49 protein-coding genes and 1 tRNA gene (2 of these 50 cut by a window edge) are annotated in these 57671 nt (G+C 58.7%); 35 read left to right on the top strand and 15 right to left on the bottom strand.

Annotated features, from left to right (window positions below; genetic code table 11):
* The 8 genes from RRB22_06965 to RRB22_06930 all read right to left on the bottom strand — a co-directional run.
* Window positions 1-1167, bottom strand: the 5' portion of a protein-coding gene (locus RRB22_06965) for a hypothetical protein (protein ID MDT8384139.1). It extends 63 nt beyond the left edge of the window; only the first 1167 of its 1230 coding nucleotides appear in the window; the start codon lies at window positions 1165-1167; its stop codon lies off the left edge, out of view.
* Entirely contained in the window at window positions 1155-1967 is an 813-nt protein-coding gene (locus RRB22_06960) for a class II glutamine amidotransferase (protein ID MDT8384138.1), read from the bottom strand. The genes RRB22_06965 and RRB22_06960 overlap by 13 nt, the downstream gene beginning before the upstream one ends.
* 18 nt (window positions 1968-1985) lie before the next feature.
* Entirely contained in the window at window positions 1986-3137 is a 1152-nt protein-coding gene (locus RRB22_06955; GenBank protein MDT8384137.1) for an FAD/NAD(P)-binding oxidoreductase, read from the bottom strand.
* Window positions 3138-3150: 13 nt separating this feature from the next.
* Window positions 3151-3396, bottom strand: a complete 246-nt coding sequence (locus RRB22_06950) for an SHOCT domain-containing protein (GenBank protein ID MDT8384136.1) — start codon at window positions 3394-3396, stop codon at window positions 3151-3153.
* A 389-nt stretch (window positions 3397-3785) separates the two neighbouring features.
* Window positions 3786-4013 carry a hypothetical protein gene (locus RRB22_06945; GenBank protein MDT8384135.1) on the bottom strand — a complete coding sequence of 76 codons (228 nt, stop codon included), beginning with the start codon at window positions 4011-4013 and terminating at the stop codon, window positions 3786-3788.
* Between the two features lie 54 nt (window positions 4014-4067).
* Entirely contained in the window at window positions 4068-4424 is a 357-nt protein-coding gene (locus RRB22_06940) for a DsrE family protein (protein MDT8384134.1), read from the bottom strand.
* The gene (locus RRB22_06935) at window positions 4421-5395 is read right to left on the bottom strand and encodes a VTT domain-containing protein (GenBank protein ID MDT8384133.1); all 975 of its coding nucleotides are present in this window, start codon (window positions 5393-5395) and stop codon (window positions 4421-4423) included. The genes RRB22_06940 and RRB22_06935 overlap by 4 nt, the downstream gene beginning before the upstream one ends.
* Window positions 5396-5553: 158 nt before the next feature.
* A complete protein-coding gene (locus RRB22_06930) occupies window positions 5554-6417 on the bottom strand; it encodes a sterol desaturase family protein (protein MDT8384132.1) in 864 nt (287 codons plus the stop codon).
* Window positions 6418-6533: 116 nt separating this feature from the next.
* Here RRB22_06930 and RRB22_06925 point away from each other — a divergent pair, with 116 nt between their 5' ends.
* The 10 genes from RRB22_06925 (at window position 6534) to RRB22_06880 (ending at window position 23633) form a co-directional block, all read left to right on the top strand.
* A complete protein-coding gene (locus RRB22_06925; protein MDT8384131.1) occupies window positions 6534-7193 on the top strand; it encodes a metalloregulator ArsR/SmtB family transcription factor in 660 nt (219 codons plus the stop codon).
* Between the two features lie 562 nt (window positions 7194-7755).
* A complete protein-coding gene (locus tag RRB22_06920; GenBank protein ID MDT8384130.1) occupies window positions 7756-8946 on the top strand; it encodes an efflux RND transporter periplasmic adaptor subunit in 1191 nt (396 codons plus the stop codon).
* A gap of 50 nt (window positions 8947-8996) precedes the next feature.
* The gene (locus RRB22_06915; protein MDT8384129.1) at window positions 8997-12134 is read left to right on the top strand and encodes an efflux RND transporter permease subunit; all 3138 of its coding nucleotides are present in this window, start codon (window positions 8997-8999) and stop codon (window positions 12132-12134) included.
* Window positions 12135-13037: 903 nt separating this feature from the next.
* The gene (locus RRB22_06910) at window positions 13038-16097 is read left to right on the top strand and encodes a CheR family methyltransferase (GenBank protein ID MDT8384128.1); all 3060 of its coding nucleotides are present in this window, start codon (window positions 13038-13040) and stop codon (window positions 16095-16097) included.
* 15 nt (window positions 16098-16112) lie between these two features.
* On the top strand, window positions 16113-18209 hold the full coding sequence (locus RRB22_06905; GenBank protein ID MDT8384127.1) for a PAS domain S-box protein: 2097 nt from the start codon (window positions 16113-16115) through the stop codon (window positions 18207-18209).
* Between the two features lie 16 nt (window positions 18210-18225).
* Complete coding sequence (locus tag RRB22_06900; GenBank protein MDT8384126.1) at window positions 18226-19959, top strand: diguanylate cyclase; 1734 nt, start codon at window positions 18226-18228, stop codon at window positions 19957-19959.
* Window positions 19960-20103: 144 nt separating this feature from the next.
* The gene (locus RRB22_06895; GenBank protein ID MDT8384125.1) at window positions 20104-20742 is read left to right on the top strand and encodes a response regulator; all 639 of its coding nucleotides are present in this window, start codon (window positions 20104-20106) and stop codon (window positions 20740-20742) included.
* A gap of 788 nt (window positions 20743-21530) precedes the next feature.
* The gene (locus RRB22_06890; GenBank protein MDT8384124.1) at window positions 21531-21938 is read left to right on the top strand and encodes a PilZ domain-containing protein; all 408 of its coding nucleotides are present in this window, start codon (window positions 21531-21533) and stop codon (window positions 21936-21938) included.
* Between the two features lie 85 nt (window positions 21939-22023).
* Window positions 22024-23019: a sigma-70 family RNA polymerase sigma factor gene (locus tag RRB22_06885; GenBank protein ID MDT8384123.1), complete on the top strand. Its 996-nt coding sequence runs from the start codon at window positions 22024-22026 to the stop codon at window positions 23017-23019.
* 98 nt (window positions 23020-23117) lie between these two features.
* Window positions 23118-23633, top strand: a complete 516-nt coding sequence (locus RRB22_06880; protein ID MDT8384122.1) for an Hsp20/alpha crystallin family protein — start codon at window positions 23118-23120, stop codon at window positions 23631-23633.
* A 396-nt stretch (window positions 23634-24029) separates the two neighbouring features.
* Here RRB22_06880 and RRB22_06875 read toward each other — a convergent pair.
* Window positions 24030-24119: transfer RNA gene (locus RRB22_06875), tRNA-Ser, on the bottom strand.
* 212 nt (window positions 24120-24331) lie between these two features.
* Between RRB22_06875 and motA the strand changes: the two genes are divergently transcribed.
* From motA to RRB22_06855, 4 genes are all read left to right on the top strand, one after another.
* The gene (gene motA, locus RRB22_06870; GenBank protein ID MDT8384121.1) at window positions 24332-25189 is read left to right on the top strand and encodes a flagellar motor stator protein MotA; all 858 of its coding nucleotides are present in this window, start codon (window positions 24332-24334) and stop codon (window positions 25187-25189) included.
* Window positions 25190-25303: 114 nt separating this feature from the next.
* The gene (gene motB / locus RRB22_06865) at window positions 25304-26566 is read left to right on the top strand and encodes a flagellar motor protein MotB (protein ID MDT8384120.1); all 1263 of its coding nucleotides are present in this window, start codon (window positions 25304-25306) and stop codon (window positions 26564-26566) included.
* A 40-nt stretch (window positions 26567-26606) separates the two neighbouring features.
* Complete coding sequence (gene aroC, locus RRB22_06860) at window positions 26607-27713, top strand: chorismate synthase (GenBank protein ID MDT8384119.1); 1107 nt, start codon at window positions 26607-26609, stop codon at window positions 27711-27713.
* Between the two features lie 67 nt (window positions 27714-27780).
* A complete protein-coding gene (locus RRB22_06855; protein MDT8384118.1) occupies window positions 27781-28917 on the top strand; it encodes an MFS transporter in 1137 nt (378 codons plus the stop codon).
* 3 nt (window positions 28918-28920) lie between these two features.
* Here RRB22_06855 and RRB22_06850 read toward each other — a convergent pair whose 3' ends face one another.
* A complete protein-coding gene (locus RRB22_06850) occupies window positions 28921-29352 on the bottom strand; it encodes an HIT family protein (GenBank protein MDT8384117.1) in 432 nt (143 codons plus the stop codon).
* 67 nt (window positions 29353-29419) lie between these two features.
* On the opposite strand from RRB22_06850, the gene RRB22_06845 reads away from it, so the two are divergent.
* Window positions 29420-29872 carry a DUF4124 domain-containing protein gene (locus RRB22_06845; protein MDT8384116.1) on the top strand — a complete coding sequence of 151 codons (453 nt, stop codon included), beginning with the start codon at window positions 29420-29422 and terminating at the stop codon, window positions 29870-29872.
* A gap of 36 nt (window positions 29873-29908) precedes the next feature.
* Here the strand turns inward: RRB22_06845 and RRB22_06840 are convergent, their stop codons facing one another.
* Window positions 29909-30268 (bottom strand): CZB domain-containing protein, encoded by a 360-nt coding sequence (locus RRB22_06840; GenBank protein MDT8384115.1) that lies wholly within the window; start codon window positions 30266-30268, stop codon window positions 29909-29911.
* Window positions 30269-30573: 305 nt separating this feature from the next.
* Between RRB22_06840 and RRB22_06835 the strand changes: the two genes are divergently transcribed.
* Entirely contained in the window at window positions 30574-30768 is a 195-nt protein-coding gene (locus RRB22_06835) for a hypothetical protein (GenBank protein ID MDT8384114.1), read from the top strand.
* Window positions 30769-30936: 168 nt separating this feature from the next.
* Here the strand turns inward: RRB22_06835 and RRB22_06830 are convergent, their stop codons facing one another.
* Window positions 30937-31653 carry a hypothetical protein gene (locus RRB22_06830; GenBank protein ID MDT8384113.1) on the bottom strand — a complete coding sequence of 239 codons (717 nt, stop codon included), beginning with the start codon at window positions 31651-31653 and terminating at the stop codon, window positions 30937-30939.
* A 111-nt stretch (window positions 31654-31764) separates the two neighbouring features.
* Between RRB22_06830 and RRB22_06825 the strand changes: the two genes are divergently transcribed.
* Together RRB22_06825 and RRB22_06820 are read left to right on the top strand one after the other, a co-directional pair.
* Window positions 31765-32313, top strand: a complete 549-nt coding sequence (locus RRB22_06825) for an outer membrane beta-barrel protein (protein ID MDT8384112.1) — start codon at window positions 31765-31767, stop codon at window positions 32311-32313.
* Window positions 32314-32548: 235 nt separating this feature from the next.
* Complete coding sequence (locus RRB22_06820; GenBank protein MDT8384111.1) at window positions 32549-34321, top strand: ATP-binding protein; 1773 nt, start codon at window positions 32549-32551, stop codon at window positions 34319-34321.
* 59 nt (window positions 34322-34380) lie between these two features.
* On the opposite strand, the gene RRB22_06815 is transcribed toward RRB22_06820, so the two are convergent.
* A complete protein-coding gene (locus RRB22_06815) occupies window positions 34381-35271 on the bottom strand; it encodes a LysR family transcriptional regulator (protein ID MDT8384110.1) in 891 nt (296 codons plus the stop codon).
* A gap of 190 nt (window positions 35272-35461) precedes the next feature.
* Here RRB22_06815 and leuC point away from each other — a divergent pair, with 190 nt between their 5' ends.
* The 17 genes from leuC (at window position 35462) to RRB22_06730 (ending at window position 55317) form a co-directional block, all read left to right on the top strand.
* Window positions 35462-36916 carry a 3-isopropylmalate dehydratase large subunit gene (gene leuC / locus RRB22_06810; GenBank protein MDT8384109.1) on the top strand — a complete coding sequence of 485 codons (1455 nt, stop codon included), beginning with the start codon at window positions 35462-35464 and terminating at the stop codon, window positions 36914-36916.
* A gap of 3 nt (window positions 36917-36919) precedes the next feature.
* The gene (leuD, locus tag RRB22_06805) at window positions 36920-37555 is read left to right on the top strand and encodes a 3-isopropylmalate dehydratase small subunit (protein ID MDT8384108.1); all 636 of its coding nucleotides are present in this window, start codon (window positions 36920-36922) and stop codon (window positions 37553-37555) included.
* A gap of 58 nt (window positions 37556-37613) precedes the next feature.
* Entirely contained in the window at window positions 37614-38699 is a 1086-nt protein-coding gene (gene leuB / locus RRB22_06800; GenBank protein MDT8384107.1) for a 3-isopropylmalate dehydrogenase, read from the top strand.
* 113 nt (window positions 38700-38812) lie between these two features.
* The gene (gene asd, locus RRB22_06795; protein MDT8384106.1) at window positions 38813-39925 is read left to right on the top strand and encodes an aspartate-semialdehyde dehydrogenase; all 1113 of its coding nucleotides are present in this window, start codon (window positions 38813-38815) and stop codon (window positions 39923-39925) included.
* A gap of 90 nt (window positions 39926-40015) precedes the next feature.
* Entirely contained in the window at window positions 40016-41050 is a 1035-nt protein-coding gene (locus tag RRB22_06790; GenBank protein MDT8384105.1) for an aspartate-semialdehyde dehydrogenase, read from the top strand.
* Between the two features lie 222 nt (window positions 41051-41272).
* On the top strand, window positions 41273-43777 hold the full coding sequence (locus tag RRB22_06785; GenBank protein MDT8384104.1) for a FimV/HubP family polar landmark protein: 2505 nt from the start codon (window positions 41273-41275) through the stop codon (window positions 43775-43777).
* A gap of 282 nt (window positions 43778-44059) precedes the next feature.
* A complete protein-coding gene (locus RRB22_06780; GenBank protein ID MDT8384103.1) occupies window positions 44060-44803 on the top strand; it encodes a hypothetical protein in 744 nt (247 codons plus the stop codon).
* 4 nt (window positions 44804-44807) lie between these two features.
* Window positions 44808-45590 (top strand): tRNA pseudouridine(38-40) synthase TruA, encoded by a 783-nt coding sequence (gene truA, locus RRB22_06775; GenBank protein MDT8384102.1) that lies wholly within the window; start codon window positions 44808-44810, stop codon window positions 45588-45590.
* 79 nt (window positions 45591-45669) lie between these two features.
* The gene (locus tag RRB22_06770) at window positions 45670-46329 is read left to right on the top strand and encodes a phosphoribosylanthranilate isomerase (protein MDT8384101.1); all 660 of its coding nucleotides are present in this window, start codon (window positions 45670-45672) and stop codon (window positions 46327-46329) included.
* A gap of 158 nt (window positions 46330-46487) precedes the next feature.
* Window positions 46488-47672 (top strand): tryptophan synthase subunit beta, encoded by a 1185-nt coding sequence (gene trpB / locus RRB22_06765; GenBank protein MDT8384100.1) that lies wholly within the window; start codon window positions 46488-46490, stop codon window positions 47670-47672.
* A gap of 250 nt (window positions 47673-47922) precedes the next feature.
* On the top strand, window positions 47923-48726 hold the full coding sequence (gene trpA, locus RRB22_06760) for a tryptophan synthase subunit alpha (protein MDT8384099.1): 804 nt from the start codon (window positions 47923-47925) through the stop codon (window positions 48724-48726).
* Between the two features lie 35 nt (window positions 48727-48761).
* The gene (accD, locus tag RRB22_06755; protein ID MDT8384098.1) at window positions 48762-49622 is read left to right on the top strand and encodes an acetyl-CoA carboxylase, carboxyltransferase subunit beta; all 861 of its coding nucleotides are present in this window, start codon (window positions 48762-48764) and stop codon (window positions 49620-49622) included.
* 184 nt (window positions 49623-49806) lie between these two features.
* Window positions 49807-51102 (top strand): bifunctional tetrahydrofolate synthase/dihydrofolate synthase, encoded by a 1296-nt coding sequence (gene folC / locus RRB22_06750; GenBank protein MDT8384097.1) that lies wholly within the window; start codon window positions 49807-49809, stop codon window positions 51100-51102.
* A gap of 42 nt (window positions 51103-51144) precedes the next feature.
* The gene (locus RRB22_06745; protein ID MDT8384096.1) at window positions 51145-51762 is read left to right on the top strand and encodes an SPOR domain-containing protein; all 618 of its coding nucleotides are present in this window, start codon (window positions 51145-51147) and stop codon (window positions 51760-51762) included.
* A 70-nt stretch (window positions 51763-51832) separates the two neighbouring features.
* Window positions 51833-52327 carry a CvpA family protein gene (locus RRB22_06740; GenBank protein MDT8384095.1) on the top strand — a complete coding sequence of 165 codons (495 nt, stop codon included), beginning with the start codon at window positions 51833-51835 and terminating at the stop codon, window positions 52325-52327.
* Window positions 52328-52390: 63 nt separating this feature from the next.
* Window positions 52391-53899: an amidophosphoribosyltransferase gene (purF, locus tag RRB22_06735; protein ID MDT8384094.1), complete on the top strand. Its 1509-nt coding sequence runs from the start codon at window positions 52391-52393 to the stop codon at window positions 53897-53899.
* Window positions 53900-54126: 227 nt separating this feature from the next.
* Window positions 54127-55317 carry an O-succinylhomoserine sulfhydrylase gene (locus RRB22_06730; protein MDT8384093.1) on the top strand — a complete coding sequence of 397 codons (1191 nt, stop codon included), beginning with the start codon at window positions 54127-54129 and terminating at the stop codon, window positions 55315-55317.
* Between the two features lie 3 nt (window positions 55318-55320).
* Here RRB22_06730 and RRB22_06725 read toward each other — a convergent pair whose 3' ends face one another.
* Both RRB22_06725 and RRB22_06720 read right to left on the bottom strand, forming a co-directional pair.
* Window positions 55321-56763: a tetratricopeptide repeat protein gene (locus RRB22_06725; GenBank protein ID MDT8384092.1), complete on the bottom strand. Its 1443-nt coding sequence runs from the start codon at window positions 56761-56763 to the stop codon at window positions 55321-55323.
* Window positions 56764-57179: 416 nt separating this feature from the next.
* On the bottom strand, window positions 57180-57671 hold the 3' portion of the coding sequence (locus RRB22_06720) for an adenylate/guanylate cyclase domain-containing protein (GenBank protein ID MDT8384091.1). The gene runs 2973 nt beyond the window's last position; 492 of the gene's 3465 nt are visible here — the last part of the coding sequence; its start codon lies off the right edge, out of view; it ends in the stop codon at window positions 57180-57182.

Raw genomic sequence — 57671 nt, 5'->3', positions numbered from 1 at the left:
GGGCGTGGTATTCTCGTAACCGATGCGTTTGCGCCGCGCCTCGTCCAGCAGGTGATAGTGCACCTGCGCTTCGATGACGGTGGCGGTTTTTGCCTGGTTTTCCGACAGGTCGATGGCGTATTCGCGGGTTTCGCCCCGAGGCAGGCGGGTGTCCCATAGATCCACAATAAACGGTCGCCACATTACGGTGCGCTTGAGGACGGCCTGCTCTTCGTTGAGCACCTGGCCCTGCCCGTCCAGCACGCGCAGGCGCACGGTCAGGTGGCGGTCCGGCGTGCCCGTGGGGATGTGGTGCGCCGCGCCGGTGTTGGCGAGGGTCAGGGTGAAGCGGCGTTTGTCGGGGTCGCTATTTGTCGTTTCATCGAAGCGGATGCTTAGTCCGTTTTTCACCATGTCGGGATCGTGACCGCCGCGCCACAGGTGGCGACGAGACGGCCGTGTCGGGCCACCGGGAACCAGCGGGCGCTCCACCAGGGGCATGTGGCAGTCCACGCAACCCAGGGCGGCGACGGTTTTGGTCGTCATATCACCGCTGTCTTCAGGAAAGGCCATGCCCCGGCTGGTTTGAATCTCCGCCACCGTGCCGCAGGGTGGGAATTTGAAGAAGGTGTCCCAGCGCTCGCCGGAGACCACATGGCAGCGCACGCAGATGCGGTTCGGATCGTCGAGTTTTTCCACCGGGTGGGGCGCGGCGGTGTCGCCCATTACGCCGAGAATCTTTCTATCGCGATAATGACAGACATTGCAGGTCACGCCCTCGTGTTGCAGGGCGGGGTCGAAGTCCGGGTTGGGTTGCAGGATCGGGTCCCATTTCTCCGCGTCGTTGAAACCCGTGACCGTGAATTCCTGCTGCCGGTCCAGCGGGATGTGGCAGTTTTTGCAGATCTGCGGCGAACCGTCGAAGCGCCAGTCTACCTGAAAGTAGGGGTCCGTCCAGGCCTGGCTGTGGATAGTGGTGGACCATTCGTCATAAACATCGCGATGGCATGTGGCGCATTCCTCGGCGCGCAAGGTGGGAAACATGGCCGGCGCCGTGCTGGTATCGGTAGGGCGTTCAAAGGCGGGCGAGACGATAAATACCTGCATGGGTCGCAGGAAGCGCCAGCCGAGAAAGATCACGGCGAGCACGAGGAGGACAAGCAGAATATTTCGCTTCAGACTTCGCATTGATGACCTGCTGTATCCGCCGCGTCAAAGGCAATCGATTGCGGGTCCACCGGGACCGGCGTGGTTTCGGCCCGAGTCAGCAAGGAGCCATTGCGATAAACCCGCAACTCACCCGCCCTGAAGGCCTGCCAGGGTTCATCGGTTAATGGCTCGGTGGATATCTGCACGAGCCTGGTGCCGTTGATCCCGCTTACCAGCACGTGCAGCCGGTCATGACCATAGGCGATCAGGTGCGCGCCATCAGACAACAGGAAATTAAACTGGCCAAGCGAGGTAATCCACTCAGCCCTGTTCGCCACACTATCGAACCACGCGGTGGGATCCGTTAGCAAGGCATCAAAGCCTTGGGCGATGCGATCCAGTAGATGGCAGAAGGCGTGTTCAGAGTCGGTCAGTCCGGCGGGTACGCAAGTCCCCCTGAGACGTGTCTCATCCGCCAGCAGGATGCTGGGCACCAGGCCGTTGTGGGCAAACACCCACTCTTTTTTACAACAGTGGTGCATAAAGGGATGGGTGTTGAGGTAATTGACAATGGCAGGGTGCCGCGCCTTGCGCACATGGCCGATCAGCAAATCGGTATTCATCTTGTTTGCCAGCCTCGTCAGCAGGCGGCTGCCGCAGGCGGACGTGGTTTCCTTGACGATCTGAAAGGCGTTTGGTTGCGTGCCGGAACAATCATGATACGCCAGTCCCCAGCCGTCGGGATTGTCCGCCTCGGCGCCGCCGCGTTGGCGGAACCGCAACAAGGCGGATTCTATCCCCACCGGGGCGCTGCTGCTCATGCCATAGAGTTCACACATGTTTTGATGCTTCGCGGCTCAAAACCACTCAAACAGCCAGTATTTCTCGAAGGCCACCTTGCCCAGGTGCAGGGTGCGGCCCGGCTGGTTGAGTTTGATCTGCGGCGCGGGCTCGGCGTAGAAATTGCCGCGGCCCAGGCCGGCCTTGCCGTCGCCGGTCTCCAGAAAGCATTCACCGTGGCCATCGAAATTTTTGGGCTCGCCCGCTCCGGTGATCTCACCAATCAGGTTATGCGCTACTACCTCGGCCTCGCCGTGGGCGAACACGCCGGCCTTGGGCAGGGGCTTGCCGATAGCGAGGGGGATGCCGGTCACATCGCCGATGGCGTAGACGCCGGGGAATTTGGTGGCGAGGTTTTGTTTGTTCACCGGCACCCAGCCGGATTCGCCGGTGAGGCCGGCGTCGATGACCACTTGCGGCGCGCGGTGCGGCGGCACGTAGGCCAGCAGGTCGAAGTCGGCGCTCGCACCGTTGGCGAAGTGCAGCTTGCCGGGCTCGACTTGCGTGACCGCGTGCTCGGGAAAATAGCCGATGCCTTTGGCTTCCACCATGGCGCGGATTTGTTTCGAGTTCTCCGGCCCGGCCAGGGCCATGGGTCCGGGTTCGGGCGAATAGACATCGATGCTCACGGCGTCGCGCACCTTGCGCTTGCGCAGGTCGTATTCCAGCAGCATGGCCGCCTCGTAGGGCGCTGCCGGGCACTTGAAGGGAATGGCGCTCACCAGCACCGCGAGGCGGCCTTCGCGCACATCGAGACGCGCGTCGCGCAAGGATTCGGCGCCCGCCAGGGTGTAGAAATTGTGCCCGGCCTCGGCAAGGCCGGGGATGGTCTCGGGCGCCAGTTCCGCGCCGAGAGCGATGATCAGGTAGTCGGCGGTGAGTGTCTCACCATTTACCGTTACGGTTTTTTGCGCGGCGTCGATGCGCTCCACCTCACCCTGAATGCGTTCGACACCGAGCTTGTCCAGCTTGGACAGCGGACGGGAGATTTTCTCGGGGGTGCGGGTGCCGGTCATCAGCCATAGGAATGAGGGCTGGAAAACATAGTTGGATTCGCGTTCCACCAGGATTACCCGGTGCCCGCTTGGCAGTTTTTTACGCAGCCGTGTGGCGGCCACCACGCCGCCGATGCCGCCGCCGAGGATGAGTATGGTTTTTTCTTGAGTCATCGCACCGTGCTCCTTAGTGTTCGAGATCGCGTTTCTTTTGTTCAAATTCTTCCCGCTCGATTTCACCGCGCGCATAACGTTCTTCGAGAATCTGCCGCGCGGTTTTCGAGGGCGGCGCACCGCCTGCCCCTGAGGAACCCGCCAGCCATTTGACGATGGCGACGATGCCCAAAATCACCAGCGCCCAGAACAGAATCATAAAGAACCAGCCGAAGCCCATGCCCCAGCCCCAGTTACCCATGTCGTGAAACATCGTCATGTCCTCCTTGTAGTGTTGCCCATCACTGCGCGGAGATTAAGGCCCGCCGCTCCAGAGTGCGCAGATAGACGCGAATACGTTTGGCGTTGGCGCCGCGGTCGACGCGGCCCAGGCGGGCTGTGCCGGGCCGCGATCAGCCCCAGCAGGGCCGTGATGGACATACGTTTCGTCACTACAGGTTTTCCCTTGTGTGTGCGATGTCAGAATTTATAATTCCCGATCGCGCTGCTTTTGTTGGTGTTCCTGCACCCAGAGCGAGGCAGACGTCGTGTAGAGCCTCGGCGCCCGCCCGGGTACGGAAGCTGCGCCCGCCCTGGAGCATCTCACCCTTTACCGTTACAGACTTGTGCTGTGCAGGGTCGATGTATTCCACCTCGCCCTGTCTGTTTTCAGAGTCCGATCTTGCTCGCCTCAACGCCGCGGTCGCCTATGCGATTCAGGAGGGCTTCGGAACTGGTTTGCGCCGGGTTGTATTCCAGGGTCAGCAGGTGGGGATGTTCAGCGCTGAAATGCACCGAGATCACACCATCAATGTCGCGCAGGTCAGTTTCTAATAGGGAACGTTCCTTGTTGGACAGATCCGGATGTACGTTAATCAAGATGTCTACCATATCCATGGCGGTCTCCTTTTTAATGGCAGGGGAAAGAGAAAAGGGTAAAGATGAAAGTATTTAAAACACTAGTACCTTGTCGGCATCAACGGTGGCGGCGGCGAGGGTGGCCATGTCACTGCGTGTTGCACCTTCGATGACATCGTCGTCGGTCAGGCCGCGGGCGTCCATGCAGGTGCCGCACAGCAGTACGCGATTGCCCGTGCCGCGGGCCGCGGCCTTGAGCATGAGCTCGATGTTGTAATAGCCGGAGGGCGGCTTCTGTCCGTGCCGGGCGCAGGTGACCGCATCGGCCATCAGGAACAGTGTCAGCGCCATGTCGGGGTCGTGCTTGCTCAGGCTCTTGGCCAGCCGCAGGGCATTGTAGGAGCGCTCCGTGCCGTAGGGGGCATCGTTGAGAATGACGAGGATCTTCATGCGGGTTCTCCTTGTGTCTGCGTAGGAAAGCCGTTGGCGTTCCATTCCGTCATGCCGCCCTTGCAGACGTGCACGTCGGCGAAGCCCTGACGGGCCAGTAATTTCGCGGCCTGGCTGGAGCGGCGGTCGGTGCGGCAGACCAGGGCGATGGGGCGTTCCTCAAAATCGCCCAGTTCCACCAGCCGGTCGGCCAGCGCCTCTAATGGGATGTTGACGGCACCGGCGATGTGCCCCTGTTCGCCCACAAAGTCCGCCGCGCTGCGTACATCCAGTACCAGTACATCTTCTCCGCCATCCAGGCGTTGTTTCAGCTCCGGGATGCTGAGCATGGGCCGTTGCCGCAGCCGGCCGATGAGCCGCGGCAGGAAGGCGACCACCGCCAGCAGGGCCAGCGCCAGCAGGCCTTTCTGGATCATGCCGCTGCCGCCGGCCACGGCCTCGCGCCCGGCGTATCCCAGGTAAGTGTAGGCCAATGCGCCGGGCAGCATGCACAGATATGAGGCGATGATGTAGTGCGAGAGCCTGATGCGCGTCAGGCCCAGGGCGTAATTGAGCAGGTTGAACGGGAACAGCGGTACCAGGCGCACAAAGGCGACGAAACGCCAGCCCTCACCTTCCACGCCTTGCTTGAGTTGTTGCAGGCGGCCGCCGGTCTTTTTTTCCACCCACGCGGAGGCGAGGTAACGGGAGACGAGAAAGGCCAGCGTGGCGCCGAGGGTCGCCCCGGTGAGGTTGTAGAGCGTGCCCAGCACCGGCCCGAACAGCGCGCCGCCGGCCAGCGTCAGCACCGAACCGGGCAGGAACAACACCGTGCCCAGTGCGTAGATCAGCATGAACAGCAGCGGCCCGGCGGGGCCGGCATCTCTCACCCAGATTTCGAGTGCGGCGGCGTCGAAGGCCTCGCGGTTGATGACGGCCAGGGCGATGCCGACGATCAACAATATAAACAGGACGATGCGAAAAAATTTCATGATTCGTTAATTCCAGTGTTGGTTCTCACTCCCTCTCCCCTAAATAGGGGAGAGGGTTGGGGTGAGGGGTATGGGTTCGATGTTACACCCTCACCCTGGCCCTCTCCCTCAAGGGAGAGGGAATACTCTTTTCGATCACGGCTGTGTTGCTCGCCGAGTTATTCATTTCCGTCCTTGCTCCACTCTCTACGGTTAATCGCATAACCGGAAATCTTGCCCACGAAGGGCAGCGCCAGCATGCCGGGCAGTTGGTCCACCTGTTTCGCGTCGCGGTATTTATGGATGCCGATGGTCATGCCCTCGTGGCCGCCGCGCGGCTGGGGGATGTAGGTGCCGAACACGCGGTCCCAGAGGGAGAGATTGAAGCCGAAGTTGCTGTTGGCCTCGTTGTCCTCCACCGAGTGGTGCACGCGGTGGAAGTCCGGCGTCACCACGAACAGCCGCAGCACACGGTCCAGACCCAACGGCAGGCGCACGTTGCTGTGGTTGAACATGGCCATGGCATTCAGCACCACCTCGAAGATCACCACCGCCACCACTGGCGCGCCCAGAACCACGATGGTGGCGAACTTGATGAGCATGGAGAGGATGATCTCGATGGTGTGAAAACGCGCCCCGGTGGTGACGTCGAAATCGAGGTCGGCGTGGTGCACCCGGTGCAGGCGCCAGAGGGTGGGCACGGCGTGTACCAGCACGTGCTGCAGGTAGATGATGAAGTCCATGGCGACGACAGACACCACGACAGCCAGAACGAAGGGGACTTCGAAATAGTTGAGCAGGCCCCAGCCGTGTTCGGCGGCGAAGGCGGCCACACCCACGGCGGCGGCGGGGAAGATCAGCCGCAACACCACGCTGTTGAGCACCACCAGCCCCAGGTTGTTGGTCCAGCGCACGGCCTTGGACACCGTCAGGGCGCGGCGCGGGGCGACGATCTCCCACAGCCCCATCACCGCGAGCACGCCGAAAAAGAAGCCCAGGCGGATGGCCGGTTCATATTGCATGATGTAATCAGAGACTGACATGGAACATACCTCGCATTATTCAAGCCTTCGTTTGAATAAGCTAGCACGCCGCTTTCTTGTATTCAAGAGATTATTTGAATACTCTGTAATAGAGTAACAATTCTGGAGTGTAGGGCATGGCTAGTTTCAAGAAAGACCTTTTCGCGCAGTTCGCGCACATCGCCAAGGCCATGGCCAGCGGTCACCGGCTGGAGATGCTGGAGTTTCTGGCCCAGTGCGAGTATTCGGTGGACGACCTGGCCGGAGTCATGGGCCTGAGCGTGGCCAATACCTCCCACCATTTGCAGCAGCTGCGCCACGCCGGGCTGGTGACCACCCGCAAGGAGGCGCAGCGCGTCTTCTATCGCCTCAGCGGCGGCGATGTGGTGGAGCTGCTCACCAGTCTGCGCCAGGTGGCCGAACGGCACCTGGCCGAGGTCCATCAGCTGGTCGATACCTTTCTGGTCAGCAAGGACAGCATGGAACCCATCCCCCGTGGCGAACTGCTGGAGCGCGCCCGTCAGGGCCTGGTCATCGTGCTGGATGTGCGGCCACCCGACGAATACGCCGCCGGCCACGTGCCCGGCGCGGTCAATATCCCCCTCGCCGAACTGGAACAGCACCTGTCGGAACTCGATCCGCGCCAGGAGGTGGTCGCCTACTGCCGCGGCCCCCACTGCGTGCTGGCCTTCGACGCCGTCGCCCGGCTGCGGGAGAGCGGCATCACGGCGCACCGCATGGAAGACGGCTTCCCGGAATGGCGGCAGGCGGGGTTGCCGGTGGAGACTAATAACTGAGTGCTGAGTGCTGAGTGCTGAGTGCTGAGTGCTAAGTGCTAAGTGTGTAGGGTGCAATACCCGAAGGGCATTGCGCCGCATGAAATACCTCCCAAAGCAGAATCGTTAGGGATCTGTTTAGTTTTGGTATGTAGGAGGTCAGCCCCCTGGCCGATGGGTCGGGTTGTTGCGGTCGTTGGGAGGGAATCGCCGAGAGGGCTCGGCTCCTACAGGGATTTGTTCAGTTTTGGTATGTAGGAGGTCAGCCCCCTGGCCGATGGGTCGGGCTGTTGCGGTCGTTGGGAGGGAATCGCCGAGAGGGCTCGGCTCCTACAGGGATTTGTTTAGTTTTGGTATGTAGGAGGCCAGCCCCCTGGCCTCGGTTATTGCGCCCGGGGAAGAGATCGTTAGTTGACCGGGACAGGGACACAGGATAGCGTGCACGGCACCGATTGGAAAAAAACCGAACCGGGCTGATGACAAACGCATTCCACCACCATCTTCATCAACAACATTCGCCACTACGCACGATGACCCCTGTCGAAACCACGTCGCCCCTGCCCACTATTGACCCCGTTGCCTCATGAATCGTCTGCGACGCATTTTATTGCCGCTGCTGGTGCTGGCGGCCGGCATTGCGGCCGGGGTGGTGCTGATGGCCACGGGGCCGGAGGTCAAACGCATCCCGCTGGTGCAGTCCCCGCCGGTGGTGGAGACCCGGGTGGTGGTGCCGGAGGACTATCAGGTCACGGTGCACAGCCAGGGGACGGTGGTGCCGCACACCCAGAGCACACTGATCCCCGAGGTGGCGGGGCGGATCGTGGCCATCGGGGAGAATTTTCGCAGTGGCGGCAGTTTTCGCGCCGGCGAGACCCTGTTCAGGATCGCCGCGGAGGATTACCGCAACGCCATCATAATCGCCCGTGCGGACCTCGCCCGCGCCCGGCTGGCCCTGGCCCAGGAGCAGGCCCTGGCCCAGCATGCGCGGGAGGACTGGGAAAAACTGGGTCGCAGCGATCCTCCCTCGGACCTGACCCTGCACAAGCCGCAGGTCGCCAGCGCCACGGCCGAGCTGGCCGCCGCCGAGGCGCGCCTGCAACAGGCCGAGCGCAACCTCGCGCGCACCGAGGTCCGCGCCCCCTATGCCGGGCGGATTCTGGAAAAGGCGGTGGATGTGGGACAGTACGTCGCCCCCGGCACGGTGGCGGCAACCCTCTATGCGACCGACACGGCCGAGGTCCGCCTGCCCCTCACTGATGCCCAGCTGGCCCTGGTCACCTTGCCCGATGACGGTGGGCAGCAGGCCCCGGTGACCCTCAGCGCCCGGCTCGGCAACACCCGCCATCAGTGGCAGGGCCGCCTGGTGCGTACCGATGGCGCCATCGACACCGCCAGTCGGCAGCTGTTCGTGGTGGCGCAGATCGACCGGCCCTTCGCCCCGGTCGGCGCCACCCCCGGCCTGAAAATCGGCCAGTTTGTGGAGGCGGAGATCCTCGGCCGGCCGCTGACGGGGGTATTTGTACTGCCGCGTGTGGCGGTGGAGGCGGGCGACGAGGTGCTGGTGGTGACGGCCGACCGCCGCATTGAACGGCGCGCCGTGCAGGTCGCCCTGCGCAAGGGCGAGCAGGTGATCGTCAGCGCCGGGCTGGCTGCGCAGGAGCGGATTTCGCTGACCCCCATGCCTTTTGCCCGCAACGGTACGGCGGTGGCCGTGGCCGGCGAGGCGCCAAAGGGCGAGCGGGAATATCCCCCCCTGCCGGTGTTGTCGCACTAAGCCGCGCCGCCTCCCATCGTGTCAACGACCACCTTGAAGGACCACTAGCCATGCACGGCATGATCAGCTGGTTCGCCCGCAACCCGGTGGCCGCCAATCTGCTGATGGTGGTGATCCTCGCGCTGGGGGGACACGCCGCGCTGAACCGTATCCCGCTGGAGGTGTTTCCCTCGTTTGAGACCGACGTGGTGACCATCGGCCTCACTTATCGTGGCGCCACCCCGGCGGAGGTGGAGCAGGCGCTGGTGATCCGCGTCGAGGAGGCCATCGCCGACCTGGACGGCATCAAGGAGATCACCTCCAGCGCCAGCGAGGGCACCGCACGCATTCGGGTGGAGGTGCTCAAGGACACCGATCCGCATCAGCTGCTGGAAGACATCAAGACCCGGGTGGATGCCATCACCACCTTCCCCGATGAGGTGGAGCGCGCCGCGTACAGCGTGGTAGTGTTCCGCCGCGAGGTGATCAGCGTGGTCGTCTCCGCAGAAGGGAAGGGGGACCAGTCCGAGCGTGAGCTGCGCCGTTATGGCGAACAGGTGCGTGACGAACTGGCGGCCCTGCCGCTGCTGAATCAGGTGGAGCTCAGTGCGGTACGGGCGCCGGAGATCAGCATCGAGCTCAGCGAGCAGGCGCTGAATCGCTACGACCTCACCTTCGATGCGGTCAGCCAGGCGATACAGCGCGCCTCGGTCGACCTGCCGGCCGGCTCGATCCGCACCGAGGGCGGCGAGATCATGCTGCGCACCCAGGGCCAGGCCTACCGGGGCGATGACTTTGCCGCCATCGTGCTGCGGGCTCGTGCCGATGGCTCGCGCCTGACGGTGGGCGATGTGGCCACCATTCGCGACGGTTTCGAGCAAGAGCCCCTGTTCATGGACTTCAACGGTAAGCCCGGTGTGCTGGTCAATGTGTTTCGCACCGGCAACCAGAGCGCCCTGACCATCGGCCAGGTGGTGAAGGACTACATCGCCCAAAAACGCCCGCAACTGCCGGCCACGGTGTCGCTGGGAGAATGGAACGACCGTTCGCGCATCGTCAAGCTGCGCCTGCAGACCCTGCTGGACAGCGCCTGGCAGGGCGGCCTGCTGATCTTCCTGATCCTGGCGCTGTTCCTGCGCATCTCGGTGGCGCTGTGGGTGTGCGTGGGCATCCCGATCAGTTTTATGGGCGCGCTGCTGCTGATGCCGGAACTCGGCGTGACCATCAATATCATCAGCCTGTTCGCCTTTATCCTGGTGCTGGGCATCGTGGTGGATGACGCCATTGTCACCGGCGAAAACATCTACAGCCACCTGAAGCGTTCCGAAGACTCGGTGGAGGCGGCCGTGCGCGGCGCCCAGGAGGTGGCCGTGCCGGTGACCTTTGGCCTGCTGACCACGGTGGTGGCCTTCGCGCCGTTGCTGTTTGTGGAGGGACAGCGGGGGGCGATCTTTGCCCAGATTCCGATGATCGTGATTCCCGTGCTGCTGTTTTCCTGGGTCGAGTCGAAGCTGATCCTGCCGGCGCATCTGCGTCATGTGCGGGTCGAGCGCCAGATCGGCAAGCTCAATCCGCTGTCCCGCCTGCAGCGTCGCGTGGCCGACGGGCTGGAATATTTTGTGCGTCACTTTTATCAGCCGCTGCTGGTGAGCGCGCTTCGGCAGCGCTATTTAACGTTAGCCATTTTTATCGCCATCTCGTTTGTGGTGGTCAGTTTCGCGATGAGCGGCCGGTACGCCTTTACCTTTTTCCCGCGGGTGGAGAGTGAGACCGCACGCGCCACCCTGGTAATGCAGGCCGGCACGCCCGAGCAGGTTACCGCCGGGCATCTAAAGGCAATGGCCAAGGCGGCGGAAAGGCTCCAGGCCCGTTATGTGGACGCCGAGGGTCGCTCGGTGATCAGCGCCATCATGGTCAATACCGGCTGGAGCGGTGGCGGCGGTGGCTCACCGACCACCGGCGGCAGTGCCGAGGTGGGGCAGGTGAGCCTGGCGCTGGTGCCGCCAGAGGAGCGCACCCAGGCGGTGAGCACGCGGGAGTTGGTGCGCGCCTGGCGTCGCGACATTGGCGATATCCCCGGCGCCAGGGAGCTGACCTATCGGGCCGAGATCGGCCGCGGCGGCGACCCCATCGACGTGCAGCTCACCGGCCAGGACTTTGGCGTGTTGTCCGAGATCGCCGCCGCCGTGCGCGAACAGTTGCAGCAGTATCCCGGCGTGTACGATATTCGTGACAGCTTTGAAGACGGCAAGCCGGAGATCAAACTCAGCCTGCGGCCCGAGGCGGAACTGCTGGGCCTGTCCACCACCGAGCTGGGCCGGCAGGTGCGGCAGGCCTTTTTCGGCGCCGAGGCGCAGCGCATCCAGCGCGGCCGCGATGATGTGCGGGTGATGGTGCGATATCCCGAGGCCGAGCGCCGGGATGTGGGCAGTCTGGAGACCATGCGTATCCGCAGCCCCGACGGCGCCGAGGTGCCGTTTGGCAATGTCGCCGAGGTGTCGATGGGCCACGGCTTTTCCACCATTCGGCGGGTGGACCGTCAGCGCGTGGTCAACGTCACCGCGGATCTCGACAAGCAGACTGCCGACGCGCGGGCCATTGCCGCGGATCTGCGCGCTTTTCTGGAGCCGCTGTTGCTGCGCTATCCCGGCGTCTCCTACAGCCTGGAAGGCGAGCAGCGCGAACAGCGCGAGTCCTTCGGCAGTCTTTTCTACGGCACCCTGTTCACCTTCTTCGCCATCTATGCGTTGTTAGCGATCCCGTTCCGCTCCTATCTACAGCCTATACTGGTGCTGATGGTCATCCCCTTCAGCATCGTCGGCGCCCTGCTGGGGCATATGCTGATGGGCATGAGCCTCAGCGTGATGAGCCTGATGGGCATGCTGGCGCTGGCCGGGGTAGTAGTAAACGATAGCCTGGTGCTGGTGGACTGGATCAACCGCCGCCGCCAGGAAGGGATGCCCCTGGATGAGGCCCTGCACACCGCCGGCGGCGCTCGCTTCCGCCCCATCCTGTTGACCTCGCTGACCACCTTCGCCGGCCTCACCCCGCTGCTGCTGGAAAAGAGCACCCAGGCCCAGTTCCTGATCCCCATGGCGGTGTCGCTGGGTTTCGGCATCCTGTACGCCACCTTTCTATCCCTGCTGCTGATCCCCACCGGCTATCGGGTGCTGGAGGATGCTCGGCAGGTGGTGCGGCGTATTATTTGAGTACTGAGTACTGAGTACTGAGGGCTGAGGGCTGAGGGCTGAGGGCAAGATTCTGATATCCTGTGCGATTATCGCGTGAAAAACCGGAATGTTCGGGCCAAGGTCTTTATCGATGGCGAATAAAAATTTAGGGACTGTAGGGCGCAATAACCGAAGGGCATTGCGCCGCAAGAAACATCTCCCAAAGCAGAATCGTTTAGATTAACCGGTGGAAAATGTCTCGCAGAGCAATCTTTTATAGTTGCCTTGGTGTCATTCGTTGGCCAGGGGTATGTGTAGGGTCCCATAAAGGCGCTCTACGCGGTTGTTTTTTTCCGTGGCAACGGGCATACGGCGCAATGCCCTTCGGTTATTGCGCCCTACAACGCTGAGGACTGAAGGCTGAAGGCTGGCTGGATGCCGAAATTCTGTGCGATTATCGCGTGAAAAACCGGAATGTTCGGGCCAAGGTCTTTATCGATGGCGAATAAAAATTTAGGGACTGTAGGGCGCAATAACCGAAGGGCATTGCGCCGCAAGAAACATCTCCCAAAGCAGAATCGTTTAGATTAACCGGTGGAAAATGTCTCGCAGAGCAATCTTTTATAGTTGCCTTGGTGTCATTCGTTGGCCAGGGGTATGTGTAGGGTCCCATAAAGGCGCTCTACGCGGTTGTTTTTTTCCGTGGCAACGGGCATACGGCGCAATGCCCTTCGGTTATTGCGCCCTACAACGCTGTTGAGCTTGGTGCAACGGTGGGCAGTGCCCACCCTACACGGCTGAGGGCTGGATTCTGATATCCTGTGCGATTATCGCGTGCATAACCGGAATGTTCGGGCCAAAGGCTTTATCGACGGCGAGTGAAGGTTTAGTCTGGCAGGGTCTTTCCATACACGCGATTACACAGGACAGGCAGGGAGCCTTATGGTCAGCAAACGGATGAAGAAAAAGGCAGCGCCACCGCGGGAAGGCTCCGAAGCCAGCGCAACATCGCGCCCGGCCAGCCGGGCGTCCGGCGGGGCGGCACCGGCGGGTGTCAAAAAGGCGGCCAAAAAGGCCGCCGGCAAGGGGGGCGTGAAGCCAGCGCCGACGGGCGGGGATGCGCCGCCCCCCGGCAGGTCATTCCCCATCGTCGGCATCGGCGCCTCGGCGGGCGGCCTCGATGCCTGTAAGGAATTTTTTGAATTCCTGCCGGCCGATACCGGCATGGCCTTTGTGCTGGTGCAACACCTCGATCCCCACCACAAGAGCATGTTGACGGAGCTGCTGTCCCGTATCGCGCGGGTTCCGATTCAGGAGGTGGCGGACGGGATGCGGGTGGAGCCGGACCACGTCTATATCATCCCACCCAACACGGAGCTGGGCATTCTGCAGGGGGTCCTGCATCTCATGCCGCGCAACAAGGCGAGCTCCCCGCCATTGCCGATCGATTTTTTCCTGAAATCGCTGGCGGCGGATCAGGAGAGTATGGCGATTGGGGTCATCTTGTCGGGCAGTGCCTCGGACGGGACCATCGGCCTCAAGGCCATCAAGACGGCCGGCGGGATTACCTTCGCCCAGGATGAGGCCAGCGCCAAATATTCCAGCATGCCGCACAGCGCCATTGCCGCCGGCTGTGTCGATTTTGTACTGACCCCCGAATATATCGCCAAGGAGCTGGCCCGGATCGCCCGGCAACCCGTTGTGCTGAAAAAGATTGCGGGGGTGGATGATGTGTTGCCGGATGAGGGGGGGGATGAGCTGAATAAAATCTTCCTGTTGCTGAGGGCGCGCACCGGGACGGACTTTACCTATTACAAACACAGCACGATCCGGCGCCGCATCCACCGGCGCATGGTGTTGCACAAACTGGAGCGGCTCAAGGATTACCTGCGTTATCTACGGGACAACCCGGCGGAACAGGACGGGCTGTTTCAGGATATTCTCATCAATGTCACCGGCTTTTTCCGCGACCCCGAATCGTTTGATTTTCTCCAGCAGAGCGTTTTTCCCCGGCTGGAGAAACAGCGCCCGGCGGAGTCCCCGATCCGCATCTGGGTGGCCGGCTGCTCCACCGGCGAGGAGCCCTATTCCCTGGCGATCGCCCTGCTGGAGTATCTGGGCGAGCGGGCCTCGGTGACCACGGTACAGATCTTTGCCAGCGATATCGACGATAAGGCGATCAGCAAGGCGCGCGCCGGAATCTACCCTGAGGGTATTACGGCGGATGTCTCGCCGGCGCGACTGCAGCGCTATTTCAACAAGGTGCCGGGTGGCTATCAGGTCACCAAGGCGGTCAGGGATATGTGCGTGTTCGCGGTGCAGAATGTCGCCAAGGATCCCCCTTTTTCACGCCTCGACATGGTGTGCTGCCGGAATCTGTTTATCTACCTGAGTAATGTTCTACAGAAAAAGGTGTTGCAGATCTTCCACTACGCGCTCAAGCCACAGGGCTTTCTGCTGCTGGGTTCCTCGGAATCCATTTCCAGCGGCCCCAGCCTGTTTTCGTTGATGGACAAGAAAAACAAGGTCTACCTCAAGAAGTCCATCATGAATATGCGCCAGTTTGAATTCACACCGGAATCGTCGACGACGGCACGGTCTCCGGATCAGAAGGAAATGCAACACGTGACAAGCACTATTAATGAAGTCCGCGACAAGGCTGAACGCATTTTGCTGGATGAATATGCGCCGCCGTCGGTGATCATCAATCAGGCGATGGAGATCCTCCAGTTTCGGGGGCACACCGGGCCCTATATCGAGCCCGTGTCCGGCTCGGCCAGCCTTAATCTGATGAAAATGGCGCGCGCCGACCTGATCATGGATCTGCGCACCGCCGTGCGTCAGGCCATCAAGGAGGACGCCAGGGTGCTGCGGGAAAATGTGCACATGGCCTCCGAGGCCGGCGAACGCCGCATCATCACTCTGCAGGTGGTCCCGATCAAGGGACATATGGCGGAGGACCGTTCCTACCTGATCCTGTTCGAGGAAAAGGGGGGCAATCGACTCGCCGCGCAACAGAAGGCCCAGGCCCAGGCCGAGCCCAGAACCCAGGATGAGAAGGATCTGCGGATCACGGAGCTGGAACAGGAGCTGGTAACCACCCGCGAATACCTGCAGACGATTATCGAGGATCAGGAAACCACCAACGAGGAACTGCAATCGGCGAACGAGGAGGTGCAGTCCACCAATGAGGAGCTGCAATCCACCAACGAGGAGCTGGAGACGGCCAAGGAAGAGCTGCAATCCACCAATGAAGAGTTGATTACTGTCAATGAAGAGCTGGTGGGTCGAAATCAGGAACTAACCGAACTCAATAATGATCTTACTAACCTGTTGGAGAGCGTCCAGTTACCGATCGTCATGCTCAGTGAAGACATGAAGATCCGCCATTTTACGCCCAGTGCCGCCAGGCTGTTCAATGTGATCGACAGCGATGTGGGCAGGCCCATCAGCGATATCAAGGCGAACATCGATGTGCCGGATCTGCAGCAGCGCATCCTCAAGGTGATGGATAGCGTGATGCCGGACATGTTGGAGGTACGGGACACGGACGGCATTTGGTACAACCTGCGTATTCGACCCTACAAGACCAGTGATAAACGCATCGCTGGTGCCGTGCTGGTGTTCCTGAGCATGGGCAGCGCGGTGGAGCGACGCCTGGCGGCGGTGGTCAGGGACGCCAATGATGCCGTTACCTTGCAGGATTTCAAGGGCAATATCCTGGCCTGGAACAAGTCCGCCGAAAGGGTCTATGGTTATACCGAGAGCGAGGCGCAGGCCATGAATATCCACAGCCTTGTTCCGGATTCGGAACGCAGTCAGACCCAGGAAATGATCGCCAGTCTGCAGCAGGGAGGGCACGTGGGGGCGATGGAAACCCTGCGGATGACCCGCGCAGGCGAGACCGTCAAGGTCTGGCTGAGCGCAACCGCCCTGGTGGCTGAGGATGGGAAGCCTTATGCCTTTGTTACCACTGAGCATTTTCTCGAAAGCGAGAGCTAGTCCTGACAGGCCGTAATGAAAGAGTCTGACAATCAATCCTTCCCTATAGACACCGCCGGGTCTCAGCGGCTGACCAAACGACAGCTGGACCAGCGTCTGGATGCCCTGTTGGGCATGCCGGTCAATGAACAGGACATGGGCGAGACGCAGTTCCTGTTGCATGAGTTGCAGGTGCACCAGATTGAGCTGGAGATCCAGAACCAGGAACTGCGTGAGGCGCAGCAGCGCCTGGAAGAGACGCGTGACCGTTACGCGGATCTCTATGATTTTGCGCCGGTGGGGTATTTAACCCTGGATACCAAGGGCGTGATCCGCAATATCAACCTCACCGCGGCCAGTATGCTGCAAACAGAGCGGACACGCCTGGAAGGCCTGCCATTTGTCACCCAGCTGGCCGCTGGCGAGCATCGGGGTTTTTATCAACACCTGGGCAAGGTGATTGAATCCCGGCAGAGACACGTTTTTGAGCTGCGTCTGAAGCAGCCTAATAACCTGTTTTCGGTGGTGCGCCTGGCCTGCCTCCCGGTTACCGGACCGCTCACCGGGCTGGATGACGAGGCCGGGGGCTGTAATTGCGCGATAATCGACATCACCGGGGAAATACAGGCCGAACAAAGGCTGCGTACTGAAAGGGACCGGGTCCAGCTCTACCTGGATACGGTGGAAAATATAATCGTTGCGCTGGACAAAACCGGCGCGATCAGCCTGATCAATCGCAAGGCCTGTGAGCTGCTGGGGTATGCCGAGGCCGAGCTGATCGGTAAGGACTGGTTCACGACCTGCCTGCCGGCATCCGAGGTGGACGATTTCCGCCAGATATTCTCGCAGCTGATCGCCGGCAACACCGAACAGGTTACCCATGTCACCAACCCGGTGATCACCCGTGGCGGGGTGAGGCGACACATCGTCTGGCACAACAAATCCCTGCGGGAGGGCAATGGCGAGATCACCGGGGTCCTGAGCTGTGGAGAAGATGTCACCGAGCGTCAGCATCTGGAGCAGGAGCTGTCCCTGCTACACAAGGCGGTGGAGCAAAACCCGAACTCGGTGATTGTGACCGACCTCGCTGGGCGTATCGAATACACCAACCCGGCCTTTACCCGCAAAACCGGCTATGACCTGAGCGAGGTGTTGGGGCAGTCACCGGGCATTCTAAAGTCGGGCAAGACCTCCGGCGATCAGTATAAGAGTCTGTGGCAGGCGATAAGCAGCGGCGATGACTGGGCGGGAGAGATGCTCAACAAGAAAAAATCCGGCGAGCTGTTTTGGGAGCTGGTGTCTATCTCACCGATGCGCAACTCCGCGGATGAGATCACCCATTACCTGTCGATACAGGAGGATGTTACCGAGAAAAAACGGCTGAAGTCGCTGGCCCTGCAGCACCAGGCAGAGCTGGCCTATATGGCCCGTCTGAACACCATGGGCGAGATGGCGACCGGCCTGGCCCATGAACTGAATCAGCCGCTGACGGCGATCACCACCTATGCGGATGTCGCGGTCAGAATGCTGAAGGCCGGCATCACGGAACCGGACAAATTCAGGGAGATTGTGGAAGAGAGCCGTAAACAGGCGCTGCGCGCCAGTGAGATTATTCGCCACCTTCGCCAACTGGTGAAAAAACAGGGCCCCGAGAAGGCCGAGCTGGATCTCAATGAGCTGATTGTGGGGGTGCTGGGATTTCTGGAGACGGAGATCCAGAAGCAGGGCGTCACTATCCAGCGACACTTACAGGCAGGGCTGCCCCCGCTGTTTGCGGATAATATCCAGATCGAACAGGTGCTCATCAACCTGTTGCATAACGCCTTCGAGGCTGAGCCACCGCCATCGGGCGTGCCACGTGAAGTGACGATTCGCACTGCTATAATCGGAAACAAACTGGTACAAACGGTGGTATCCGATAACGGACAAGGTATGGATAAAGAAACCCTGAGTAGAGTATTTGATCCCTTTTTCTCGACCAAGGGAAAGCGGGGGATGGGCATGGGCCTGTCCATCTGTCGTTCCATCATCGAGGCCCATGACGGACGCCTGTGGGCGATATCCAAACCGGGCGAGGGTTCGATCTTCTTTTTCAACCTGCCGATCCCCGCCGCCCATCTGGCAAGCGAATAGCTGGTGAGTGAATAATATGGCGCAGGAAGGGACCGTATTTATTGTGGATGACGACACGGCCGTGCGTGAATCGCTGTGCCTGTTTCTAGAACATGAAGGCCTTAACGTGGAGGCCTATGCCTCCGCCGCCGATTTTCTGAAGTCGGCCCAGGCCTGGAAATCCGGTTGCCTGTTGCTGGATGTGAGCATGCCCGGCATGAACGGCCTGCAATTGCAGCAGGTGCTGGCTGAGCGCGATTTTCACATACCCATTATTTTTATTACCGGCCATGGCGACGTGCCCATGTCCGTGAAGGCATTAAGGGCGGGCGCGTTTAATTTTGTCGAGAAACCCTTTGATAGCGAGCAGTTATTGAACAGCATCAAGGAGGCAATGGAGGGCGTGCAGCAAATACGGCCGGGCGAGACGGAAGGGCAACAAGCGCCGCGCACCAATGATGCCGAGAGCGTTATGGAAACCCTGCGCTTTCCCTTTCTGGTGCTGGAGGACGATCTGCGTGTTTCGTCGACCAATCGTGCCCTGTTTGAGGTGTTCAATATCCCCACCGGCGGCGATGAGTTAGCGGCAGCCGAGGGCTTCGCCCAGTATTTATGGAAAACCCCCCTGCTACGGAAACGGGTTGAACGGGTTTTTACCAATAACGTCGAACTACGCAATATTGAGATAAGCATCGATTATCCGCGCACGGGGCGCATCACGTTGTTGATCGATGTGCGCCAGGTTCAGCCGCGGATTCAGCCGGGAAAACAAGCGCAGCGCCCACGCGCGCTGTTGGTGATGGAAGACATTACCCAGCGCAAACGCATCGAGGAAACCCTGTTCATGGAGAAGGAGCGTGCCCAGATCACGCTGGACTCCATCAAGGATGCGGTGATAACCACCGATGCCAGGGGCGAGGTCTTGTACCTCAATCCCATCGCCGAGCAGCTGGTGGGCTGGTCAGCCGCCGAGGCCTGCGGCCAACGCATCGATAAAGTCCTCACCATCGTCGATGAAGATACCGAGGAAGCGATCGACAATCCCGTCTACCTGAGCCTGCAGCAGGCGCAGTCTGTCATCCTGCAGGAGCCCGCACTGCTGTTGGCCCGTAATGGTCAGCGGATCGCGATTGATAGCACGGCATCGCCGGTCAATGACCGCAATGGCAAGGTAATGGGCGTGGTGTTAATGCTCAAGGATGTGACGACGCAACGCCAGCTCACAACAGAACTGGTACACGCCGCCAGCCATGACTCCCTGACCGGCCTGGTCAACCGCCATGAGTTCGAGAAACGGCTGCAACACGCCATCGAGAGCAGCAAAAAACACGGCCTCCACCATACCTTGTGTTTTATCGACCTGGACAAGTTTAAAACCGTCAATGATACGGCCGGTCATGCCGCGGGTGATGCGCTGTTGCAACAGGTGGCCGCCCTGTTCCAGACAAGGTTGCGTGATCGAGACACGCTGGCGCGTCTCGGGGGGGATGAGTTTGGCCTGTTGTTTGAAAATTGCCAGCTGAGCAAGGCCGCGGAAATCACCGAGACAATGGTGGAAGAGATCAGCGCTCACAAATTTTCCTGGGGCGGTCATTCGTTCACCATCGGCGCCAGCGTGGGGCTGGTTTCCATCACCAGCGAGGCGAAAAGCCCATCGGACCTGCTGGGTCAGGCGGACGTGGCCTGTTACGGCGCCAAGCGGCGCGGCAGAAGCTGCGTGCATATCCATCATGCGCAGGATAAAAGTGGCCATGGCACGCTACACCGCTAAGCCTGACGCGATATCCTGACACCATAGGGGACAGTCCAAAGGTGGTTTTGTAACTGGTGGTTTTGCAGCAAGTAGTTTTGCAGGTAATTGATTTGCAGGTAATATGAACCCCGCTCAAAAATAAAAACAGCTTAAGGGGATGTCATGCCGTCAGATGTAACGGTCTATATCGTAGATGATGATGCCGGTGTTCGGCACTCGCTGAGTTTGTTGATCCAGTCCGTGAAGCTTAAAACAGAGTCTTACGAATCCGCACAGCAGTTTCTTGAACATTATGATAGCTCCCGGCCGGGATGTCTGGTGCTCGATATCCGGATGCCGGAGATGAGCGGAATGGAGCTATTGGAAAAGTTCACCGAAAACAATATCCATATACCGGTGATTGTGGTCACCGGACACGGCGATACCACGCTTGCGGTGCGGGCGATGAAGGCGGGGGTGATCGACTTTATCGAAAAACCGTTTAACGATCAGGTGCTGCTCGATGCCATTTCCGCCGGAATTGCCAGGAGTACTGAGATGTTCAATGCGCAAGTGGATTGCGAGCGATACGCGGCCATGGTCAGAAAATTATCCTCACGGGAGGCGGAGGTAATGGACCTGATGGTGAAGGGAAAGGGCGCCAAGGAAATTGGCGTGCTGCTGGGCATCAGCTCCAAGACCGTGGATGTCCACCGTGGCCACATATTGGAAAAAATGCAGGTGAAATCGGTGTCCGAGCTGGTACGCCTGGTCGTCATGCACAGCGAACATCCCTTTTCGTGCGAACAGTTGTCGAATTGATGCGGGTTTATTCGCGGCGCGCGTGAAACAGCCCGGATACCTGTCGAATATTTTTTCTCCAGCCCTGTAATATCTCTGTCCTATTTCCCGATAACTCCCGATAGCTCCCGATAGCGTCACCCAAAAAAAATCATACATAAAATCTCGATAGGCATCCGGTTTTTCCTGATGTCTTCTCAAGCATCGTTTCTATTGATGCTCTATATGGTGGTCGGTGCCTGCCAGGGCTACCTCATGTGGTGGATGTGATAGACCTCCTTTTTTGCCCCCGCTTTGACTACGGTTTTCTTCCCTGTTTTAAGCCATGAATTCATGACACTGCTGATAAGCAAACCACCTATTAGCTTAAATACATGGATGATTGTTGTTTAAAGTCGTGACTTTATAATAGCTCGCACATGGATGATGTTCCCATCGGTGGAAAGCGCAAGGACGCGCATTTTTATTTCCTCTCCGGGTTTGGTGGCCTTCATCGATAGATGGAGTGGTCACAAGGCTTCATGAAATCAAGGGCAATATCACTGAGGGTAGCGCTGGAGATAGTGCTGAAGATAGCACTAAAGACAGTGTAACAAGAGTGGTGATGTCCGAATCGTCAAATTTACAGATGCAGCTATTCGCCGTTAATGAGAAGTTCTTGTTATTGAATATTTGTTATCGGGCAGATGTTGACGCCAACGATAACAATTTTCATAAGCCAATTTGATGCCTTATTTACGCCTTACTTTATAAAGACGAAACCTGCCTATTCACGACTGTTGTTGGAAAATACGATAAGGAGATTGTTGATGGAACATCGTTGGAGTGATCGAATTTCTTCTGTCCTGGAGGTATCCCTGTTCCATAATAATATCCCCGTGGTTGCCTGCAAGACAGCAAACATCAGCGCGCATGGAATGTTTGTCAGGACGGGACCTGTTGCCTATGCGCGCAATAGTGTCCTGGAGGTGGAGTTTTCACCGGATAAATCTTCCGCTGGGGAAGATGATGCCGGTAGAAAGCGACGCGCAAAAAAATACCGTATTCCTGCCTACGTGATTCATCAGTCAAAAGAAGGTCTGGGCCTTATGTTCAGGGATGATGATTCGGATGCGGTGAGTGTGATGAATGCGGTTATGCGGGACATTTCAGGCGCTGGTTTCACCCCACCATTTTCCGAGAACAATAAACCGTCAGTTAGTGCATATGTTGCCTAGCTGTATTTTATGTGTGTTGATTTTATTAATGCGTGACCAATAAAAATTGACAGACAAAAGTCATCCATAAAAGGTGTTAACGATCATGAAGAACGTCAACCTGATAGAAATCTCAAAGAATGAGAAATACAAGAAAACGGACGCAGGAAAATCAATTGATTCTCGTTCATCGCAGGACGAACTGCTCCCCCAGGTCCCCCAGGTATCCGAAAAAAAATCGGTAAAAGACGGTGAAATACAATATGCCGCTCTTTCCAGTGGTGGGACGGACGCCATCAACCTGTACCTCAAGGAGCTGCGGGCATATCCGCTGTTGACGCGCGAGGAAGAGATACATTATGGCCGCCTCAGCCTTAAGGGTGACGAAAAAAGCAGGAAAAAGATGATCGTCTGCAATCTGCGTCTGGTCTTCAAGATTGCACGTAATTATTTTTACACGGGTATTGATCTGCTGGATCTTGTCGAGGAAGGAAATCTTGGCCTGATGCGCGCGGTGGATAAATACGATCCCGAAAGGGGGTTTCGTTTTTCAACCTACGCCACCTGGTGGATACGCCAGAATATTGAAAGGGCGATAATGAATCAGCGGCACGCTGTGCGTCTGCCCATTCATATCCAGAAGGAATACAACACCTTCAAAAAGAGGATGCGCGAAGAGAGCCGGGAATTTAATCATGCCGCAAGCGCCGATGAGATTTCCGAGCTGTTCAGTGCGCCGGTTGATCGTGTCCGCCAGGTTATCGAATGGAATGAGCGCTCCTTCTTTTCGACCAGTCAGGATGACAAGGGCGACGATCATAATGTGGTGGAATTCTTCCCCGACGACGGAAAGTCGGATCCCGCTTACGTGCTGGAAATGGCCGATGAGAAGTCCCGCCTCGATTTTGTGCAGGAAAAGATCAACGACAGGGATCGAGAGATACTCATACGTCGCTTTGGCCTGGATGGCTCCAAGCCATCCACGCTGGGTGAGATCGGTAGCTCGTTTGGTATCTCGCGTGAACGAGTGCGGCAGATTATTCAGGAGGTGATCATCAAGATGCGCAAGGAATACGCTGCTGCGGAACCGCAAGAGTCTTGATGACTAATGTCTGAGCATAAAGTGGATAGTTACGCTCATTGAGCGGAATGACTTTTCCCCTATTCCATTCACACACACACAATATGGAGGTGTATGTCATGCCCAAAACCGAAAAAAACATCAGTAAGAAGGCTGAACCCGTCACAGAGTTGAAGACCATCCAGCCGAGCCGGGCCCTAAGCCCCTTTGAGGAAATGGATCGCTGGTTCGAGAGTGTTTTCCCCCGGGGCTGGATGCAGCCGATCCGCAGGGAATGGCCGTTGTGGAGCGAGCCGGCGGCTGGCCTGGAAATCCGTACCCCACGCGTGGATGTGATTGATCGTGATGACGAGGTGGTGGTGCGCGCCGAGGTGCCGGGCCTTGAGAAGAATGACCTGGAGGTGACGGTCTCCGACAGCACCGTCACCATCAAGGGGCAAACCAGGCGCGAGAAGAAAGAGGAAAAGGGTGATTTCTATCGGCATGAGATTTCACGTGGCGCCTTTGCGCGTACCGTTATGCTCCCTCATGAGGTCGACATGGAAGGCAGCAAGGCGAAGTTCAAGGACGGTGTGCTGGAATTGACCCTGCCAAAGGTTGAAAAGGCCAAACGGCGTACCATTACCATTGATTGATGTCCCCAGCGGTCTGTCCGGGATTCACGACAGGGATGTCGTGAATCCACAACTCATTCGCTCCCTTTCCGGGATCTGTCAGGGGACTAGGGACTAAGTCCACAGAGGGCGCAATAACCGAAGGGCATTGCGCCGCATGAAAGAATCCCCTAAGCCGGATCGTATTGATGGTTCTGAAAATTCACCGTAACGGCAATTCATGGTGGTTGCCCCGTGAGGCATACGGCGCAATGCCCTTCGGTTATTGCGCCCTACGGGGTTAGCTCTCAGGCCTTCGCCCTTCGGGCCATCGCTTGCGCAATGTTTGAATCCGTTCCAGACGGATTCATCTCATCCAGGACCCCGTCACCGCAACAATAAAAAAGGCCACCCTGACGGGCGGCCTTTTTTAGTATTTGGTGGAGAGGGAGGGATTCGAACCCTCGGTACGGATTAACGTACACACACTTTCCAGGCGTGCTCCTTCAGCCGCTCGGACACCTCTCCAGATCTGGTTTCAGGGACCGGTTCGATCCAAAAAAACAGCGCGCAAGAGTAAACCAGAATGCGATGGGACGCAATGTGACTGGCTGATTTTTATCCAGTTTCGGGGGTTTTTGGTCGGAAAATTTTCGCAATATTCGTGCCGAAGATTCTCAAGCCGGGCCTGTCACTGCCGATAGATAGTGCGTTCAGGATACGGGCCGAAGAATCATATTATGAAATTTATTATCGGGATTGTGCTGGTTCTGGGCTGTGTGGGCGGCGGATTTGTCCTTTCCCACGGTAACCTGATGGCGCTGTGGCAGCCCTTTGAGCTGCTGATTATCGCTGGCGCGGCATTTGGGGCCTTTGTGATCTCCAACCCCGGTACCGTGATCAAGGCGACGTTTAGTTCGGTCGGCAAACTGCTGTCGGGCTCGAAGCACACTAAAAAAAGCTATATGGAGCTGCTGGCCCTGATGTATGACCTTTTTTCCAAGGCGCGCAAAGAGGGCCTGATGGCGCTGGAAGGGGATATCGATGAGCCGGAGAACAGCCCGATCTTTCAGAAGTACCCGAGCATCCTCAAGAATCACCATGCCCTGGCCTTTATCGCCGATTATCTGCGCCTGATGGTGGGGGGCAACATGAATCCATTTGAGCTGGAAAATCTGATGGACGTGGAGCTGGAGACCCATCATCACGAAGCCCAGAAGGTGCCGGCCTCGATCACCGCTGTGTCTGATGCCCTGCCCGGTTTCGGTATCGTGGCGGCGGTGCTGGGCATCGTCATCACCATGGCGTCCATCGGTGGGCCGGTGGAAGAGTTGGGCAAGCACGTGGCGGCGGCCCTGGTGGGTACCTTCCTGGGTATTCTGCTGGCCTATGGATTCGTCGGCCCGATGGCCACTTCGCTGACCCATATGAATGAAGATGATACGAAAGTGTTTGAGTGCATCAAGGTGTGTCTGCTGGCCTCGCTCAACGGCTATGCCCCGCAGATCGCTGTGGAGTTTGGGCGCAAGGCGCTCTATTCCCACAATCGCCCCGGTTTTCAGGAACTGGAGGATTTTGTCAAAGGCAAAACCGAATAACGTCTGTGAGCCGGCCGTGTGATATCCACGCCACGGCATCATCATGTGAATTCATCACACGAATTCATCAACATCCGGGTTAAGGCAGGCAAGGGCGCTTAGGCAAGATTCCGCATGGAAAACCAGACCATCATCGTCAAGAAGATCAAAAAGGGCGGGCACGGCCATCACGGTGGTGCCTGGAAGGTCGCCTTTGCCGATTTTGCGGTGGCGATGATGGCGTTCTTTTTGTTGTTGTGGCTGATCGCGTCCACCACCAAGGAGGAGCAGGCGGGTATTTCCGAATACTTCAGTCCTCCCACCCCAGGGCTGTCCGCCGGCAGTGGTCAGAGCGAGGACATTATCGATATGGGCGGCGGGCAGAAAATCTCCCAGGGCGATGATTCCAAGGACAACGCCCAGCAACCGCGCGCGCCCTCCAAGGAGGAGATCCAACAGGCGATCGAGGCCGAGAAGAAAAAGCTCGAGTCGCTGATGGAGGAACTGAAAAAGGCCATCGAGGACAGCCAGGCCCTGAAGCCCTTTAAGGATCAGCTGCTGCTGGACATTACCCCCGAGGGTTTGCGCATCCAGATTGTGGACAAGGAAAACCGGCCCATGTTCGACAGCGGCAGCGCCGAACTCAAGAGCTATACCAAGGTCATCCTGCACGAGCTGGCCAAGATCATCAATGGCGTGGAAAACCGCATCAGTCTCACCGGCCATACCGATGCCGCCCAGTTTGTGGGACGGGAAAACTACAGCAACTGGGAATTGTCGGCGGACCGTGCCAATGCCTCGCGGCGCGAACTGATTGTCGGCGGCCTGACGGCGCAAAAGATCGCCAAGGTCGTGGGCCTGTCCTCCATGGTGCTGTTTAACAAGGCGGAACCGCTCAGTCCGATCAATCGGCGTATCGCGATTATTGTCATGAACAAGGCCGCCGAGGCAGCCCTGTTCAGCGAGGGGCATTCGGTGTCCTCGGCCGACGATGCCGGGCAGGCGATCCAGTCGGGGGAGGGCCGGAAGAGTATTGTGGGCGCCATACCGATGACCAAACAGCCGGCCTCAACGCCGGTGGTGCAAAAGGCGGAGGCCCCTCCGGCGCCGGCCACAGCGCAGCCGCGAGAGCAGGCCAGATCTGAGCCCGTGGCGCCGGTCGCACCGATGCCGGTGGTGGAGGCAAAGCCGAAACCGACAAACAGTCCCGCGCCGGTCGTCAGGAAAGCGGTCGCGAGCCCTGCGCCGGTTGTCACCAAACCGGTGGTGAAAAAGGCCACGCCCAAAGCCGACCTGCCGCCGGCCGAGCCGGAAGAAGCGGATGAGAAACAGTTTATCAACGTGCCCATGCCGATTGCGCCCATTAATCCCATAAATCTGCCGGGCGCGGGTCAATGAGGGCGGTCAAGCGGTAATAGTTCCTGTTATAATCGCCGCCATGTCTGGAAATAGCTTCGGAAAATTATTTACGGTTACCTCGTTTGGCGAAAGCCATGGCCCTGCGATCGGCTGCATTGTCGATGGCTGCCCGCCGGGACTGACGCTGAGCGAGGCCGACCTGCAGGGCGATCTGGACCTGCGCAAGCCCGGCACCTCGCGTCACACCACCCAGCGCCGTGAGGCCGATGCGGTGCAGATTCTCTCCGGTGTGTTCGAAGGCCGGACCACCGGCACCCCCATCGCCCTGATCATCCACAACACCGATCAGCGCTCCAAGGATTATTCCGAGATCATGGACCGCTTTCGTCCCGGTCACGCCGATTACACCTACCAGCAAAAGTACGGCATGCGTGACTACCGTGGCGGCGGCCGTTCTTCGGCGCGGGAGACCGCGATGCGGGTGGCCGCCGGCGGCATCGCCAAAAAATATCTGGCGGAAAAAGCAGGTATTACTATTCGCGGTTATCTCAAGCAGCTCGGCCCGATTGTGGCCGAAACGCTGGATTGGGATGAGGTGCACAACAACAGCTTTTTCTGCCCCGATGCCAGCAAGGTGAAAGAACTGGAAGATTACATGGACGCGCTGCGCAAAGAGGGCGATTCCATCGGCGCGCGCATCAATGTGGTGGCCAGCGGCATGATGCCGGGCCTGGGCGAACCCATCTTTGATCGCCTCGACGCCGATATCGCCCACGCCATGATGAGCATCAATGCGGTAAAGGCGGTGGAGATCGGCGCCGGTTTCGAGAGCGTGGTGCAAAAGGGCACGCAGCATCGGGATGAAATCACGCCGCAGGGTTTCCTCAGCAATCATGCGGGCGGCACCCTGGGGGGCATCTCCAGCGGCCAGGATATTCTGGTGAGCATGGCGCTGAAGCCGACCTCCAGCCTGCGTCTGCCCGGCAGGAGCGTGAATCTGGCGGGCGAGCCCGTCGAAGTGATTACCAAAGGCCGCCACGATCCCTGTGTCGGTATTCGCGCCACCCCCATCGCCGAGGCCATGCTGGCCATCGTGTTGATGGATCATCTGCTGCGGCATCGCGCGCAGAATGCCGACGTAACAAGTGCAACACCGGTGATTCCCGCCAAGGCTAGTGACGAGTAACGAGTGTCTAGTTGCGAGGAAAGTCATTTCCCTAGCGACTTGCTCCTAGACCCTCGTCACTGATCTCATGCCCTACTGGCGCCTATCCGGCTTTTATCTTTTCTATTTTGCCTCGATCGGGGCGCTGATTCCGTACTGGTCGCTGTACCTCAAACAGCTGGATTTTTCCGCGCGCGACATCGGCACCCTGATGGCCATGGTGATGGCGACCAAGATTGTCTCGCCCAACATATGGGGTTGGGTGGCGGACCACACCGGGCGTCGCATGCGCATCGTACGCATGGGTTGCCTGCTGGGGATGATCTGCTTCGCCGGGGTGTTTCTCGATAGTCGCTACTGGTGGATGGCAACGGTGATGCTGGCCTTCAGCTTCTTCTGGAATGCCACCCTGCCGCAGTTCGAGGCCACCACCTTTAATTATCTGGGCAAGCAGAGTCACCGTTACAGCGGCATTCGCCTGTGGGGCTCGGTCGGATTCATCGTCGCGGTGGCCGCCCTGGGGCCGGTGCTGGATGCCCGGGGCGTGGCCATTTTGCCGGTGATTCTCATGCTGTTGTTTGCCGGCATCTGGTTATCCAGCCTGCTGGTGCCGGAGCAGGCGGCCCAGCATCTGCCGCTGCCCCACGAACCCCTGGGCAAGGTGTTGCGTCGACCGGAAGTGCTGTCGCTGCTGGTGGTGTGTTTTCTGATGCAGGCCAGCCACGGCCCGTATTACACCTTCTATACCCTGTATATGGAGGATTATGGTTACTCGCGCTCCCTCATCGGCCAGCTGTGGGCGCTGGGCGTGTTGGCCGAGGTTGGGGTATTCATGCTCATGCACCGCTGGGTGCCACGCTTCGGCCTGCGGATGCTGTTGCTGACCAGCCTGGGCCTGACGGTGATACGCTGGATATTGATCGGCCAGTTTCCGGCCTTGCTGTCGGTGATGATCTTCGCGCAACTACTCCATGCGGCCAGTTTCGGCATCTATCATGCGGTCGCCATCCAGCTGATTCACCGTTATTTCACCGGCCGCAATCAGGGGCGGGGCCAGGCCCTGTACAGCAGTATCAGTTTCGGCGCCGGCGGCGCCATGGGCAGTTTTGTCAGTGGCCTGGGCTGGGAGTCGCTGGGTCCCGCCAACGTCTACTGGCTGGCGGCGTTTGCCGCCTTGCTGGCACTGCTGGTGGCCGCGGTGTGGATTCATCCCGCGCGGCGTTGAGTGCTAGCCCACATCCTCTGCGGGCCGGAAACTGTCTCCCAACGCAGGGCCTAACCGGGATTTGATGGCGTCAAGGGTTGGCTTTTCGTAGGCCTTGAACTGCGACGTTCCCCACACCACGCCGGGCCAGCAGGCATCGTCCTGTCGACGGCCGATCACATGGATATGTAATTGCGAAACGATGTTGCCGATGCTGGCGATATTGATTTTGTCTGTGGAAAAATACCCTTCAATGAATCCGGAAACGGCGTTAATGTGTTGTTGAAGCCGGCCCTGTTGTTGGCTGTCCAGTTTATAGAATTCGATCTCCTGCGTTTCGGGCACCAGAATAAACCAGGGAAACAGGGCGTTTTTTGCAATCAATAACAGGCAGTCATCCAATCTCCCCAGGGGATGGGTATCAGCCGCCAGACGTGGATCCAGAGTCATGTTCATTGTTCAGCTTGTCCCGTACGGGTGATGGGTGCAGCAGTGAATGGTGATGCCTGTGTCGGAGGGTAAAATGTATCGAGTCATGCTGTGTGGTATTTCCATGTTCTGTTTTTTGTCCGCTCAGGCCGACACCGGGTCAATCTATAAGTGTGTACAGGGCGAGGGTATCGTGTATCAACAATCGCCCTGCCCTGACGGGGAAAGGCTGGAGGTCACCAGCCCCAAAGGCGTGACCCAGTATACGCCCGCCGCGCCAAAACCGTATAGCTGGGCCGACCGTGTGAACGAGCAGTTTAAACGGCAGCAGGCGAGAGAGGACTATCTGGCGGGAGAGCGGGACAATCCCTATCTGCCGCAAAAGGCCTTTAGTGACGGGCATAAAACACAAAACTGTGTGAAGGCCAGCAAGGCGCTGGATAAACACCAGAGCATCATGAAAGCCGGTTATGGTGCAGGCGCCGGCAACTATCTACGAAAACGTAAACAGTCGCTGGAGCATTTGGTCAGGGAACATTGCCAGTGAAGCACAAGCCTTGTCAGTCAGTTGCGAATAGTAACATCAGCTATTGTTGTGCCAGGCCATCATCTCCTTGGTGAGATTGGTCGAGATGACATGGTATTTGCTGCCGACAGCAATGGCCTTGGTGGCCTCATCCTTTTTATTGGCCAGCGCCATAGTGAGCACGCCGGCGGCCTCTTTGTGAAACTGGGCATGCAGATTTTTCACTTCACCAAAGTGGGGTGATGACTTTTCCTGTGCGGAGCAGGCATACAGCCACTTGCCGAACTCACATTGATTGTCCTGGCAGACCGTGTCCGGCGTCCATTCACTCTGTCCGCTGCTGATGGCGGAGACCAGGCGTTGTTTCCACATTCCATGTGCGCCGATTCCTTTGGAGATGGCATCTTTCAGACTCATATATAACCTCAATTCTGGTGGGGCGGGTGGACGCTATTGCAGCACACGCCTTGTTATCGGCGGCATGGGCGGTGTCTGCAATAGTTTTTATTGAGTGGTGGATAATTGATGTGAATGGTTTTTCACTGTCCCCGGGTATGGGAATTGTGTGATCAAGTGCGCAGGTTTTACCCCTGCCCGTTCGCGACACACCGGCGGTCTAAAGGCCGGGGGCCTGCGGACGTTAACAGGGATATGCACGGCGACGGGATGTGTCCGTCGCGGGCAAGGATAAATCGACAACACATTTTTAGGAGATGATGGCAGTGAGTACACAAAAATATGGACGCGCGATCGGTTCGCACCTGGGGAAGACGATCTATGAGTCCTTTAAGGATCAGGATGTGACGTATATTTTTGATAGGGTAGCGCAGTGTGATGACGAGGGCTGTCCCCTGGATCAGGTGAAACGCGGTGAGCTGTTGGTGCGCCCCGGCCTGATTTACAAGCAGGCGTCCTGAGACTTTTGTAATCGTTTTTGAGTAGCGTGAAATCATTACTGCCGGTTGCGGTTGTCCGTGACCGGCGTTTGTCTGTATCGCCTTTCCTTATCGGTTTTTCTTAATAGCCAGAGTCATGCTTCTGGGCCAGATTAAATACCTTTCCTGGCCGCCAACATCCGGCCCGGGTTAAGGCTCGCGACTTTCTTCGTAAACCATTTTCTGGCCTGCGGCAAGTTGCATGAGGCGCTGCGCCTCTGCCTTGCCCAGCCAGCGCCATGGCAGGGGGAACAGCCCGGGCACCTGCGTACGGTATTGCTGGTAGGCCGCTCCGTAGTGGGTGACAAGTTTGCGCTCCTCCAGCCGGGAACCGATTACCAGATAGAGCGTAAACAGCCCATAGGTAAAGAGCTGTGTGGCGTGCAGGTCTTGCGTCCACATGATCACCAGCAGGAAAAAATACCAGGGGTGACGCACGAAGCGGTGCAGGGTGGAGATGTGCAGCTGTTCGGGGTCATTGCCGATACTACCCTCATCATCCGTGCCGGGGCGGTGCCGATTGCGCCACTGTGTCAGCCCCAGAAATACCTGGGTGTCGTAGGATCTTAATGAGCCGATGAAGCCGAGGATCGCGGCCACGGTCAGCAGCTTCATGCCCCAGCCCCACAGCCCCGGCCATTGCCAAACCAGCGGCCCTGGATTCTGTTGCATCATCCAGAGCAGGGGGATGAGCAGGATGATCGAAACGACATTAAAGCCCAGCCGGTAGGCCGGGGTGAACTGTGGCCAGCGACGATGCACCTGCCGTTTCAGCCACAATGAGGCCAATAGCGAGTGCAGCACAAAATAGGCAAGGAAACCCAGTCCGGGGGGCAGCAAGGGTTGCAGGATTTCGTGGTTAGTCATAAGCGTGTTATCACGGTGGCTATTCAGGTTTCTCCAACAATAGCCGATACTTGATGTGGCTTTTGGTTTAAGCTGCTGGTGTTAACGCAGTAACGCTAATCGATTAATGTAGTGGCTGATGAAACGCTTTCAGGTCATGATCTCAAAATGCTGGACAACAGTATAAAGGTGGAAACGATGCGTCAAATGAAAACAGTTGTTTTATTGGCCCTGTTGGGTCTGGTGGCTGCCGCTCCGGTTTCGGCGGGTGATTTGTTTTTCGGTGCCAAGACGGGTTCGATGATTGTGGATAGCTCGGCTGTGAAAACAGATCCGACCAACGTCGGCATTCTCGTGGGCTATGAATTAGGCCTTGTCTTGGGTGACCTGGCCCTGGAAGGCGAGTTGACCACCACCACGAGTGACGGTAAATATAATAACGGCACCAAGTTCGATCTGGATACCATTGCGGCCTACCTGGCCTTCCGCACCGCGGGGCCGGTATATTTAAAAGCCAAGGGTGGTTTCTTGCAGGTTGATGGAGATGGTGGTTCTGATACCGGGGCGTCCTATGGTATCGGCATCGGATTCGGCATTGGTATTGCCCAGCTGGAACTGGAATATACCCAAACGGCTGTTGATCCTGACCTGGCGTTTGTGAGTGTTGGGGTACAGTTTTAGAGTACGTGATCTGTTTTCTGAAAAGGCCCCGGTATCGGGGCTTTTTTTTGGCTGACCGGCCACTCGGCATGACCCGGGTGATGTCTTCTGTTCAGTTTTGGCATGTAGGAGGCCAGCCCCCTGGCCGATGGGTTGAGATGTTGCGATCCTTCGTCCAGGCCCTGCGCCTAATGCTGGGCCAGGATGTGCCGAAAGTAATATGGTGGACGGCAAGAATAGGCGGACCAGGACAGGTTTGAAGACGACACAACAAAAACAGGTAAGGCGATTAGAACCCGGTGTCGGCATTGTGCTACTGGGTTTTGTGCTGCTGCTGGTGTTGATGGTGGGGCTGATTCTCTCTGCGCGGCAGCAGATGTCGGTGATCCAGCAGCGCCTGGTGGAGATCGTTAACGAGCAGAATGTCAAAACCGACCTGGTGTACACCATGCGCTTCGCCGCCCGCGAGCGTTCGCTGGATATGCAGTCGGCCCTGCTCGTCGACGACTGGGTGGAACGGGATGAGCTGATGCTGCACTACAACCGCATGGGCGCCCAGTTTGTTCGTGCCCGGCAGGCGCTGCTGGAGATGAACCTGACCGCCGATGAAAAGGCGATACTGGAGCAGCAGGGTGAGATCACCCGCGATGTCGTGCCATTGCAGAACCAGATCTTCGATATGGCCGTCGAGGGTGATCTGGAACAGGCCGTCTTGCTGCTCACCTCAAAAGCCATCCCCGGCCAGAATCGGGTGTTCGCCACGCTCAACGAACTCATCGAGGTGCAGCGCACCGCGACGGCGCAGCTTGCCGGGCAGGCCGAGGCAGAGTATCGGCGGATTCGGACCAATCTGATTACGCTCGGCAGTGCCGTGCTGCTGTTGTCCATCGCGATTGCGGGCTACGTAATAATCACCATTTCCCGTTATGGGCGGCAGCGACGCGAGGATATCGAATCGCTCAATCAAATGGCGGCCTACCCCGAGCAAAATCCCAGCCCGGTGCTGGAATTCAATGACCAGGGGCAGGTCACGTACATGAACCCGGTCGCCAGGCGCCTGTTCCCTGCGGTGCAGGATTCCGCCTCGCAACATGCCCTGTTTGAAAGCCTGAAGGACTCGGTGGCGCAGTTGCGTTCGTCGGATCTGTGGATGGTGGAACAGGAAACCAGGGTCGGCGATCGCTATTTCCAGCACTGGGTGACGCTGATCCCCGAACTGGAGACGGTACGGGTGTATTCGCTTGATATCAGCGATTCAAAACGTACCGAATCCGAGCTGCGGGAACACCGGGACCACCTGGAAGAGATCGTCACGCAGCGAACGGCGGACATGGCCAATGCCATCGATGAGCTGGAGGCCTTCTGTTATTCGGCGTCGCACGACCTGCGGGCGCCGCTGCGATCGATTGATGGTTTTAGTCTGGCGCTACTCGAGGACTACGGCGATCGCCTCGATGAAGAGGGGCTGGGTCTGCTCGGACGGGTGCGCAACAGCGCCCAGAACATGTCGCGTCTTATCGATGACCTTTTGCGCCTGTCGCAGGTCACCCGTGGCGGGTTCCAGAGGACCGCGATCGATCTGACGCGAATGGCCCAGGCCGTCGAGCAGACCCTACGCCAGGAAAACCCCGGGCGTAGCGTCGAGGTCTCGATTGCGCCGGGCATGCAGGCCTGGGGCGATCAGCGACTGCTGAATATTGCCCTGGTGAACCTGCTGTCCAATGCCTGGAAATATACCCAGCAGCGGCAGGCCGCGTCGATTGAAGTGGGCATGGAAGAGCAGGCCGGGGTCACGGTCTATTTTGTGCGTGACAATGGCGTGGGGTTTAATCAGGACTATGCCGACAAGGTGTTCGAACCCTTTCAGCGCCTGCACGGTGCCGAATACGAGGGTAGCGGTATCGGCATGGCCACGGTGTTGCGGGTGGTGCGACGTCATCAGGGACGGATCTGGGTGTTGTCGGAACAGGGCAGGGGGACCTGCTTTTACTTCACCCTGGCTCAGGCTCCCGGCCCGTACCTTATATAAGGTCGACGTCTTCTTCCTCTCTTTATCAATGATTCCATCCTGCTGAATCCGGCAGGCCTCTAGCGATCCGCAGTGGCGCGCAGCGCCTCGATCATGGCCCGTGCGGCATTCGACAGGGTGCGTGCCCGGTGATGGACGACCCCCAGTTGTCGCGTCATCTGCAGCGCCGGCACCGGCAGACTGACCAGGTCCGCGCTTAACAGGGTCTCGGGTAAAACCGACCAGCCCAGCCCGATGCTGACCATCATTTTAATGGTCTCCAGATAATTGGTGGTCATCGGCGCGTGCAGGCGCAGGCCGTGGGGGGCGAAGCTGCGCTCCAGCAGTTCACGGGTGTAGGTGGCCTCGCTGGGCAGGATGGCGTGGTGCCGGGCAAGCTCGGCCACCTCGATCGGGCGCTGGGGTGTCGAGGCCCGCGACGCCAGGGGGTGGTCCCGCCCCACCACGATGGCCAGGGGATCCCGCCAGAGCAATTCACTGTGCAGATCTGTCAGCGGCTCCAGTGGCAGGGTGACGATGCCCAGCTCTAGCTCGCCGGCATGTACGGCGCGACAGGCGGCCTCCGAATCCATGAATTGCAGGTCGAGATCCACCTGCGGATAGGCCCGGGTGAACTGCCGCAATACCGGTGGGATGCGGTGCAGGCCGATGTGGTGGCTGGTGCCGATGCTGAGTCGCCCCGCCACGTGCCCGGTGAGGTTGGAGATCAACCGCCGGCTGTCCTCGATATCGCGCAGGATGGCCCTCGCGCGGGGCAACAGCTCGCGACCGGCCTCGGTCAGGCTGACACGACGCCCGATGCGATCAAACAGGGCCGCCCCCAGCTCGCCTTCCAGGGTGGCGATGCGTTTACTCACCGCCGGCTGGGTGAGATAGAGCTGTTCGGCGGCCAGCGAGAACGATTCCCGCTCGGCGGCAATGATAAAGGTGTACAGGTTGACGGTGTCCATGGGGCTAGTTTATTCATTCCTTTATGGAATGCAAATCATGAATAAATAGAATTGTTGTTATTTTCTGGGTGTACTAGGATTCACTCCCCTACAGCAGGATCGATGCAGCAGGGCCCTGAGACCTAGTGACAGTCAGTGATAGTCAGTGACAGGCACCGAAAGAAGCCGCAAGAGGCAGCGAGGAAAGACAATGGCCGGCAAAACCCTTTATGACAAATTATGGGAGCAGCACGTGGTGCGCACCCAGGACGATGGCACCTGCCTTCTTTATATAGACCGCCACCTGGTGCATGAGGTGACCTCGCCGCAGGCCTTTGAGGGCCTGCGCCTGGCGGGGCGTAAACCCTGGCGTGTGGACGCCAATCTCGCCACCCCGGACCACAATGTGCCGACCACCAAAGGTGAGGCCGGCGCGAGGGCGCAGGGCATCACCGATCCCGTGTCGCGCCTGCAGGTGGAGACCCTGGATCAGAACTGTGATGAATTCGGGATCACCGAATTCAAGATCGACGACATCCGCCAGGGGATCGTGCATGTCATCAGTCCCGAGCAGGGGGCCACCTTGCCGGGCATGACCCTGGTGTGTGGCGACTCGCACACCTCCACCCACGGCGCGCTCGGCGCCCTGGCGCACGGTATCGGCACTTCCGAGGTGGAACACGTGCTGGCGACCCAGTGCCTGATTCAGCGCAAGTCGAAAAATATGTTGGTGAGTGTCGACGGGCCGGTGGGCCCGGGCGTCACCGCCAAAGACATTGTGTTGGCGATCATCGGCAAGATCGGTACCGCCGGAGGCACCGGCTACGCCATCGAATTTGGTGGCGAGGGTATTCGTGATCTTTCCATCGAAGGCCGCATGACTGTGTGCAATATGGCCATCGAGGCGGGCGCGCGGGCGGGCATGGTGGCGGTGGATGACAAGACCATCGACTATGTGCAGGGCCGACCCTACGCGCCGACCAGCGAACAGTGGGAACAGGCCGTCGCCGTCTGGCGTGAGCTGCATTCGGACGACGATGCGGTATTCGATCGCGTGGTGCGCATCAACGGCGCCGGCATCCAGCCGCAGGTGACCTGGGGCACCTCACCGGAAATGGTGGTCCCGGTGGATGCCTGTGTGCCTGACCCTGACAAAGAATCAGACAGTGTGAAGGCCGAGGGCATGCGCGCGGCGCTGAAATACATGGGCCTTGAGGCCAACACACCGATCACTGAAATCAAGATCGACAAGGTGTTCATCGGCTCCTGCACCAACTCGCGCATCGAGGACCTGCGCGCGGCAGCCGCCGTGGCCCAAAAAGCGCTGAAAGAGGGCCGCAAGGTGGCGGCCAACGTCAAACTCGCCATGGTGGTGCCGGGCTCGGGCCTGGTGAAGCAACAGGCGGAAGAGGAAGGTCTCGACAGGATCTTCATTGAGGCCGGCTTCGAATGGCGCGAGCCGGGCTGCTCCATGTGCCTGGCCATGAATGCCGACCGGCTGGAGCCGGGCGAGCGCTGCGCCTCCACCTCGAACCGCAACTTCGAGGGTCGGCAGGGGCAGGGCGGCCGCACCCATCTGGTGAGTCCGGCCATGGCGGCCGCCGCCGCGGTGATGGGTCATTTCGTGGACGTACGCGATTTTGATTTAGAGAGTCAGGGAGAATAAGCAATGGAAAAATTTGAAAAGATGACCGGTCTGGTGGCGCCCATGGACCGCTCCAATGTGGACACCGACGCCATCATTCCCAAACAGTTCCTGAAATCCATCAAGCGTTCGGGCTTTGGTCCTAATGCCTTTGACGAGTGGCGCTATCTGGATCACGGCGAGCCGGGCATGGATAACAGCACGCGCCCGTTGAATCCCGACTTCGTGCTCAATCAGCCGCGCTATCAGGGCGCGAGCATTTTGCTGGCGCGCGACAACTTCGGCTGTGGCTCGTCGCGCGAGCATGCGCCGTGGGCGTTGCTTGATTTTGGCTTTCGCGTCATCATCGCGCCCAGTTACGCGGACATCTTTTTCAACAACTGTTTCAAGAACGGTATCCTGCCCATTGTGCTCGATGCGCAGATCGTGGATCGCCTGTTTCAGGCCGTGGCCGCCAATGAGGGTTATCGCCTCACGGTGGACCTCGAGGCACAAACGATCACCACGCCCGAGGGAAAAAGCATTGCCTTCGAGGTGGAAGAATTCCGCAAGCATTGCCTGTTGAATGGCCTGGACGACATCGGCCTCACCCTGCAGCACGTGGATGACATCCGTGCCTATGAGGCGCGGCGCCGGGCAGAGGCGCCCTGGTTGTTTTAATCGTTGTTTTAAAAGTTACCGTAGGATGGGCAGTGCCCACCCTACAGAGAACCAAGTGATGACTAAAAAAATTGCAGTGTTACCGGGTGATGGCATCGGTCCCGAGATCGTCGCCGAGGCGGTGAAAGTGTTGGAACGTCTGCGCGATAATTTCGGCCTGGCCATCGAAATGGAAGAGGCCCCCGTGGGTGGCGCCGGTTACGATGCCGCCGGCCACCCGCTGCCTGCTGATACGCTGGCACTGGCCAAGGCATCCGATGCCATCCTGTTGGGCGCGGTCGGTGGATACAAATGGGAATCGCTCGATATCAGCGTGCGCCCGGAGAAGGGCCTGCTGGGTCTGCGCTCGGAGCTGGCGCTGTTCTCCAACCTACGTCCCGCCATCCTCTATAAGCAGTTAGCGGATGCCTCGACCCTGAAGCCGGAAGTGGTGGCCGGGCTGGATCTCATGATCGTGCGCGAACTCACCGGCGGCATCTATTTCGGTCAGCCGCGCGGTATCCGCACCCTGGAGAATGGCGAGCGGCAGGGCTTCAACACCCTGATCTATGCCGAGCATGAAATCGAACGCATCGTGCGCTCCGCCTGTGATATCGCCATGAAACGCGGCAAACGCGTCTGTTCCGTGGACAAGGCCAACGTGCTGGAATGCACCGAGCTGTGGCGCGAGGTGGCGATTCGCGTGGTGAAAAACGAATACCCGGAGATCGAGCTGTCGCATATGTACGTGGATAATGCCGCCATGCAGCTGGTACGCGCCCCCAAACAGTTTGATGTGATGGTCACCACCAACATGTTCGGTGATATCCTCTCCGATTGCGCCGCCATGCTCACCGGTTCCATCGGCATGCTGCCGTCGGCCTCACTGGACGCCAACGGCAAGGGCATGTACGAACCGATTCACGGTTCGGCCCCGGATATCGCCGGGCAGAATGTCGCGAACCCGTTGGCAACGATTTTGTCGGTGGCGATGATGTTGCGTTATTCGCTGAATGAAGCGGCCATGGCGGATCGCATCGAACAGGCCGTCGAAAAAGTGCTGGATCAGGGTCTGCGCACTGCGGATATTTTCAGTGACGGCATGCGAAAGGTCAGCACCTCTGAAATGGGCGATGCTGTCGTCGCTGCTTTGCAGCAACAGTAGCGGGTGACGAGGGGCGAGTATCTAGGTTTTTGGTCCTGGTGACTCGATACTCGCCACTCATAGATAAACTTTTAACGGGATCAGCAGTTTTAGAATCTGCAGGAGCGAATACGATGAAAAGAGTCGGATTGATTGGTTGGCGCGGTATGGTGGGTTCGGTGCTGATGCAGCGCATGCGTGAGGAAAATGACTTTGCGCTGATCGAGCCGGTGTTTTTTACCACCTCGCAGGCAGGCCAGGCGGGTCCCGATATCGGCAAGGACGTTGCAAGCTTGAAAGACGCCAACAGCATCGATGAGCTGAGGGCCATGGATGTGATCATTACCTGCCAGGGCGGCGACTACACCAAGGCGATTTATCCGCAACTGCGTCAGGCCGGCTGGGACGGTTACTGGATCGATGCCGCCTCCAGTCTGCGCATGCAGGGTGACAGCATCATCGTGCTGGATCCGGTCAACAAGGCGGTGATCGAGAAGGGCCTGGCCAACGGCGTGAAAACCTTCGTCGGCGGCAACTGCACCGTGTCGCTGATGCTGATGGCCATCGGCGGGTTGTTTGAAAAGGATCTGGTGGAGTGGATTACGCCCATGACCTATCAGGCCGCCAGCGGTGCCGGTGCGCGTAACATGCGTGAACTGATCCAGCAGATGGGCGCCATTGATGCCGAAGTCAAAGATCTGCTGGATGATCCCGCCTCGGCGATTCTCGAGATCGATAAAAAGGTGGCGAACTTCATTCGCTCCGATCGTTACCCCACCCAGGACTGGCCGGTGCCACTGGCCGGCTCGCTGATCCCGTGGATCGACGTGCCGCTGGACTCCGGGCAGAGCAAGGAAGAATGGAAGGCACAGGTGGAGACCAACAAGATTCTTGGTCGTAGCAGCAGTCCAGTGCCCATCGACGGCCTGTGCGTGCGCATCGGCGCCATGCGTTGTCACAGTCAGGCGCTGACCATCAAGATGAAGCAGGACGTGCCACTGGATGAAATCGCCGACATCATCGCCAGTCATAATGACTGGGTGAAGGTCGTGCCCAACGACCGCGAACGCACCATGCAGGAGCTGACGCCGGCAGCGGTGACCGGCACCCTGACGGTACCCGTGGGCCGCATGCGCAAACTGACGATGGGTAAGGATTACCTGTCCGCCTTCACCGTGGGCGATCAGTTGCTGTGGGGTGCGGCGGAACCGTTGCGCCGTATGTTGCGCCTGTTGCTGGAAGCATAATTATTAAACCACGGATTCAGGTTTAAGTTATCCAGGTTAGCGGCATAACTGGATTCGTATATTTAAAAAATAGTGGAGCATTAATCTCGCATGAGTGAAAAAATTGATCTGGCACTCGTCGGCGCAACCGGCCTTGTCGGTGAGGCCGTGGTGTCGTTTTTGGCGGAACGCGCTTTTCCGGTGGGAAAATTCTTTCCGTTGGCGAGCGCGCATACGGCTGGACAAAAGGTGGAGTTGGACGGCAAATATCACACCGTAAAGGATGTGCTCGATTTCGATTTTTCACAGGTGAAGATGGCGTTGTTCTGCGCCGGCGATGCGGTGTCTGCCGAGTATGTCCCCAGGGCCCTGGCGGCAGGCTGCATTGTGGTCGATACCTCGTCGCAGTTTGCCGATGACGCGGATGTGCCGCTGGTGATTCCGGAGGTCAACCCGCAGGTGCTGGCGGGTTTTGGCCAGGCCAGGGGGCAGCGCAAGCTCATTATCAGCCCCGACAGTGCGACCGTGCAGATGCTGATCGCCCTCAAACCCATTCATGACGCGGTGGGTATTGATCGCATCAACGTCGTCAGTTATCAGGCGGCCACGGCCCTGGGCAGGGCCGGCATGGGCGAGCTTGCCAGCCAGACGATTGCCCTGCTGAATATGCAGGAGGTCAAGAGCGACGTTTTTCCACAGCAGATCGCGTTTAATGTCTTGCCCCAGGTCGATGTCGTGGAAGAAAATGGCTACCTGGGCTGCGAGATGAAAATGGTAAGGGCGTCGCAAAAAATTCTTGCCGATAACGATATCGTTATTCATCCGACCACCTTGCAGGCGCCGGTCTTTTTCGGCCATTCGCAGGTGCTGAGCGTGGAGACCCGGGCCAAACTGGGCGCCAAAAAGGCAACCGAGCTGTTGCGCCGGGCGCCCGGGGTGAAGATGCTGAAGGCTGGCGCAAAGGGTGGTGGTCCTACCGCGGTCACCGATGCGGCAGGTCAGGATGCGGTATTCGTGGGGCGGGTGCGCGATGATATTTCCGACCCCTATGGTTTAAGTTTGTGGGTGGTTGCCGATAATGTGCGCAAGGGGGCCGCCCTGAATAGTGTGCAAATCCTTGAATTATTGGTAAAAGAAGGTGTGTAAGTTATAGTGGCTTCTTAAGTGGCTTCTTAAACTTTTCTCTAATTGCCTAATATTTCTAAATAATTCCTATAGGTTGCCGATGCTGTAGTGGGTTTCCTAGATAGGGGGCTCAGCAGGCAGGCTGAAAAACTAAAAACGGGAGTAACTATGGGTAAGCTATTGGCACCTGCTAGACAATCGGCACCGGCTAAACGATTGGCAGCGGTCATTGCCCTTTTGGCAATGTTGATTCCGGTCGCGAGTTATGCGCTGGGTCTTGGCAACATCACGATGAATTCGGCGCTGAACCAGCCGCTGAATGCCGAAATCGAGTTGCTTTCGCTACAGCCGGATGATCTCAATAATCTGGTGGTCAAGCTGGCCTCGGAAGAGGATTTCCAGCGGGTCGGCGCCGAGCGGGCCTTTTTCCTTACCGACATCCGCTTCGATGTCGTCAAACGCAAAAATGGCACCGCCTACGTCCAGCTGAATAGCACCCGAACCGTTACCGAACCCTTCCTGGATTTTGTCGTTGAGGCCCGCTGGCCTCGGGGACGCATCCTGCGAGAATTTACCGTACTGGTGGATCCGCCTGTGTTGTCCGCCGAGGCGCCTGCCCCGGTGTCCCAGCCTGCGGCCGCCGCGACACCTTCGGCAGCCGCTGCCAGCCGTCCTGCCCAGACCCGCCAGGCCCCCATCCGCGCCCGCGCCGAGCTGGCGCCAGTCAGCCGTAAGGCCGGTGAGCTGACGTATGGCCCGGTGAAATACAACGATACCCTGTTTGAAATTGCCAACCAGATGCGTCCCGGCGACGTCACGGTCAATCAGATGATGGCCGCCCTGGTGCGTGAGAATCCCAATGCCTTCTATAACGGTAATGTGAACCAGCTGAAGGCCGGTTATGTGTTGCGGGTGGATGATGCCGCCAGGCTGAACGCACTGACCGTGGCGGATGCGGATGCAGAAATTCAACGTCAGCACGTCGAGTGGCGAGCCCGTAAGAGTGGCAAGCTGGTGCTGCAGGCAGAGGCGCCTGCCGGTGGTCGAGTGGCGCGTGATGGTGAAGGCGCGGCCGGTTCGACACTGTCGGCTGCCGATCAGGCCCGTCTCAAGCTGGTCGCGCCAGGCAGTCAGGGTGCCGGTAGCGGTGCGGGTGAGGGTGATGTCAACCAGCTGCGCGAAGACCTGTTGCTGGCGGCCGAGGCGCTGGATGCCAATCGTCAGGAAACCGATGAACTGAAATCCCGTCTCTCCCAAATGGAAGAACAGCTGGAGGCCATGCAACGTCTGATCATGCTCAAGGATGATGAGATGCTGAGTATGCAGAAACAGCTGGGTAAGGATGTCGTACCGGCTGAGGCCGAGACGCCCATCGTCAGCCCGGAAGCGATCAGCGATGAGGCCGCCGCAGATGATGCCGCGATTGCCGCGATGGCAGAGTCGATGCCGTCGGAAGACGAGGCCCCAGTGGTCGAGGCCGAGGAGGCAGTGGCTCCCAAGATGGCGCCAGCGCCTGCCGTAGTGGATGAGCCGGGTCTGCTGGATGATCCCATGCTGATGTACGGTGGTATTGGCATCCTGGTACTGATCATCGCCGTAGTGATTCAACGCCGCCGCAGGATGCAGGATGGCTTTGAGGAGAGCATTCTGAACGTGGGTGGTGCGGGCGCGAGTGCCGGTGCGACCGCAGAGACGATGACCCAGGGCGGTGAAAGCTCCATGGTCAGCGATTTCGCCATGAGCGAGATGAGTGGCATGAGCGGCATCGAGGCGGATTCGGCTGATGTGGATCCTATCTCTGAGGCCGACGTTTATCTGGCTTACGGCCGTCATCAGCAGGCAGAAGACATTCTTAAAGAGGCGCTGGAGAAAGAGCCGGAGCGCAACGAGATCAAACTCAAGCTATTGGAGGTCTCCTTTGCGGCCAAGGATCGCGCGGTCTTTGAGCAACGCGCCCAGGAGTTCCATGATGCCCTGGGTGATGAATCAGATCCCATGTGGGCCAAGGTGGTCACCATGGGTTCACAGCTCTGTCCGGGTAGCGATCTGTTTGGTGGTAGCTCTGCCGATGCGCTGAAAGAGGATTTGGCCGAGGCGGCCGAGGCGGGTGATGACGATCTGCTGGATTTCGATTTTGACCTGGATACCGACAGTGTTGGCGGAGACTCGTCCGGTCTTGATCTGGAGGCCGATGACGTCTTTGCGGAACTGGAGGCGGCCACGGGTGATGCCGCTGCCTCGCTCGCAGAGCCGGAGACGGAAGAGCTTGCCGACCTGAATTTTGATATGGAGATGCCGTCGGAGGAGCCGGTCAAGGCCGAAAAGCCCGCCGCTGCCCCAAAAGCGGACGATGACAATGGCCTGGACTTCGATGTCTCGTCACTGGATTTCAATCTTGATGTCGATGCCGAGTCGGAAGACACGGCAGTGGCGACCGCCGATGAGGAAGGCGGTCTGGATTTTGATCTGGGCGGCATGGATGAGCTGTCACTGGAGTCTGCCGGGGAAGACCTGTCCGCTGAGGATCTGGGTGATGAATTGGCCAATGAGCTGGGAGATGAGCTGGGCGACGAACTGGAGGATGTGTTTGGTTCCGTCGACGAGGTCGGCACCAAGCTGGACCTGGCCAAGGCCTATGTTGATATGGGCGATGCCGACGGTGCGCGCAGTATCCTCGATGAGGTGCTGGAAGAGGGTGATGACGAGCAGAAAAAACAGGCTGAGGAGTTGTTGTCACAAATTGCCTGATGCCTGATTCGGGCGCTGGCGATTGTCGTCAGTAACCGGGATACCAACGGCGCGGACTCTCTGGAGTCGCGCCGTTTTTTTTCGCGGCGGTTTTGGTTGCGGGTTTTGGGTACGGATTCTGGATACAGGTAGTGTGGCTGAGGCTCGCCGGGTTTGTCGTTTGCCGGAAGTTCGCGAGACCTTACTGGAAGTGCGTAGGCAGTTTGCGGTAAAGTCGCATGCTGTCTCCGGCCGGCACAAGGCGGCCGATCTCCCTCACGAAATGTTGCCATCAATCTATCTATGCACGCAGTGATCAAGATAATCTGTTTTCTGATTTTTGCGGCGGCGATGGCGGCCGGTGAATCCGCAGTCCTGTTGCTGGGCACACTGCTGGTGGTCCCCCTGTATCTGTTCAAGATCAGCACAGGGGGCTGCGCCCCGCTGGGTCCGGCACGGGTGATGTTAAAGCGACTGCGCTGGCTGTTTCTGTCCATTTTTGTCATCTATCTGTTTTTCACCCCCGGGGTCCTGTTGTGGCCCGAACTGGTGTGGGGACCTACTCGGGAAGGTGTGTTGTTGGGGCTGTCCCGCATCGCGGTGCTGGTGTTGCTCGTTGCTGCGGTCAACGTGTTGCTGACCAGTACCGGGCAGGACGAGTTTCTGGGGGCCATACACTGGTGTCTGCGACCGCTGTCCTGGATTGGCGTGTCGCATGAGCGATTGGCAGTGCGCATCAGCCTGACTCTGGAATCCGTCAGTGCCGTGCGTGCAGCCTATCGCCGTGAATCCCGGGTGGGTGATGAGGGCGCAACGGCGGCTGTTGAAGTCTCTGCCACGGGTCCCAGACTACGCATGATTGCCCGTACCGCGCAGCGTCTGTTTTCGCAGGTGGTGCGGGAGGCGCACGCGGCACCCTTGCGCGAAATTGCCCTGCCCGAGCAGACGCGACCGCCGCTGTTGCAGTGGGGCATTCCCCTGCTGTTGCTGGCGGTGATCGTGGGCGTCAAGCTGACGGCGAAAAGCCTCGCCGTGGAGGGGGTGTAGTCTGATGCGTATCGCCATGGGCGTGGAATACGACGGCAGCCATTTTTGCGGCTGGCAGGCTCAGAAAGAGGATTTGCCGACGGTGCAGGAGAGTCTGGAAATCGGCATCTCTAAAGTGGCCAACGCGGAGGTGAAGATTGTCTGCGCGGGTCGTACCGACACGGGGGTGCACGGTTACGGACAGGTGATTCATTTCGATACCGACACCGAGCGCAGTGAACGTTCCTGGGTGCTGGGCACCAATGCCAATATCAGCAAGGCCATTTCGGTGTTGTGGGCCAAGCCGGTGAGTGACGATTTTCATGCGCGCTTTTCGGCGGTGCGTCGACGTTACCGTTACGTGATCGCCAATCGCTTTGTGCGCCCCAGTTTTGCCGCAGGACGCGTGTCCTGGGATCACCGGCCTTTGGACGAGCGACGCATGCAACAGGCTGCGCAGCACTTGCTGGGTGAGCACGATTTTAATTCCTACCGTGCGGCAGCCTGTCAGGCACACAGCCCGATACGCACGGTGCATCAACTGGATGTGCAACGCCGGGAAGATCTGATCATCATCGACCTCGAGGCCAACGCCTTTCTGCACCACATGGTGCGCAATATCGCCGGGGTACTGATGGCCATCGGTGCGGGCGAGCAAGACATCGACTGGAGTCGCGAGGTGCTGGAGGCGCGCGACCGCACGCAGGGGGGCGTCACGGCGCCGCCGCACGGACTTTATTTTATGGGTGTAGAATATCCGCCGGAGTTCGGCATTCCGCAGGTTCCGCCGACCCAGCTGGTCTGGTAACCTGCGCCGCTCATTGTAGTAGAGCTTAATTAGATCGTTTTTTTGACCCTGTTGTTTCACGCCACGCGTCCAGATAAACATGACCACTCGAATAAAAATTTGCGGCATCACCAATCCGCAGGATGCGGAACAGGCCGCGAAGCTGGGTGTGGATGCCATCGGCCTGGTGTTTTATGGCCCCAGCCCGCGCCATGTCGACATCAAACAAGCCTGCGCGGTGCTGGATGCCTTGCCGCCCTTTGTGACGTCGGTGGGCCTGTTCGTGAACGCTTCGGCGGAGGAAATCCAGGCAGTGCTGGATCAGGTCAACCTGGATCTGCTGCAATTTCACGGAGATGAATCGCCCGAGTTTTGCGCCAGTTTTGACCGGCCGTGGATCAAGGCGATCCGCATGGCCGAGGGCGTCGATTTGCACGCCGAGGCGGCGCGTTACGCGCAATCCTGGGGCCTGTTGCTGGATGCCTATCATCCGGCCCTGCCGGGCGGCACCGGTGAGTCGTTCGAGTGGGCGCGGGTGCCGGATGACTTGCCGACATCGGTGATACTCGCCGGGGGCTTGAACGCCGAAAATGTGGGTGAGGCGATCCGCATCGTGCGGCCCTACGCCGTGGATGTGAGTGGTGGCGTCGAGGCCGACCCTCGATTAAAAGGCAAGGGTGTGAAGGATTGGGGTAAAATGGCGGACTTTGTCGCCGCGGTGCAGGCGGCGGATGCGTTAAATCTTCGGATGACGCATTGAATTGTTTCAGCAGTAAGTAGGGTGGGCATCGCCCACCATCACGAGTTATCCAAAACCTGAAACGGTGGGCGGTGCCCACCCTTGTATTTAGACAACAGAAGAGGTAAGTCAGCGTGTCACAGCAGGACTTAAATCGAGGCGACAAACTCATCGGTCAGATGCCGGACAATCGCGGCCATTTCGGGGTTTACGGTGGTCGCTTCGTCGCTGAAACCCTAATGGTGCCGTTACAGGAGCTACAGGCCGCCTACGAAAAATACCTCGCCGATCCGGCGTTTCTCGCCGAGCTGGATGCCGATCTGCATGACTATGTGGGCCGACCTTCGCCGTTGTATTTCGCCGAGCGCTGGAGCCGTCAGCTGGGTGGAGCGCGCATCTATCTGAAGCGCGAAGACCTCAACCACACCGGCGCCCACAAGGTGAACAACACCATCGGTCAGGCCCTGCTGGCCAAACGACTGGGCAAGACCCGCATCATCGCCGAGACCGGCGCCGGTCAGCATGGCGTGGCCACCGCGACCGTGGCGGCGCGACTGGGCCTCAAGTGCGTGATCTATATGGGGGCGGTGGATATCGCCCGTCAGGCCATCAATGTCTATCGCATGAAGCTGCTGGGCGCCGAGGTGGTGTCCGTGGAATCCGGCTCAAAGACCCTCAAGGATGCGCTGAACGAGGCCATGCGTGACTGGGTCACCAATATCGACGATACCTTCTACATCATCGGCACCGTTGCCGGGCCGCACCCCTATCCGGCCATGGTGCGCGACTTTCAGGCCGTCATCGGCCGCGAGGCGCGGGCCCAGGTGCTGGAAAAGACGGGACGATTACCCGATGCCCTGATCGCCTGTGTGGGTGGCGGCTCCAATGCCATCGGCCTGTTTTATCCCTTCCTGGACGACCAGGCGGTGGCCATCTATGGGGTGGAGGCCGCGGGCGAGGGGCTGGAGTCCGGCCATCACGCCGCGCCGCTGTGCGCCGGTACCCCCGGTGTGCTGCACGGCAATCGCACCTATCTGATGGAAGATAAGGACGGTCAGATCATCGAGACCCACTCGGTCTCCGCCGGGCTGGATTACCCCGGCGTTGGTCCCGAGCACGCCTGGCTGAAGGACATCGGTCGTGCCCACTACGTGGCGGTGACCGACGACGAGGCCCTGCAGGCCTTCCATGATCTGACCCGTATCGAGGGCATTATCCCCGCGCTGGAGTCCAGCCATGCCCTGGCCTACGCTACCAAACTGGCACCCACCATGGGCAAGGATCAAATCATCATCGTCAACCTTTCCGGGCGGGGTGACAAGGATATCCACACCGTCGCCGCACTGGAGGGCATTGAAGTATGAGCCATTTTTTTCAGGGTCAGGCCACAGAGTTAACGGGTTTATCCGTACCAGTTCCTTCTCCCCTCAGGGGAGAAGGTTAGGATGAGGGGTGGTTTCGGTTTACGCATTTACCCCCTCACCCCAACCCTCTCCCCCACGGGGGCGAGGGGGTTAAAAGATGGTGCCAATTGTGGGCAGAGGGAGTTTATGGAAGGCACACCAAATAAGTATTTAACGCTGTCTTTTCAGTCCCTATCGTTTGGAAAATGACATGAGCCGTATTGAAAACTGTTTTAGTAAATTAAAGACCGAGGGCCGCAAGGCGCTGATTCCCTACGTGACGGCGGGCGATTCTGATCCCAAGGTCACCGTGCCGCTGATGCATGCCATGGTCAGGGCCGGCGCCGACATCATCGAGTTGGGCGTGCCGTTTTCCGACCCCATGGCCGATGGGCCGGTGATCCAGCGGGCCGCCGAACGGGCGCTGCTGCACCATGTCTCGCTGCGGGATGTGCTGGCCATGGTGGCCGAGTTTCGCCAGCAGGATGCCGACACCCCGGTGGTGCTGATGGGCTATCTCAATCCGGTGGAGGTGATGGGCTACACGGCCTTTGCCGAGGCGGCTGCGCAGGCGGGGGTTGACGGCGTGCTGACCGTGGACCTGCCGCCAGAGGAGGCCGAGGCGCTGGTGACGGCGCTCAAGACCCGGCAGCTGGATCCCATCTTCCTGTTGGCGCCCACCTCGGACGATGAGCGTATCCGGCTGATCTGCGCCGCGGCCAGCGGCTATGTCTACTATGTGGCGGTGAAGGGCGTGACCGGTGCGGGCAATCTGGATGTGCCGGCGGTATCCCGCAAGCTGGATCAAATCCGCGCCCACACGGGCCTGCCCGTCGGCGTGGGTTTTGGCATCAAGGACGCCGAGTCGGCAGCCAGGGTGGCACAGGTGGCCGATGCCGTGGTGGTGGGCAGTGCGCTGGTGCAAAAAGTGGAGCAGGCCGCGGGTCAACACGATAGAATAAACACCGAAATTGCCGATTTGCTGGCGCAGATGCGCGCCGCGATGGATGCATAAACCGGGTCAGATGATTTAGGACACAAGACAGACACATGAGTTGGTTAAAAAAGCTAATCCCGTCAAGAATCAGTCCCCAGACTGGCCAGAAAAAGGCCGTGCCGGAAGGCATCTGGGCGAAATGCGGCGCCTGTAGCGCCGTGCTGTATCGCGCCGAGCTCGAACGCAATCTGGATGTCTGTCCCAAGTGTGACCACCACATGCGCATTGGCGCGCGCCGTCGGCTGGATATCTTTCTGGACAAGGAGCCGCGGGTAGAAATCGGCGCCGAGGTCGTGCCGGTCGATGCCCTGAAATTCAGGGACGTCAAAAAATACAAGGACCGGTTGACCCAGGCACAGAAGGCCACCAACGAGACCGATGCCCTGGTGAGCATGATGGGCCAGGTGCAGGGCGTGCCCGTGGTGGCGGCGGCCTTTGAATTCGGATTCATGGGCGGGTCCATGGGTTCGGTGGTTGGCGAGCGTTTTGTGCGCGCGGCAAATGCCGCCCTGGAACACAATATCCCCCTGGTCTGTTTCTCGGCCAGTGGCGGTGCGCGCATGCAGGAGGCGTTGTTTTCCTTGATGCAGATGGCCAAGACCAGCGCCGTGTTGGCGAGGCTCAGCAAGCGCGGCATTCCGTATATCTCCGTGTTGACCGACCCGACCATGGGCGGCGTGTCGGCCAGCCTGGCGATGCTGGGGGATGTGCACGTGGCGGAACCCAAGGCCCTGATCGGCTTTGCCGGACCGCGCGTGATTGAACAGACGGTGCGGCAGACCCTGCCGGACGGCTTCCAGCGTAGCGAGTTCCTGCAGGAGCACGGTGCAGTGGATATGGTGGTGGATCGGCGTGATCTGCGCGACCGTATTGCCAGCCTGCTGGCCATGCTGACCGGGCAGCCGGCGCCTTAACTTCAGTGACTAGTGGTGAGTGACTAGGAAACCGGCAATACTTCCCTTACCGTCATTCCGGCGATTGCCGGAATCTAGAATGTCGATACATCCTCTGGATCCCGGCTTTCGCCGGGATGACGAATAAATATTATCTCGGGGCTTTCCCTCGATACTCGCTCCTAGAAGCTCGAAACTGTGGTCCATGCGCTTTAACACTCTCCCCGAATGGCTACGTTGGCAGGAGTCCCTGCACCCGCGCGAGATTGAGCTGGGTCTGGAGCGTGTCGGCGAGGTACTGCTGCGGCTCGAGCTGACCCGGCCTAACTTTAAATTGATCACCGTGGCCGGCACCAATGGCAAGGGCTCCAGCGTGGCGATGCTTGAGGCCATTCTGCTGGCCGCGGGTTACCATGTCGGCAGCTATACCTCGCCGCACCTGCTGCGCTACAACGAACGGATCAAGGTCGATGGTCGGCCGGTGGATGACGCCACGCTGTGCGCCGCTTTTTCCCGCATCGATGCGGCCCGCCTCGGCAAGGTCTCAGGCGCCGGGGCAAGCGACGCGGCCACAGTGTCCCTGTCCTATTTTGAATTCGGCACCCTTGCGGCGATCGATATCCTGCAGCGCGCCGGGGTGGATATCGCGATTCTCGAAGTGGGGCTGGGGGGGCGGCTGGATGCGGTCAACGTACTGGATGCCGATGTGGCGCTGATCACCGCCATCGATGTGGATCACGTGGACTGGTTGGGCGCGGACCGCGAGACCATCGCGCGGGAAAAGGCCGGCATCCTGCGCAGCGGGCGTCCTGCGGTGTGTGCGGACCCTTCGCCGCCTTCCTCCCTGCTGGCGTACGCCGCCCAACTGGCGACCCCGTTGTCACTGCTGGCGCGTGATTTTTTCATCACCCGGCCAGAGGGGCAGGAAGGATGCTGGGACTGGCAGGGGGCCGGTCAGGCGTGGCGACAGCTGCCGATACCCGCCTTGCCGGGGGCCTTTCAGCTGCGCAATGCGGCAGGGGTGTTGGCCGCGCTGGCGGCACTGGCGGCGGATTTTCCGCTCGATCAGGCCGCTATCTGCCAGGGCCTGAAGACGGTCCGTTTGCCGGGGCGATTTCAGGTGCTGGAGGGCTTGCCGATGCAGATTCTGGATGTGGCCCACAACGCGCAGAGCGCGCAGGCCCTGGCGGAGAATCTGCGCTGCCTGCCGCGTGCTGGCCGTACCCGAGTCGTGTTGGCGATGCTGACCGATAAGGATATTGCCAGCGTGGTGGGGCATCTAACGGCGCTGGTGGATGTCTGGTATCTGGCGCCACTGGACGTACCCCGTGCCGCACCCCTGTCACAATTGCAGGCCGCCTTTGGCGATGAGACAACCGAGGTGTTTGCGAGCGTGACGGCGGCCCATCGGGCGGCGTTGGCGGCGAGCGAGCCACAGGACCTTGTCGTGGTGTGCGGATCGTTCCACACGGTAGCCGCGGTACTGGGCGACACAGTATAATCATCCTTTGATAATTCCTCCGATTCTGTCCAGAGGCATTTTGTGAATAGTCAACTCAAACAGCGATTGGTGGGGGCGGTAGTGCTGGTCGCACTGGCGGTCATATTTATCCCCATGCTGTTGCCGGGCAAGGGCGACCTTTCCAGGGGTATCGATGGCAGTAATATCCCGCCCGAGCCGGATTATCGTTTTTCTGCCCCGGTTCCGGCGCCCGAGGCGCCACCGATGGCGGCTGCACCCAGCCTGCCGGTGGACGACCTCTCTATGGACGAGGCCCCGGACGCGCCGCCTGTCTCATCGGTGAAGCCGTCGCCGGTCGTCACCGAGCCGCCAAAGGCGAGCCCCGCAAAAAAGGCCACCACGCCTAAAGCCGCACCAATCAAGGCCGCACCGTCGGTCGCGCTGAGCGAAAAATCGCCCCAGGCCAGTGGCTGGGTGGTGCAGGTGGGTAGTTTTTCCAGCCAGCCCAATGCCAAAGCGCTGTGCGAGAAATTACGCAAGCAGGGCTATGCCTGTTTTGTGGAGGCGGTGCAGGCGTCAGCGGATGCGGTCTATCGTGTGCGCGTCGGGCCGACGGTGAGCCGTGCTACGGCCGACAAGATGCGGCAGAAATTGCTGGATGTGATCGGCCTGCAGGGGCTGGTGCAGGCCTACCCGTGAGCAGAGACTGGCCGGTGTCGGTCGCGGTATCTATAGTCATGCAACGGTACCCGTGTGAAGGAATATACCGATGATCTGGGTTGATATTGTTATCCCGGGCATCATCGCGATTTCCGCATTGTTCAGTTTGATGCGGGGTTTTGTGCGTGAAGCCCTTTCACTGGCAGGTTGGGTGGCGGCCTTCTGGGTGGCGCTGACCTTTGCGAAGGATTTCGCCGAGCTGTTGCTGGCGGGAATTTCCGCCCCATCGTTGCGGATGGTGGTGTCATTCACCATCCTGTTTGTGGTGACACTGGTGATCACCGCCTTGCTCAACCGTCTCGCGGGCCAGTTGGTGTCGAGAACGGGATTGAGTGGCACCGATCGTATGATCGGCATGATTTTCGGCATCGCCCGCGGCGTGGTGGTGGTGTCGGTGCTGGTACTGCTGGCGGGACTGACCACCCTGCCGCAGGACCCCTGGTGGCAACAGTCGGTGTTGATCGACGTGTTCCATAAGCTGGCCCTGTGGCTGCGCTATACCGTTGCGCCGGAACTGAGCGGCGGCGCTATTCCTGGCAAGTGATTTTTTAGCCAATGATCTGTAGTCGATGATTGGGCTTTTGGGTGATTAAATGAGGTATCTCAGATGTGCGGCATAATCGGTATCGTCGGAACAGAAAATGTTAACCAGAATTTGTACGACGGTTTAACGGTATTGCAACACCGTGGACAGGATGCGGCAGGTATCGTCACCTGTCATCAGCGCCGGCTGTATATGCGTAAGGATAACGGCCTGGTGCGCGATGTGTTTCACACCCAGCATATGCTGCGCCTGCAGGGTTCAATGGGTATTGGCCACGTGCGTTACCCGACCGCAGGCTGCTTTTCCTCGGCGGAGGCGCAACCCTTTTATGTGAACTCGCCGTTTGGTATTTCGCTGGCGCACAACGGCAATCTCACCAATGCCGCCGAGCTCAAACGCGATCTGTTTCGCGCCGATCGTCGTCACATCAATACCGATTCTGATTCCGAGGTGCTGCTCAATGTGTTCGCCCACGAGCTGCAACACGTCGGCAAACTGACACTGGATGCCAATGATGTGTTTGAGGCCGTGACCGCCGTGCATCGTCGTTGCCGGGGCGCCTATGCGGTGGTGGCGATGATCACCGGTTACGGCATTGTGGCATTCCGTGATCCCCACGGTATTCGTCCGGTGGTATTCGGCAAGCGCGAAACACCGCGTGGCGACGAATACGTGGTGGCCTCCGAAAGCGTTGCCATTGATTCACTGGGTTTTGATCTGGTGCGTGACATTGCGCCAGGTGAGGCAATATTCATTGATGTGAAAGGCAATCTCAGCACCCGTCAATGCGCCGATAATCCCAAGGCCTCTCCCTGTATTTTTGAGCATGTCTATTTCGCCCGCCCCGATTCCATCATCGACGGCATTTCGGTTTACAAGGCGCGCCTGCGCATGGGCGAGATGCTGGCCAAGAAGATTAAACGCGTGTATCCGGATCACGATATTGATGTGGTGATTCCCATTCCCGACACCAGTCGCACCTCGGCACTGCAGTTGTCGTATGAGCTGGACGTGGTCTACCGGGAGGGCTTCATCAAGAACCGCTACATTGGCCGTACCTTCATCATGCCCGGTCAAAAGCAGCGTAAAAAATCCGTACGCCAGAAATTGAATGCCATTGAGCTGGAGTTCAAGGGGAAGAACGTCCTGCTGGTGGACGACTCCATCGTGCGTGGCACCACCTCACAACAGATTATTCAGATGGCGCGTCACGCCGGCGCCAACAAGGTGTACTTTGCCTCTGCCGCGCCGCCGGTTCGTTACCCGAATGTTTATGGCATCGATATGCCCTCGGTGGCCGAGCTAGTGGGGCATGATCGCGATGAAAAACAGATTGCGGAGGTGATTGGCGCCGACTGGCTGGTTTATCAGGATCTGGAAGATCTGATCGAGACCACGCGCCACGGTAAGTCCGCGGTGGAAAATTTCGACACCTCCGTGTTTGATGGCAAGTACGTTACCGGCGATATTACCCAGGATTATCTGGACTTCGTCGAGAGCAAGCGAAATGACGGTGCGCGTAGTGCCCAGGATGGTGATGAGGCGGTCATTGAGCTGCACAATTCACCGTAATATCAGACCGAGTATGAATGCTTGACGGGACCAGCTGACTTTACTAGTCTGGTCCCTGCGCCGATTTGATTCAGCTTGCGGGCGCGTAACAAATACGGCTAAAGCGAGTTGACGTGAACTACGGAGACCTGCTTTGGCATCAGCTGAGCGGGTTTTTTTGTGCGTGCCAGATTATGCGTGCCAGATTGATAGTGGATGTACAGACATAGACAGTGCGAGGCAAAACAATGTCACATGAAGATGAAACACCCTTCGGGTTTGATACCCTGGCGGTACGCGCCGGGCATGAGCGTACCAATGAAGGCGAGCAGGGCGAAGCGATTTTCACCACCTCCAGTTATGTGTATAGCAGCGCGGCACAGGCGGCGGCACGGTTTTCCGGTGAAGAACCGGGCAATATCTATTCACGCTTCACCAATCCCACTGTGCGCACCTTTGAAAAACGGCTGGCGGCGCTGGAGGGTGGAGAACGCTGCGTGGCAACAGCCTCGGGCATGGGCGCGATCCTGACGACCTGTCTGGGGCTGCTGAAAGCCGGTGACCATATTGTTTCATCGCGGGCTATCTTTGGCACGACCGTCGTCTTGTTTAACAACATCCTTGCCCGCTTTGGGGTGGAAACCTCGTACGTGCCGTTGACGGATCTGGCCGCATGGGAGGCGGCGATTCGCCCCAACACCAAATTGTTATTCCTGGAGACGCCCTCGAACCCGGTGACCGAGATTGCCGATATTCGGGCCATGGCGGAGCTGGCCCATGCTCATGGCTGCCAACTGGTGGTGGATAATTGCTTCTGCACGCCGGCATTACAGCGGCCACTGGAGTTTGGTGCGGACATCGTCATTCATTCCGCCACCAAATATCTGGATGGCCAGGGGCGCTGTATTGGCGGTGCCATTGTGGGCAGCGAGGAATGTGTCGGCGGTGATATCTATGGTGTGGTGCGCACTGGCGGCACCAACATGAGCCCGTTTAATGCCTGGGTATTTCTGAAAGGTCTGGAAACGCTGCGTATTCGCATGGAGGCGCATTGTCGAAATGCACAGCTGCTGGCGGAATGGCTGGAGTCGCAAGCCGCGGTAACTCGCGTCAACTACCCCGGACTGGTCTCGCATCCCCAATATGCCCTGGCTGCACAGCAACAAAGCGGCGCAGGGGGTGTGCTGTCTTTTGAGCTTAACGGTGGGCAGGCGGCGGCCTGGAAGGTGATCGACAATACCCGGTTATTGTCGATCACCGCCAATCTTGGCGACACAAAAACCACCATCACGCATCCCGCCACGACCACACACGGTCGGGTTGATCCTCAGCTGCGCGCCGAGGCAGGGGTCAGTGATGGTCTGGTGCGTATCGCGGTAGGGCTGGAAGATATTGAGGATATCAAGGCCGATCTGGCACGCGGCCTGGATCTGCTCTGAGTGCTAGCGCCTCAAGAGGCGTGACTCGGTGGCGGTGGCCATGTCGTTATTGCCGATTGCCTTGTAGAGCATGGCAAGTTCGGTGAGCACCACCTCCAGTGTCGAGCCATTTTTGTCGTGCTCGCGATCCAGGATTTCGGCCGCCTGTTTGTAAAGTGGTAATGCCTGTTCAAACAGGGCCGTCGATTGCCTTGTCGCGGTATCGGTTTTTTCCACCCCGGCCTCATCAGCGGTCGCAATGTCGCTCGGCTGGTCTACAGGCTTTTCATCTTTCGTGGTGCTTCCACTGTTCGCAACGGCACGGCTCGTAAAGCTGCTATTGTCTGCGCCTACGCGTGCCTGCATGTGGTAGATATTGGCCAGCGTATACATCAACAGGGCGAGCTGAGGGTCGGAAGAGGACAGTAAACCCTGGGCTATACTCAGCGCCTCAGCATAGGCCCTGCTGGCGCGATTAAATTTTCCCTGTTCCAGGTAGGTGCTGCCGAGGTTGACGAGGGTCTGCGCAACTTCCTCATGCTGAACACCCAAAACCGCCTTTTTGTAAGTCAGCACCTGTTTCAGCGTATCTTCCGCCTGCTGGAATTTTGCTTGTGCGATATACGCCTTTGCCAGGCTGGATAAGGCATTGCCAACATAGGGATGTAAGGGGCCTTCGCCTTCTGTCCATAGGGTGATCGCTTGTTGGTAATACGATTCGGCCTTGCTGAATTTTTCTTCACCCTCATACAGAACCGCAAGATTGTAGATGGATTGCGCAACCATCGGATGGGTATCGCCAAAGGCATTCTGGCGTATGCGTAAAGCCTGTTGATGATAGTGTTCAGAATCGGCAAAGCGTTTCATGTCAAAGTAGACATTGGCGAGATTGGTGGCAGCAACGGCCACGTCGGGATGATCCGGGCTGAGCTGTTGCTCTAATATCACCAGCGAGCCAAGCAGATGGTCTTCCGCTACCGATAACCTACCGAGTGTCTGATTGATGATGCCAAGCTTCAGTAATGTGTCGGCGGTATTGACATCATCAATGCCAAAATTATTGAGGGCAATCTTGTGGGTCTGTTCCGCAGTGCGCAATGCCGCCTGGTATTCGCCCTGTTCATAGAGCGTGACGAAATGGATAGTGAGGTTTGTCCATAGGTCTTCAGCAACGGGGGTGATTTCGTTGAATGAGCGTAGGGTTGCGCGCTGATCAATAGTTGCCGGATCCGCTATGCTGTTTATGGCGGCATGACTGGTGCCAAGAATAAGAAAATTAAGCGCAAGAAAATAGACAACCAGTAAATATAAGCGATTCGCTGCTGGCCGAATGGCAAGTGATGTCACTGCGGATGATTTAGCGGATGGCGAGAACGCGGCTGTGTTCCTGCGGCTATCACTGGTTGTGGAATTTTTCATTGTCCTTTTCATCGCCTTTTCGTCGCCCTTTTCATCAACCCATGCCATTTCACTGGGCCTGAATCACTTCTTTCTCAATGTGAAACATTACGGCCATTGATTAAGATGCCCGGTGATTAGACTCGCAATAAACCGACGATGGTCTTGCTTCTCTATGCCTCTTGATGTGGATATCGTCCAATCAATGTGGCGCTTTAAATTTTTATTTATCAGCCAGTGCTTGCTGAAAGGGCGCTGCTGAAAGGATTGTCTGCAACCAGCGGATGGAAAAAGCGAGCGGAATGGCGCGATTTGTTGCGGGGTTACTGTTCTTCTCGGTAGTTACAATAACCGGTCAATGGATTGCGGCGGGCGAGAGAAAAATAAAAACCAGATAAAACATCGCGCTACGGGTGTTTTTCTGGACAGGGTCGGTAGCTTGACTGTGCTGCCGGGGGTTGGGCGGAATCGTGGGTGTGCGTTTCTTAAGTGGAAAAGTCAGTGGAAGGGTGCGTGGCAACCTCGTTTTGCAGGGAGGCCAGTAATTGCTCGGCAACCAGGATATCCGCCGTGCGACGGTTATCCGAAAACGAGGCGAGAAGCTGTGCTAGCTGGTTGCCGGCATTTTCCAGGGAGGTTTCAAAATCCATGCTGCGATGGTTGTCTGTTGGCCCGGTGCAAAGTAACCGTGTCAGGCTGGTCATTGCCCGCAGTGCGAGGGCATTTGCTGCCTGCTGACGGGCATATTCATAGGCCTGGATGAAGAGGCCTTCGGCGGCGCTGATGTCCGGGGGATTCTGTGTCAGCGCCAGTTCACCCTTTAGGCGTAAGAGCTCCGCGTCAAAAAATGTTTCGCCATTGTGTGCGGTTTCCTGCAGCGCCGTTTCGACGCAATGTTCGGCCAGTGCAACCTGTCCGGCATTCTGCAACAGGCCGATAAGGATCGCCTGGAAATAGGGACGTGCCAGACGGTTGCC

It is taken from the genome of Gammaproteobacteria bacterium (assembly GCA_032250735.1).
Classification (GTDB): Bacteria; Pseudomonadota; Gammaproteobacteria; order SZUA-152; family SZUA-152; genus SZUA-152.
The sequence above is the reverse complement of the archived record's forward strand: the minus strand, read 5'-3'. Positions and strand labels throughout refer to the sequence as shown.

What these genes read in the sequence shown, in the direction of transcription:
- RRB22_06960 (MDT8384138.1), bottom strand. Translation starts at nt 1,967, where the DNA reads ATGTGTGAACTCTATGGCATGAGCAGCAGCGCCCCGGTGGGGATAGAA.
- RRB22_06955 (MDT8384137.1), bottom strand. Translation starts at nt 3,137, where the DNA reads ATGACTCAAGAAAAAACCATACTCATCCTCGGCGGCGGCATCGGCGGC.
- RRB22_06950 (MDT8384136.1), bottom strand. Translation starts at nt 3,396, where the DNA reads ATGACGATGTTTCACGACATGGGTAACTGGGGCTGGGGCATGGGCTTC.
- RRB22_06945 (MDT8384135.1), bottom strand. Translation starts at nt 4,013, where the DNA reads ATGGATATGGTAGACATCTTGATTAACGTACATCCGGATCTGTCCAAC.
- RRB22_06940 (MDT8384134.1), bottom strand. Translation starts at nt 4,424, where the DNA reads ATGAAGATCCTCGTCATTCTCAACGATGCCCCCTACGGCACGGAGCGC.
- RRB22_06935 (MDT8384133.1), bottom strand. Translation starts at nt 5,395, where the DNA reads ATGAAATTTTTTCGCATCGTCCTGTTTATATTGTTGATCGTCGGCATC.
- RRB22_06930 (MDT8384132.1), bottom strand. Translation starts at nt 6,417, where the DNA reads ATGTCAGTCTCTGATTACATCATGCAATATGAACCGGCCATCCGCCTG.
- RRB22_06925 (MDT8384131.1), top strand. Translation starts at nt 6,534, where the DNA reads ATGGCTAGTTTCAAGAAAGACCTTTTCGCGCAGTTCGCGCACATCGCC.
- RRB22_06920 (MDT8384130.1), top strand. Translation starts at nt 7,756, where the DNA reads ATGAATCGTCTGCGACGCATTTTATTGCCGCTGCTGGTGCTGGCGGCC.
- RRB22_06915 (MDT8384129.1), top strand. Translation starts at nt 8,997, where the DNA reads ATGCACGGCATGATCAGCTGGTTCGCCCGCAACCCGGTGGCCGCCAAT.
- RRB22_06910 (MDT8384128.1), top strand. Translation starts at nt 13,038, where the DNA reads ATGGTCAGCAAACGGATGAAGAAAAAGGCAGCGCCACCGCGGGAAGGC.
- RRB22_06905 (MDT8384127.1), top strand. Translation starts at nt 16,113, where the DNA reads ATGAAAGAGTCTGACAATCAATCCTTCCCTATAGACACCGCCGGGTCT.
- RRB22_06900 (MDT8384126.1), top strand. Translation starts at nt 18,226, where the DNA reads ATGGCGCAGGAAGGGACCGTATTTATTGTGGATGACGACACGGCCGTG.
- RRB22_06895 (MDT8384125.1), top strand. Translation starts at nt 20,104, where the DNA reads ATGCCGTCAGATGTAACGGTCTATATCGTAGATGATGATGCCGGTGTT.
- RRB22_06890 (MDT8384124.1), top strand. Translation starts at nt 21,531, where the DNA reads ATGGAACATCGTTGGAGTGATCGAATTTCTTCTGTCCTGGAGGTATCC.
- RRB22_06885 (MDT8384123.1), top strand. Translation starts at nt 22,024, where the DNA reads ATGAAGAACGTCAACCTGATAGAAATCTCAAAGAATGAGAAATACAAG.
- RRB22_06880 (MDT8384122.1), top strand. Translation starts at nt 23,118, where the DNA reads ATGCCCAAAACCGAAAAAAACATCAGTAAGAAGGCTGAACCCGTCACA.
- motA (MDT8384121.1), top strand. Translation starts at nt 24,332, where the DNA reads ATGAAATTTATTATCGGGATTGTGCTGGTTCTGGGCTGTGTGGGCGGC.
- motB (MDT8384120.1), top strand. Translation starts at nt 25,304, where the DNA reads ATGGAAAACCAGACCATCATCGTCAAGAAGATCAAAAAGGGCGGGCAC.
- aroC (MDT8384119.1), top strand. Translation starts at nt 26,607, where the DNA reads ATGTCTGGAAATAGCTTCGGAAAATTATTTACGGTTACCTCGTTTGGC.
- RRB22_06855 (MDT8384118.1), top strand. Translation starts at nt 27,781, where the DNA reads ATGCCCTACTGGCGCCTATCCGGCTTTTATCTTTTCTATTTTGCCTCG.
- RRB22_06850 (MDT8384117.1), bottom strand. Translation starts at nt 29,352, where the DNA reads ATGAACATGACTCTGGATCCACGTCTGGCGGCTGATACCCATCCCCTG.
- RRB22_06845 (MDT8384116.1), top strand. Translation starts at nt 29,420, where the DNA reads ATGTATCGAGTCATGCTGTGTGGTATTTCCATGTTCTGTTTTTTGTCC.
- RRB22_06840 (MDT8384115.1), bottom strand. Translation starts at nt 30,268, where the DNA reads ATGAGTCTGAAAGATGCCATCTCCAAAGGAATCGGCGCACATGGAATG.
- RRB22_06830 (MDT8384113.1), bottom strand. Translation starts at nt 31,653, where the DNA reads ATGACTAACCACGAAATCCTGCAACCCTTGCTGCCCCCCGGACTGGGT.
- RRB22_06815 (MDT8384110.1), bottom strand. Translation starts at nt 35,271, where the DNA reads ATGGACACCGTCAACCTGTACACCTTTATCATTGCCGCCGAGCGGGAA.
- leuC (MDT8384109.1), top strand. Translation starts at nt 35,462, where the DNA reads ATGGCCGGCAAAACCCTTTATGACAAATTATGGGAGCAGCACGTGGTG.
- leuD (MDT8384108.1), top strand. Translation starts at nt 36,920, where the DNA reads ATGGAAAAATTTGAAAAGATGACCGGTCTGGTGGCGCCCATGGACCGC.
- leuB (MDT8384107.1), top strand. Translation starts at nt 37,614, where the DNA reads ATGACTAAAAAAATTGCAGTGTTACCGGGTGATGGCATCGGTCCCGAG.
- asd (MDT8384106.1), top strand. Translation starts at nt 38,813, where the DNA reads ATGAAAAGAGTCGGATTGATTGGTTGGCGCGGTATGGTGGGTTCGGTG.
- RRB22_06790 (MDT8384105.1), top strand. Translation starts at nt 40,016, where the DNA reads ATGAGTGAAAAAATTGATCTGGCACTCGTCGGCGCAACCGGCCTTGTC.
- RRB22_06785 (MDT8384104.1), top strand. Translation starts at nt 41,273, where the DNA reads ATGTTGATTCCGGTCGCGAGTTATGCGCTGGGTCTTGGCAACATCACG.
- RRB22_06780 (MDT8384103.1), top strand. Translation starts at nt 44,060, where the DNA reads ATGCACGCAGTGATCAAGATAATCTGTTTTCTGATTTTTGCGGCGGCG.
- truA (MDT8384102.1), top strand. Translation starts at nt 44,808, where the DNA reads ATGCGTATCGCCATGGGCGTGGAATACGACGGCAGCCATTTTTGCGGC.
- RRB22_06770 (MDT8384101.1), top strand. Translation starts at nt 45,670, where the DNA reads ATGACCACTCGAATAAAAATTTGCGGCATCACCAATCCGCAGGATGCG.
- trpB (MDT8384100.1), top strand. Translation starts at nt 46,488, where the DNA reads ATGCCGGACAATCGCGGCCATTTCGGGGTTTACGGTGGTCGCTTCGTC.
- trpA (MDT8384099.1), top strand. Translation starts at nt 47,923, where the DNA reads ATGAGCCGTATTGAAAACTGTTTTAGTAAATTAAAGACCGAGGGCCGC.
- accD (MDT8384098.1), top strand. Translation starts at nt 48,762, where the DNA reads ATGAGTTGGTTAAAAAAGCTAATCCCGTCAAGAATCAGTCCCCAGACT.
- folC (MDT8384097.1), top strand. Translation starts at nt 49,807, where the DNA reads ATGCGCTTTAACACTCTCCCCGAATGGCTACGTTGGCAGGAGTCCCTG.
- RRB22_06740 (MDT8384095.1), top strand. Translation starts at nt 51,833, where the DNA reads ATGATCTGGGTTGATATTGTTATCCCGGGCATCATCGCGATTTCCGCA.
- purF (MDT8384094.1), top strand. Translation starts at nt 52,391, where the DNA reads ATGTGCGGCATAATCGGTATCGTCGGAACAGAAAATGTTAACCAGAAT.
- RRB22_06730 (MDT8384093.1), top strand. Translation starts at nt 54,127, where the DNA reads ATGTCACATGAAGATGAAACACCCTTCGGGTTTGATACCCTGGCGGTA.
- RRB22_06725 (MDT8384092.1), bottom strand. Translation starts at nt 56,763, where the DNA reads ATGGCATGGGTTGATGAAAAGGGCGACGAAAAGGCGATGAAAAGGACA.